This is a genomic window from Bacteroides fluxus YIT 12057 (assembly GCF_000195635.1).
GTDB classification, from domain to species: Bacteria; Bacteroidota; Bacteroidia; order Bacteroidales; family Bacteroidaceae; genus Bacteroides; species Bacteroides fluxus.
The window spans coordinates 1-57,671 of the sequence record NZ_GL882694.1; the positions used below are offsets into that span (position 1 = coordinate 1).

The following is a 57,671-nucleotide window of genomic DNA, read 5'->3' on the forward strand; positions in this document are numbered from 1 at the left end:
GTTATATTTATAATAGTGTTGCGGAATTAAGGATATATACAATGGTTGCCGTAAACAGAATAAATAAAAGAACATAGAGTGCCCATGCCCAGTAGGTTTCCCAAAATGTAGGCAGGACTATGACCGGAAGGCTGCGTACATTTTCTGTCCATACGCCATCACTGTTGGTAGAGCGTATTTGCAGTTCATATTCTCCCGGAGGCAGGTTGATGTAGTTGGCGGTGCGGTTATTATCTACTTCGTTCCATTGGCTTTCAAGTCCTTTCAGCCGGTAAGCGTACTCTATGGCGGTAGGATCGACATAGTCCAGGGCCGCGAACTGGAAAGTGACATTGCGTTCGGCAGGCTGGAGCTTCAGTTCTTTCAGCCTGTCAATGTCCTGTGGTTGCTGGACGCCTTGTATTCTCAGACCGGTAAAGGCGATACGAGGGGTGTAGGAACTTTTGCTCAGCTTGGCCGGATCCATTTCCATAATACCGGCTTCTGTGCCCAATATCAGATGATCATGCCAGATGACAGGGGCGGCTTCACTGAAATATATTTCTTTTTGCATATACCGTTTGTCGTAATTGTCAAAGGTACCTGTATCCGGATTGAATTTGGAAAGTGCGTTTTCCGATATAATCCATAAATTGTTTTGCAGGTCTTCAATCATGGCTAATAACAAGTCGGAGAATAGGCCGTCCTGCTTGGTGTAAGTCTTGAATTGTATCTGGTCTGTCAACAGGTTTTCTGAAAGAATCTGATTGATTCCTCCTGTGAAAGTCAGTACATACGTCCGCTTTTTGCTGTCTGTATAAATATAGGTGACGTCATTGCTGCAAAGGCTGGAAGCGACATCCGGTACCCGGACGTTTGGGTAGAACTTGATGTCTTCCGGTTGGTTGAAGTCACCGGATAGTGTCAACAGCCCTTCTGTAGTGCCGATCAGTATTGCCTGCCCTACTTCCTTTATAGTCCGTATTTTTGTATATTTGTTTTTGGGATAACCTTTCAACCGGTTTTTGCTATGGAGGAAGCGGATTTCTCCTTCGGAAGTCTCGTCCAGCAGATTGAGTCCTCCTCCATAAGTTCCTATCCAGATACGTTTCCGGCTATCTTGGTGGATAGAATAGATACTGTTACTGCTCAAACTGTACGGATTACCTTCTTCGTGTGAAAATCTCCGGATGCTGTAATGGCCGGCACCTTTCTGTTCCAGTTTGAAGACTCCGTCCCATTTGCTACCCATCCAGATGGAGCCCCGGTCGTCTTCCATGAAGCAATAGATGCTTTTAGAGAACGGGATGGCCTGCGGGCTGATGTTTCCTGACGGGGTGAGATACCCTTTCAAGCTGCCGTCGTTGTTGAATATGCGGATAAATCCTTTCTTGTTTGCCATCCAGAGGTTGTTCCGGCTGTCTTTGAGAAAAGCACGTGTGTCGTAACCGTAATCCAAGGGACGTACCTGGCAGGCATTGGGAAAGAAAGATATTTTGCCCATTTCATAACTGTTGGTGTACCAGAAGTTTTTTTGATTGTCCAGCAGGTATCTTAATACTACCGGTGTGAATTTGGTTTTCGGGTCATTATAATCCGTATAGTAAGGCTTCAGTTGACGGCTTTCGGGATCGTAATAATTCAAACATCCTGAACGAGGAATGACCCATAAGGTTCCTTGGGCATCTTCAAAGACTCCTTCTTTGCTTTGTCGTTCCGCTTTAGGCATATCCTCTGATGGGGTGCGGTAGTATTGCTTTTCTTTTGTTTCAAGGTTGTAGCGTATTACTCCGGGTTCTTCGGAGAAGATCCATAAGTTATGATGACTGTCACGGAAGATATTTTGGGCGTTTAGGGAAGGTTGCACGGCAGTTCGTATATCTATGTACTCGAATTCCTTCTTTTGGATATAATATAGGATGATTCCGTTTTCGGTGCTTAGACCGATAGTGTCTTTTCCGAGGTTTTGTATATTGTTCAGCCCGGTATATTCATACGGTATCTTCTGGAATTGTAATTGTTCGCTGCTTTGATTGTAAAAGGCAAGGCGGTTGTTGGCAGACACCAGATACATTTTTCCGTTATTCTCGCAGGCACTCTTGAATACGATATTGCCCGGCATCTTCTTTTTTCCGATAATCCGGACACCCTCGTTGGTGAATATCCATTCGTCTCCGTCGGTATCTTGCAGCACATTCGATATACTTTTCCCGGGCAGGTTTCCTGTTTCTGAATGGTAGAATAGGATACTGTCGTGGCTCTGTTCTTTAAGGGCCTGTTCATCCACACGGTATGCGCCTTTTTCACATACTATCCAAGTGACGCCTTTGGGCAAGGCATATATTGGGTGCACTACATGGGTTGTTTGGTTCTTCTTTTCGAAAGGTTGCAGAATATCGATGAACTTTTCCCGGTGGCTGTCGAATAGATAAACACGGCTGTCGTAAGTCTGGCACCAGATGTCTCCATGCTGGTTGGGAGTGATGGAGTACAACCGGTTGCTGGTCAGTGTACATCCGTCACCGGGATATGCTTTGTAATTCTTGAACGTATAGCCGTCGTATTTTCCTAAACCGTTCCAGGTAGAGAACCAGATAAAATCTTTATTGTCTTGTACGATATTGACAACTGTTCTTTGCGGCAGACCGTTGTAGATAGAATAATGCTGTATCTGGCAAACTGGTTGTGCGTGGGCTATTGTGGCTATAAACAATAGAATAGATGTTAGGAAAGTTGTTGTGTTATTTAGTATTCTCATGGTATGATATGTCTTGTTTTCGCAAAGGTACAAAAAAAAGACGGTTTCTTAATATTCATTAAACACATATCTTTATTTCTTTATTGTCTTGCTTTTATCTATAATTATTTAATATATTTGTGATATTAAAATGATATCAATTAAAACTATGTGTATGGAAGCAAAAGAATTGGATTTTAAGGGTTTTAAGGTGAATGGCTTTTTAGCGCTGTTTTTCCATTTGGTAGTGCTTACGGCAGTAATCATCTTCGGGTTCATTACGTGCGTGCCCACGCTTGTACTCTCTGTTTTCCTGACAGTTGTGTGGCTTATCCTGTTTGCGGGCTATATGCAGCTGGAGCCCAATGAAGCGCGTGCCATGGTATTTTTTGGAAAGTATAAAGGGACGTTTAAGGAAACAGGCTTCTTTTGGGTAAATCCTTTTCTGGACAAGAAGAAACTTTCGCTTCGTGCACGTAACCTTGATATAAATCCGATAAAAGTGAATGATAAAATCGGTAATCCTATCTTGATTGGTTTGGTACTTGTGTGGAAATTGAAAGATACGTATAAGGCGATGTTTGAGATTGATGCACAGACGATGGCGGATTCGGCCGCAACTCCGAGAAATGCAAATCAGGTAAGTGTGGGCAATGCGGTGGCAAGCCGTATGAACGCTTTTGAGAATTTCGTGAAGATCCAGAGTGACGCTGCGTTGCGTCAGGTGGCCGGACAATATGCCTATGATGACAATGAGACTAATACGGATGAGATGACCCTTCGTTCTGGAGGAGAAGAAATCAATGAACAGTTGGAACAGAAATTGAATGAGCGTCTGGCTATGGCAGGAATGGAAGTGGTGGAAGCGCGTATCAACTATTTAGCCTATGCTCCTGAAATTGCTGCTGTAATGTTGCGCCGCCAGCAGGCGTCTGCCATTATTTCTGCCCGTGAAAAGATTGTGGAAGGAGCGGTTTCCATGGTGAAAATGGCTCTTCATAAACTTTCTGAGGAAGAAATTGTTGAACTGGACGAGGAAAAGAAAGCTGCCATGGTGAGCAACCTGTTGGTAGTGCTTTGTGCGGATGAGGCTGCGCAGCCGGTGGTCAATACCGGAACATTGAATCATTAAAAAGAACCTGGAAATGATGAGGAGGATTGGTATTATATATCGGTGGCTGTTCCTGCTTGGCTTTTTGTTGGGTAATGTGTATGAAGCCTTTGCCCAAGATGCCGATATGGCACGTGCCCGGCACATTTATGAATGGTTTGTAGCAGGGCGGGGGGACAGCATTCATGCTGCCTTGAATAAGGATCTGCAGGAGAAATTGGCTCCTGTTGTATTCAATGATACTTTCCGGCAGACGGAAAGAACATTCGGGAAATTGAAATCGGAAGGTGATTGGCAGAGGGACAGTGCTGCAGGAATAACGATTCATTATCGTGATTTGGAATTCGAGCGTTACAGCCTCCGTTTTATAGTTGCTTTTGACGCAGATGGAAGAATGAATACGATTCGTTTGGCTCCGGTTCCGGCAGTCTCTACCGCCAAGCCGGTAACGTATGACGATACGAAGATCTCAGAAAAGGATATTGCTGTAGGTGCCGATGGTTTTAAACTGCCGGGCACATTGACGATGCCTAAGTTTGCCGCTGCCTCTGGTATGCGTAGGGTGCCGTGTGTGATTTTGGTACACGGTTCCGGCCCTAATGACCGTGATGAAACGGTGGGGCCTAACAAACCGTTTCGTGATCTTGCTTGGGGACTGGCCGAGCGTGGCGTAGCCGTTATCCGCTATGATAAGCGGACAAAGATTTATGGTATGAACTGTGTCCCTGCCGGTCGTGTGCTTGATTATGATACTGAAGCGGTAGATGATGCTTTGGCTGCAATATTACAGGCAAGGACTTTACCGGAAATAGCCGCCGACAGCATTTATGTATTGGGACATAGCTTGGGTGGGACGTTGGCGCCCCGCATTGCGGAAAGGTCGGAAGGATTGGCCGGAATCATTGTTCTTGCCGGGTTGGCACGCCCGTTGGAAGATGCTCTTGAAGAACAATTTACCTATATATCTTCTTTGACAGATTCTTCGGCCAATGCAGGGACGCAACTTGCAGAGTTGAAACGGCAACTGGTCAATGTGAAAAAGCTAGGTACAGATGCGTTTGATGATAAAATACCATTGCCATTGGGACAGCCCCGTTCTTATTGGGAATTTGCCAATGAATATAAACCGGTGGAAGTTGCCGCTAAACTAAAACTTCCTATATTTGTTCTTCAGGGCGAGCGGGATTACCAAGTGACTATGGAAGACTTCGGCTTATGGCGTTTCGGCTTGTTGCGCTGTAAAAATGTATTTTTCAAATCTTATCCTAAATTAAATCACTTGCTGCAGGAGGGTAGTGGCAAGGCGACGCCATTTGAGTATAACCGGGCTTCGCCGGTACCAGCTTATGTTATGGATGACATTGCTTCTTTTGTAAAAGGGAAACGTGCCCTTCCTTAAAAACGAAACAGATTACTTGTTACAAATAACTAATCGCTAAAAAAGTGGCTAAAAAAGAAACTTCAACCAAAAGCTTTGTCTTGCGTGTAGATGCTGCGACGATGGAGGCCATTGAGAAATGGGCAGCCGATGAGTTTCGCAGTACCAACGGGCAACTTCAGTGGATTATTGCTGAGGCGTTGAGGAAGAGTGGGCGGATGAAGAAAACTAAGAATCTTTCCCCGACCGGAGAAAAGGTAGAGGAGGATTAGTAATAACAGATTCTAATTTGCAGATAGTATGATTAATCTTGGTCCTTATTCCGGCAAAAATTGCCCTAATGTCCGTTTTCACCCCACTGTGATTGACCGTATTCTGGAAGGTACGGCTCTGCTTGTCGTACTCGTTACGTGGGTTGGCATTTATTGGCTGTATACCCAAAGAGAAGGAGCCCTGCTGTCCGCCGTCTGGGTGATGGGTGGCTGTTCCATTTTCTGTTTCCTCTTGATGGGGGGATTGGCGTATCTTCCCGTCCGTTTCATCAATTTCCCTATTCGGGTCACCGAGCGCAATGCGGCTGTTCAATATTTGTTTGCCATACGCCTTACCCGGGTGATGAACATCATTTTGCTGTTGGGGCTTTTGGGCAGTGTTTGGGGCTTGTATTATGCATTCGGCAAACTCCTGCTCCTCGTCTCGTTTGTTTTGTTGGGGTTGGCATTTATAGGGTACTATATACTGGCGTTTAAATATAAGTAGCCTTACAGTCTGTTTAATAGTTCTTTTACCATTTATCCTCCTTTTTCATCTTTATTTATTGCCGTAATCCTGCCATTACCTACTAATGGTTACTCTTTTTCTTCTTTTCGCAATTTTTGGGTATTGTTCTCCTTTTTAACTACCCCTACCTTTGCCTCAACGAAATTTAAGATAAAAGATGAGAAAATTAACAGGCTTATTGGCTTTATGTTTCTTGCTTTCTGCCAATGCTTTGCAGGCCGTTGAGTCTGAAAAAGTTACTTCAGCAGAAGAAGGTACGGAAACTTCAGCAAACAAAGAGAAAAAGGAGAAAGTAGCGAATGATGGCGACGACTACAAGAAATTCCGTTTCGGTGGATACGGAGAAATGGTAGCAAGTTTTAAGGATTATGGTATTAACCGTTTCTATGGTGCGCCTGAAGGTAACCCGGACAAACATAGGAATACGATTTCTATACCTCGTTTCGTATTGGCCTTGGATTATAAGTTCAATTCCAAATGGATACTCGGTGCTGAAATCGAGTTTGAATCCGGTGGTACGGGTACTGCTTATGAACTTGAGAATAAGGAAAACGGTGAGTATGAAACGGAGCTGGAAAAGGGTGGCGAAGTGGCTATCGAGCAATTTCACATTACCCGTTTGATTGTTCCACAATTCAACATACGTGCGGGGCACATCATTGTCCCGGTAGGATTGACCAACGCCCATCATGAACCAATCAATTTCTTTGGAACTTATCGGCCGGAAGGAGAGACAACCATTCTTCCTTCTACGTGGCATGAAAACGGAATCGAGTTTTTTGGCTCTTTGGGAAAGGGATATGCCAGCTTTGACTATCAAGCCATGATAGTGGCCGGCTTGAATGCCAATGGCTTTGACCGTAATACCTGGATAGCAAGTGGCAAACAAGGTATCTTTGAAGAAGATAATTTCACTTCACCGGGTTATGTGGCTCGTCTGGACTATAAAGGGGTTCCGGGGTTGCGTGTGGGCGCTTCGTTCTATTACTGCGCTGATGCCGGTTCCAACTCAGACAAAGCGGATACTTATTCGTCTACCGGTAAGATTCCGGTAAAAATCTATACGGCAGACGCTCAATATCGTAATAAGTATATGATTGCCCGTGCCAATGTGGTATATGGAAATCTGGGCAATTCTGCAAAGCTTAGTGAGGCAAATACCAAGTTGTCGAATAAATCCCCTTACAGCCGTATAACCCCCATTGCGAAAAATGCGGTCAGCTATGCTGCCGAGGCAGGCTTGAATATCAGCGCTTTCTTCAAGGGAAATAAGAAGGTTCCGGTCATCTTTCCCTTTGCCCGTTATGAATATTACAATCCGCAAGAAAAGGGAGAGGACAGCCAGATAATGGAGAAGCGCTGCCAGGTAAGTATGTGGACTGCCGGATTGAATTGGTATGCCTTGCCTAATCTGGTGGTAAAGGCTGACTACACTACACGTCAAATCGGGACAAACAAGGTCTTTGGAACAGGCAAGTATAACAGTGAAAATGAATTTTCAATCGGAATTGCCTATGTCGGTTGGTTTGTCAAGAAGTAAATGAACATCAATCAATTAATTTTATACAGATGAAGAAAAATTTCTTTTATGCGACAGCTTTGGCATTAGGGCTGGCATTTACGGCTACTGCCTGTAGCGATGATGATGACAACAGTACAGTTAACCCTGCTGACATTGAGTACAATTCGGAGAATGCGGCAAGTTGGCACAACTACATGAGAAATGTGGCGGCTTTGTTGAAAACAGATGCTGCCAACCTTTATGATTCCTGGAATACGAGTTATAAGGGTGGGGCAAGTTTTGCAACTTCCTTTAAGGCTCATAATGGTGCCTATAATTTCTCAAGTGCCTGGAACTGTATTGAGCAGGTTATTGACGGTTGTGTTGAAATCTCCAATGAGGTAGGTGAGACGAAGATCGGTGATCCATATAATAAATATATGGCAAACAATGTCATAGAGGCTCTCTATGCTGTTGAGTCATGGTATAGCTGGCATTCCCGTGATGACTATACCAATAATATTTACTCAATCCGTAATGCCTATTACGGCTCTTTGGACGGCAAAGTGAGCGACAAGTCTATTTCAAAATTAGTGGCTGGAGTCAATGCGGAGCTGGACACGAAAGTGTCGGCGGCTATCACTGCGGCAGCAGCGGCTATTCAAGCTATTCCCCAGCCTTTCCGTAATAATATCAACAGTCAGGAAACAGTAGCGGCTATCAAGGCTTGTGAGGAACTGGAAAGTGTACTGGATAAGGAGTTGAAACCTTATATCAGGGACAACAGCACCATTAACAGCAATGAGGCACTTGACCCGATTGTCGGAAACTATGTTGAGGTTGTGGTTCTGCCTACCTATAAGGATTTGAAGAAGAAGAATAATATGTTGTATGACGCTGTGGTGGCTCTTGCCAACAATCCCTCTAACAGTGCTTTCGAGACGGCATGCAATGCTTGGATAACAGCCCGTGAACCTTGGGAGGAAAGTGAGGCGTTCCTGTTCGGTCCGGTGGATGAACTGGGGCTTGACCCGAATATGGATAGCTGGCCTTTGGACCAGAACGCCATTGTCCAGATTCTGAATTCCCAGAAATGGAGTGATTTGGAATGGAGCGAGGGTGATGATGATGCAAAAGTTGAATCGGCCCAGAATGTACGCGGATTCCATACTTTGGAATTCCTGCTTTTCAAGGATGGTAAACCTCGTACAGTTAAATAAGAATTATTTATAAACAATATTCAAGAAGTAAAGGAGAGGATTCGGGAAATCCAACCTTTGCTTCTTTGGCATGTTCGGATATGCCTTTATTAAGTAGATAAAGATGATGAATCGTTTAATGAGATATTCATGGCTTCTCCTTTGTTTGTCGGTAGGTCTGACTGCTTGTGATGATGACAGGATTGATGTATTGGATATAGAGATTCCTGAAGGATATGCTCTGTCTGCCGGGACATCGACAATCTTCATGAATTCATCCAAAGCCTATGATTCACCGGCAGACTGGGTGTCGGGTGTTTACAACAGCCGCTTTAATGACGGTGACGGGCTTTACGATGATGTGCGTACGAGCAGCAATGGCATGGGAGGAGGCCTTGGTCCGGTCTATGCGGGGTATTCCTGTGGCAGTTGTCATCGCAATGCCGGCCGTACCAAGCCGACGCTGTGGAGTGAAGGAGGGTCGGGTAGTTACGGGTTTTCCTCGATGCTGGTTTATATAAGCCGCAAGAATGGTGCGTTTTTTCAAGATTATGGCCGTGTACTCCATGACCAGGCCATTTATGGAGTGAAGCCGGAAGGAAAACTCTCCGTGGAGTATATTTATGAGACTTTTACCTTTCCTGATGGAGAGAAGTATGAACTTTGCAAGCCGGCTTATTCCATATCCGAATGGTATGCTGACAGTATAAGGCCGGAAGACATGTTCTGTACGGTGCGCATCCCGTTGAGACATGTCGGTATGGGGCAAATGATGGCTCTGGATCCTACGGAGATTGAAGCGCTCGCGGCAAAAAGTAATTATCCGGAATATGGCATAAGTGGCCGTTGCAATTACATTACCGAGCGTGGTGTGAGAAGCTTGGGGCTGTCGGGCAATAAGGCCCAACATGCGGATTTGACTGTTGAACTTGGTTTCTCAAGTGACATGGGCGTTACCAATAGCCGCTATCCGGAAGAAATATGCGAGGGGCAGGCTCAGGTGAATCAAGGCAGCATGATGGGGCTTTCCTATGCCCAACTGGATGTTTCTACGGAAGATATGGAAGATGTTGACTTGTATATGCAAAGTCTCGGTGTTCCTGCACGGCGTAATGTGAATGACCCGCAAGTGATAAAGGGAGAACAGAATTTCTATAAAGCCAAGTGTCACCTTTGCCATGTCACCACACTGCATACCAAGCCTCGGGGTTCCGTACTGCTGAACGGTACCCGTTTGCCATGGTTGGGAAGTCAGACAATTCACCCCTATTCGGATTTTCTGCTGCATGATATGGGTTCCGAAATTATGGGAGTCGGTCTGAATGATAACTATGTAAGCGGATTGGCGCGTGGCAATGAATGGCGCACTACTCCGCTTTGGGGTATCGGGCTTCAGGAAAAGGTAAACGGACATACCTACTTCTTGCACGATGGCCGTGCCCGCAATCTTGTTGAAGCCATAATGTGGCATGGGGGAGAGGGAGAAGCATCGAAAAATCTCTTTAAGAACATGAGCAAGGATGACCGTGATGCCCTGATTGCATTTTTAAATTCACTTTAGAACTAATAAGCTTTATACAATAAGTAATTATGAAGAAATTTTTATCTGTTGCCATGCTGGCTGTTTTGCCTTTGACTGCTATGGCGCAACATGAGGAAGATACGGAGAACGGTGTAGTGTCATTGGCCGGAAGAGAAGGTTTTACCATTGAAACAAAAAAGGGTGACTTTGTTTTCAAGCCTTATCTGCTGGTACAAACGAGTGCTAATTTCAATTGGTATGATGATGAAGGCTTGGATAAGGCTTATAACCAAGATAATATTGCCAATTCCGGTTTTTCCATTCCTTATGCCGTACTGGGCTTTACCGGCAAGGCTTTTGGTAAGGTCGCCTTCAATCTGTCCATCAATGCAGCTGCAAGTGGAGGAGCGCTGTTGCAGCAGGCATGGTTCGATGTACAGTTGAAAAAACAATTTGCGGTTCGTGTCGGAAAGTTCAAGACTCCATTCTCGCATGCCTATCTGACAACTCTTGGCGAAACACTGCTTCCCCAGTTGCCGGTTTCCCTGGCGTCTTCCGTAATTCTGCCTTATTCGTTGAATGCCGTGACGCCTAATATCGGTACGGGGTTTGACCTGGGTGTTGAAATCCATGGTCTGGTGGCGGATAAGTTCGGTTATGAGGTCGGTCTGTTCAATGGAACCGGAGCTTCCGTGAATACGGCTTCAAAGACAATGAGTGATGACTGGCATATCCCTTCATTGCTTTATGCCGGACGTCTGACTTATATGCCCAAAGGGGTAATGCCTTCTACGCAGGGGAATCCCAACCGCTTGAACGAGGACAAGATATTATTCGGTCTTTCGGGCTCTATCAATGTGGAGAGTGAGAACGAGAGTACCAATGATACCCGTGTGGGGTTGGAATTTGCCCTATTGAAGAACAAACTTTATCTGGCGGCTGAAGCTTATTATATGAATGTAGGTTTTACCAAACGGCAAAAGATAAATGAATCGTATAACTTTTTAGGCGGTTATGTGCAAGGTGGTTATTTTGTCGCTCCCCGCCTGCAGCTTGCCGCACGCTACGATATCTTCAATCGTAACGGTACGGACGACGACGGTTTTCTGAATATGCCTGCCGTAGGTATGAACTATTTTTTCAGAGGATGCAACCTGAAACTACAGGCGATGTATCAGTATGTAGCCCGTTGGGGGCATGACACGCAACTCGACCGTGATAATGATAATTTGGGTCTGGCTACTCACTCTGCCACGGTGATGCTTCAATATACATTCTAAATGGAGTTGGGAAAGGATTCGTTTATGAAGAAATACATTCTTTTCTTTTTTCTGCCCGTGCTGCTTGCAGGCCTGCATGCATGCGATGAGGGGAGAATTTATGAGAATGCCGTCGTGGCTACGGGGGAAGGACGCACAGTGAAGATGACAGGCCGTATTAGTGGTGTGGATAAGTGGTCGGGCGACTATAGTGTGGTAGTGGCAGGATTTGATGATGAAAGCGATTATGCCATTGTTTCAAAGGTGGTTCCGGTATCTGAAGCGGATGATGATGAAATCCAGTTGACAATGTCAGGCATAACGGATGAGGTGACAACTGTCGAGCTATGTGTAATCAATAAGTTGAGGAAGCGCATTGTCAGTTTGGTGGCAATGGAATGTACTGAAATCGCTGATACCATACTCATGGATGCGGGAACGGTTGATGCAGGTATGTACAATGCCATTCAACAAAAAATATTCAATGCCACTTGTACGGCTTGCCATGGTCTTAGCACCACTCCGGGGGGTGGCTTGAATCTGCTGGAAGGGCATAGCCATGCTGATTTGGTCAACCGGGTTTCAACGACGGTAAGCGGCAAGATGAGGGTTATGCCCGGCAATGCGTCGGAAAGTGTCTTGCATCTCATATTGGGTACGGACATCAGTTCGGATTGGCGTATAGACCATTCTCAGATGATAACCTCAGCTGATATGCAGTCTTTGATTAGCAACTGGATTGACGACGGCGCACAGCCGTAATAATGGGGCTTACTGGTAATACCGGTACTTTTTTGAACAACAACGACTAATTGACATTTGATATGAACAATAAACAACAACAAACGAATCAATCGGAGAATACTTTAACCGAAATCTTTAAATATGAGGTAGAAGCGGGTGTTTCGGAATATCATGTAATGATTCATGCCATCAGACCGGAAGCTACTTATGAAGAACAGCTAAGTGCGGTGGTCGACACTTACTGCCAACTGCGTGAAAATGAGCTGCAAGGTGCTGTTGCCGTCTTTAAACGTTACTTTCTGAGTGATGCCGCCAATCAGGCGGATATGCTGCTGGCGCTTTCGGCAGAATGTTCGGATTGCGCGCTCTCTGTGGTAGAGCAGCCACCGTTGAACGGTACAAAGATTGCACTGTGGGTCTATCTGCAGAAAGGTGTGGAGACACAGGTGCTTCATAACGGATTGTTCGAAGTGAGGCATGGTGGCTACCGTCACCTTTGGGGAGGCGGTGCTTTCAACCGTGCCGCCAATTCGGAGTACCAGACCCGCCTGCTGTTGAACGACTATGTGATGCAGCTGATGGAGCAAGGCTGTAAACTGGCTGACAGCTGCATACGTACCTGGTTCTTTGTGCAGAACGTGGATGTGAATTATGCCGGAGTGGTGAAGGCGCGCAATGAGGTGTTTGTTACCCAGGGCTTGACGGAGAAAACACATTATATTTCCAGTACCGGCATCGGTGGCCGTCATGCCGATCCCAAAGTGACGGTTCAGATGGATACCTATGCCGTAGATGGTTTGAAGCCTATACAAATTCACTACCTTTACGCACCTACCCATCTGAATCCTACATACGAATACGGTGTCAGTTTCGAGCGAGGTACGTATGTGGATTATGGCGACCGTCGCCAGGTGTTTATTTCGGGTACTGCGAGCATCAATAATAAAGGTGAGGTGGTATATCCCGGAGACATTCGCAAGCAGACGGAACGTATGTGGGAGAATGTAGGGGTTTTGTTGAAAGAAGCTGGCTGTACGTTTGATGATTTGGGGCAGATGATTGTCTATCTGCGGGATGTTGCAGACTATACAGTGGTCAAAGGAATGTATGACGAGCGTTTTCCGGATACTCCGAAAGTATTTGTGCATGCTCCCGTATGCCGTCCGGGTTGGCTGATAGAGATGGAATGTATGGGAGTCAGGTCTTTAGAAAACAAGGAATTTGCTCCATATTGATTGTTACTTTTAATGGATCGCTCTTAATTGAAAAAGTTTCTCATAGCTGTTTATGGTTGTTTGCTGCTCCTGCTTGCTGCAACTACGTTTGTAGAGCAGACGTACAGCACGGATTTTGTAGAAAAGCATGTTTATCATACGATTGGGTTTTGTTGTTTGTGGGGAGTCCTTGCTGCGATGACTGTTGTCGTGCTTGCCAGGCAGCGGTTGTGGCGGCGTCTCCCGACGTTGTTGTTGCATGGCTCCTTCCTCGTGATTTTGGCGGGAGCCATGATTACGTTTCTTTGTGGCCGGAAAGGATATGTACATCTTACTGTCGGCAGTGAGGTGAACTGCTTTTTGGAACAAGACGGCAGGCGCGTCGTAGAGTTGCCGTTCACCTTGCGTCTGGACAGTTTCAAGATTGAGTATTATCCGGGTACGGATGCTCCTGCAGATTATATCAGTTATATTCACGGCGAGACGCCCGTCTCCATGAACCGTATTCTTTCACGGCAGGGATTCCGCTTTTATCAGTCTTCCTTTGATGAGGACATGCAAGGGAGCTGGTTGGCGGTGAATCATGATCCGTGGGGGATAGGGATTACCTATAGTGGATATCTTATGTTGGGGATTTCTATGCTCTGGATGCTTGTCAGTAGGGAGGGGGAATTCCGCAGGCTGTTGAGGCATCCGTTGTTGAAGAAAGGAGGCATGTTCGTTCTATTGTTGCTGTGTTTGGGAAGTGCGGTACATGCGCAGAAAAGAAGCCTTCCGGCACTGGCACGCAAGCAGGCGGATAGTCTCGCCCGTAAGCAGGTGATTTATAATGACCGCGTGGTTCCTTTCAATACCCTTGCGCGGGATTTTGTACTGAAACTTACAGGAAAGCCGTCTTATGGAGGCATGACACCGGAGCAGGTGATTGGCGGATGGCTTTTGCGTCCGGAGGTTTGGCAGAATGAGCCGATGATTTATATCAAAAACGAGGCACTCCGTCGTCTGCTTCATCTGGAGACACCCTATGCACGTCTGGCTGATTTGTTCGACGGTGAGAAGTATCGCTTGCAGAAGTTCTGGAAGGGGAAGCAAGACCATCATCAGAAAATGACTTCTCTGGAAAAGGCCATTGTAGAGGCGGATGAAAAGGTGGGGCTGATTCTGATGCTCCAGAATGGTACATTGATTCGTCCTTTGCCGGAAGATGGGAGTGTAAAGCCTGTTTCCGATACAAAAATACAGGCCGAATTGCTGTATAACCGTATTCCTTTCAGCAAATGGCTGTTCATGTTCAACCTTACGGTGGGGATGCTGGCTTTCTTCCGTCTGCTGTATCGCGGCCTGCGCCGTTTGCCGGCATTGTCAGACTCTTCCGGTAGGATTGTGGCGCTCTCTTTCTCTTCGCATTTGGCAGATACTTTTTTCCCGTTTTCTCTTTATGCGGCGTTTCTCTTTCAACTCTTCGGGTATGGTCTGAGATGGTATATCGGCGGACGTATCCCGTTGGGTAACGGATACGAAACGATGCAGTTCATGGCATTGTGTGCGCTGTTTCTGGCTTGTCTGTTTCGGCGGCGCTTCCCGTTTATGGTGCCTTTCGGCTTTTTGCTGTCCGGTTTTGCCTTGCTGGTGTCCTATTTGGGACAGATGAATCCCCCAATCACTCCCTTGATGCCCGTGCTCGTTTCTCCGTGGCTCAGTACGCATGTGTCATTGATAATGATGTCTTATGCTTTGTTTGCTTTCATGATGCTGAACGGTATACTGGCATTGTGTCTCCGCCGTTCGGCCCGGATGTTGATGTTGCTCAGCCGGTTGCTGCTTTATCCCGCCACTTTCTTTTTGGGAGCCGGCATTTTTCTGGGGGCGGTTTGGGCCAATGTATCATGGGGACGTTATTGGGCTTGGGACCCGAAGGAAGTATGGGCACTGATTACCTTTATGGTTTATGGAGCGGTGTTCCATGCGCGCAGCCTGCGCATTTTCCGCAGACCGTTGTTTTTCCATATCTATATGATTGTTGCTTTTCTGACAGTCTTGATGACCTATTTCGGGGTGAACTACCTCCTTGGAGGAATGCACAGCTATGCCAATGCCTGATTTTCGGGTGGCTCTACCTATTTATAATGACTGACTTGTTTCATTATACCTAATTTGAGCGATTGTGTACTGTCTGCCGATGCCTTATCTTTGCAACATCAGATTTGAATGAATTAGTTAGTCATAATTACGTAACCACTTTTATGAAGATAAAAGGATCCCCGCTTCCCGATGTGATATCGTGAGGCGGGGATTTGTGTATGGCGTGGCGGATGCTGTATGTAAGGCAGGTTGAGACTGCTTGTCGGGCAGATTGAGTCATGGCAAGAGGAGGGTTGACATAGGGGATGAACCTTGTCTTCAGTCTGAAGATGCACATCTCTACGCTGAAGATATACATCTTTATGCAGAAGATGTACATCGCTAGGCACAAGATAAACCTTAGTAATAGCTAGAGGACTTTTCCCGTATGGGGGAGGATACTTTTGCAAGGGATTCATCCGGTTTTTCCCTATAAGCCGTAGCGGGTAGGGAAACGGTTGCCGGAAGAATCTTATAGAGAGTCCTTGATGTCGCCCAATTCCACCAGCTTGTTCACAATGGCGTAGATGGTGAGCCCTGCCGGAGAATGTATCTGCAGTTTGCGTGCAATGTTACGGCGATGGGTAATGACGGTATGGATAGACAGGTAGAGCTTGTCGGCGATGGCTTTGTTGGTCATTCCTTTCACAACGCAAGTAATGATTTCCTTTTCACGCTGGCTCAAGGCTTCTTGTTCGTTGTCTTTCTCTTCCTCTTCTTCGGTGTGTAACAGATGGTTGATCTTGCCGGCTATGATATCCATATCGTCACAAATGGCGAAGTTCTCGTCATATTCTTTCAGCGTATTGTTGTCAATGACGGAACATACCAATGCTATGTATTTGATTCCGGTTTTCCCGTTTTCTGCTTTAAAGGCATTCAAGTCAAACCATCCGCCGAATGTCGGGTTGATAATGATGATATCCGCTGAATGCATGTGGATATAGTTCTGTAGGGATTCCGGCGAAGAAACCTCAATGGGGTGTGCGTTCAAGTTGGGGATGCGTTTTAATACAGCCGTAAGTCCGCTGCGGATAATGACCGAAGTTTCTGCGACGACAATTTTGGGTGAAACATTATTGTTCATCTTTCAGTTTCCTTTCTATTTGTGCTACGGCGGGGACAAACATATAATCTTCTACTTGGCAGTGTGTAGCGAGATCCTGTTCGCAGTTGAAAATGTCGAACAGGACAGCGTTGAGGAGATTATTGTTCTCCTTTTCCGGATAGTATTTGATGATGATGTTCTTCAGTTCTTTCAGTTTGGTGTCTATCTGGTTATGCTTGCTGGCAAAGGTAGCGATATTGTATTCATCGGAGAGCCTGCCTTGCAGCAATTGCTCTACATAAGTGAATACGGCCTGGTTTTCGTATTCCATGTGCCGGCGTACTTCCTTGGCATACTCATCAAAAAATTTCAGGATGAGGTAGGCTACGTCATTGCTGCCGGAACAGTCGATGGCTTCAATCAGTTTGCGGCGGATGGCGGGCAGGTTGAAATCGAGGAAGTAAGCGTGCGCGCGTTTCAGATAATCCATGAGGGCGGAAATTGAAAAATCACTTTCTTTTCCGCTGTATGAATATTGTTCTTCGCTGATGAAATTGGCCACGGCGAGGAATGTGGGACAGTCAACGCCTTGTGCCTCACAGACATCCTTCACGCTTTTATCTCCGAATCCCAATGACAGGCCGAAACGGCTCATCACCATTAATAAGGAGTAGTTATCACAGATGAGATCACTCATCTTATCTGTGGATCGGTACTTATGTTGCTCATTCATTGTATGTTAATGTTTTGATGGTCTTGAACTTGTGCGCAAAGTAACGGTTTTTACCTGGAACCTGCAATCCCTATTTATAGGTATTTTCTTTGTGGAAATGGGCTGGAAAGGCTTTGTGAAAAGTAATAACGCAGTAAAACTATAGGATTTAGTTTTATTTAACGAGAAAAAATAGTTTTGAAACTAATTTATTTAGTTATTTGCAGCAAATAAAGAAGAATTATGAAAGGATTGACTGTAAAAGAGGAAGAACTTATGAACTTTTTCTGGGAAAAAGGACCATTGTTTGTAAAGGAAATACTGGCATTCTATGAAGAGCCGAAACCGCATTTCAATACGCTTTCCACGATTGTCAGAGGCTTGGAGGATAAGGGGTTTCTAAGCCATAATACGTATGGCAATACTTATCAGTATTATGCGGTGGTGAGTGAAGAGGATTTCCGCAAACGGACACTGAAGAATGTAATCAGTAAATACTTTAATAATTCCTATCTCAGTGCGGTTTCATCATTGGTGAAAGAGGAAGACATATCACTGGATGAACTGAAACAGCTGATACAGGAAGTGGAAAAGGGGAAGAACAGAGAATCATGAAAATCTAATCAAGTAGCTGTAAGATAATCGATCAATAATTATATGGGCCTGTTTTTCGTTTATATACTCAAGTCATCTGTTTGCCTGGCGGTATTCTATTTGTTTTATCGCCTGTTGCTGAGCCGTGAAACATTCCACCGTTTCAACAGATTTGCCTTATTGGGCATTTTGGCATTGTCCTGCCTGCTTCCGTTGGTCGAAGTCAGCGTACATGAGCAGACGGAGGTACATCAGACAATGATGACATTGGAGGAATGGTTGCTGCTGGCCGATGCGATGAACTCGGCAGAGGCGGAAATACAGGCGCAGGATATTACCGTAACTTGGATACAGGTGGCTTTGCTGCTTTACCTGTTGGGCATCTTTTTTTTCATATCTCGGAATATCTATTCACTGGTACGGTTGCTGATGCTGTTGAAATCCGGTAGCAGAGAGAAGGTCAGCAAATTCCTTCCGGATAGAAAGTGCGTCACTTTGATTGTGCACGACAGTGACATCGCTCCATTCAGCTGGATGAAGTATGTTGTTATCTCCCGGAAAGATTTGGAGGAAAACGGGCGGGAGATATTGATTCATGAACTGGCGCATATCCGTAACCGGCATTCTGTAGATCTGTTGGTAGCTGATATCTGTATCTTTTTTCAATGGTTCAATCCCGCTTCATGGCTGTTGAAACAGGAATTGCAGAATATTCATGAGTACGAGGCGGACGAGACGGTAATCAAGGAAGGTGTGGATGCAAGGCAATATCAATTATTATTAATAAAAAAAGCTGTTGGCACAAGGCTCTACTCTATGGCCAACAGCTTTAATCACAGTAAACTTAAAAAACGTATCACTATGATGTTAAAAGAAAAATCAAGTCCGTGGGCACGTATGAAGTATCTGTATATACTTCCGGTTACCGCTATTGCAGTCACCGCCTTTGCCCGTCCCGAAATCTCGGATACCACAAAAGAGATTTCTGCCGTCAAAGTTAATGATTTGGCCGCAATTGTAGAAACAAAAGTGACGGAAAGTGTGAATGTACTGCCCGAAGCATCAAAGGAAGTGCCTTTGGCGGCAGACACTACAAAGCCTGTTGAGGTGAAGTATATCCCTAAGGAAGTAAAAGACCGGTTGAGTGGAACCCCGGTTCTTGAAGGAAAGGAGGATATGCCTGAATTTCCGGGTGGCATGTCTGCTTTGATGCAGTATTTCCGGAAGAATATGCGTTATCCGGAGGCTGCCAAGAAGAGAGGTACCCAGGGTCGGGTCGTAGTACGGTTTGTGGTCGGTAAAGATGGAAGTGTCAGGAATCCGAAAGTGCTCCGTCCGGTGGATGAGGAATTGGATGCAGAAGCTATCCGTCTGGTAAAGGCTATGCCGAAATGGAAACCGGGAATGGAGGGAGGACAGGCGGTAGATGCAAAATTCACGGTTCCGGTGAAGTTCAGCTTGGGTGATGGTCAGTCCGGAGATTCTGCCGATGGCATGGCAGAGGAAGGAGTGGCTGTCGGCAATGGGAAAGAGCCGTTGTATGTCGTGGATGGAAAAGAGGTGAGTCCATCTGTCATGAGTGCATTGAATCCCGAGAGGATAAAGGGTGTGACAGTCTTGAAAGACAAGTCCGCTACAGAATTATATGGAGAAAAGGGAAAGAATGGCGTCATTTTGATAACGCTGGAGCAGGAAACGTCGGGAATAGTGCTCGGTCAGAGCATTTCTGTAGATAAGGAAGAGGGTACGAACGGAGAGATTCACATTGCCGCTAAAAAATCAAAAGATGCCGAAAAGACCGCTGTACAAGGTACCGTGAAAGTGGAAGGTAAGGTAATCGATGAAAAGGGAAATCCGGTTATTGGTGCCATTGTTCTGGTGGAGGGAACTGACATGGGAGCCGTTACCGATTTGGATGGTAATTTTATTCTTTCTGTCCCTTCTAAAGAGGATATACTGGTTGTCTCGTACGTTGGTATGGCTACAGTAAAGGTGAAAGTTCAGTCGAAAGTGACCGTAACGTTGAAAAATGAATAGTCTCTAACAACTATGATAAAGAAGATTCTCTCTTTGTTTCTTATTCTGATGCTCGCTTGGGTGGGGCTTTGCCCTGCCCAGACGGCCACAAAGAAGTATTATCTGGTGGATGGTCTTTTTTTTGAAGGGATGCCGCCCTGTATAGGTTCTGGTAATGTGGTTGCCTATATTGAACATCGGGATGATGAAGATCACCGGGTTACCGAGCTTCGTCTGAAGAAGGGTGTTACTTTGCCGGAAGATGTGAGGAGGTATGCTACGCCTGTCGAGGAAGTGCCTGGTGGGGAGGCTTTGTTGATGAGTTTTCGTGGCGGGATGGGGAAGAAGTGGCCGATAGGAGGTGTTGTGCAGACATTGAAACCGGGGGAATGGGTAGGGAAACCTTTTCCTGCGTTCAAGGTGAAAGATACCGGGGGCAGGGAATGGACCAATGCCGATGTGGCGGGTCATCCTATGGTCTTGAATTTCTGGTACACAGGTTGCGGACCCTGTATTCGTGAGATGCCCGAGTTGAATAAATGGATGGAACTGTTTCCTGAGGTGATGTATCTCGCTACTACTTTTGATTCGGCGGAGCAGATTAAGAGAATTGTAGAAAACCGTCCTTTCCGCTTTACACAGATTGCCGATGAACTGTTCTTTTTCAAAACTTTCAATGTAAGTGGTATGCCTGTTACGATACTGGTTGATAAAAAAGGGATTATCCGGCATATAGAAGAGGGAACAGGAGATGCCAAACTTCGTTTTATGCAGGATACATTGAAGAAACTGGCGGGGGAGTGATACACTTTGGGGGAAAGTGCAGTTTTTGTATTTCACAAACAATTGTCATTTATGAAAAAACAAGCATTATTCTTGATGCTGTGTACATTCATCGCTGTCTTTGGGTTGTCAAATTCCTTGTCAGCTTGTACATCTGCTGTAATTTCCGGTAAAGTTACTCCTGACGGCCGGACTGTTTATCAGGATTTGTTGCAGTAACCTTACGGGCTTACCTGCATCCGGCGTTTGTCTCTTTCCGGATATGTTCCAGTATTTCCGCTTCCTGTTCCGGATGGAACCAATGAATCTCCTCATCCCGTTTGAACCAAGTCATTTGCTTGCGCGAGTAGATGCGGGAGTTCTGTTTTATCTTGTCGATGGCGAAAGGCAGGCTCCACTCACCGTCCATATATTTGAATAACTCCTTATAGCCTACCGTATTCAGGGAGTTGAGCGCCCGGTAAGGATAGACTTGGCGGGCTTCTTCTATCAATCCTTCCTCTATCATTAAGTCAACACGGCGGTTGATGCGGTCATAGAGCTCTTCCCGGTTGCGGGTCAGTCCGATTTTGAGGATGCGGAAAGGACGTTCCTTCTTCCGGCAGGTACGGAAAGAGGTATAGGTCTTGCCCGTCATGTAGCAGATTTCCAATGCGTGGATCACACGTTTGGGATTCTTTAAATCCACAATCTTATAATATTCCGGATCTAACAGTTTGAGTTCGGCGCACAATCTTTCCAACCCTTCGGTCTCATACTTGTGCAGCATCAGCTGGCGGGTTTCGGTGTCCACGGTAGGGATGTCGTCGATGCCTTTGCAGATGGCGTCCACGTACATCATGGAACCGCCGGTCAGCAGTAGGGTGTCATGTTCGGCAAACAAGATGTCGAGAAGTTTCAATGCTTCCGCTTCATACTGGGCGGCGCTGTAGTAGTCTGTCAGTTTAAGGGTACCGATGAAGTGATGTTGTACACGCTGTAATTGTTCGGAGGTGGGAGCGGCTGTACCTATCTTCAGGTCAGCATAAAGTTGTCGTGAGTCGGCCGAGACAATGCAAGTATGGAATTGCTCTGCCAATCGGAGGCTTAGTTCTGTTTTGCCTACTCCCGTAGGACCGATAAGTACGATTAAGGTGTGCATACGGATAGAAAACTTAGGCGCGGACGTGCAATCCGCGCCTTTCTGAATGGAATGATATCTGTTTAATATTTTTCTTCCTCATAAGAAGCGCCGGCGCCTTCGTCCAATCCACCGAATCCTTCTTTGTCGAAGTCCTCCATGTCAAAGTCCTGGTCACCGTAGAAGTTCTCGTCCAAGTCGAGAGAACCGCTTCCTGCTGCCATTTCTTCAAAGTCAATGGTTTGCTTGGGAGCCTCGCCTGTTTTCTTGGTACATTTGGAACCTTTCATATCCTTTCCGGTAATAATCTCTGAGAGTTCGATGAAGAAGCAGCGTTCCGTCATGTAATCAAATACATAAAGCAATTTCTGTTTCTCGTCCTCAATCAGTTCGCTGAGCACGGTCTCTTTCATCACCCAACTGTCCATCTCCGGGTTATCGTCCATCTCTTCCAAGGTGATTTCCTTCTCTTTTTCCCAATCGTCGTCACAGATGAAGAAAGAGGTCATCTGGTCGTCCGTATAACCGGCCGATTTTAGGATTGCTTCATGGAAGTCGTAAAAAGTAGCTTCCGGGTCTATTTGTATTTCTCTGACAAAATCGTCCACTTCGTCCGAGATGATTGTAAATCTGTAGATCATGATGATTTCTGATTTATAATTTATGATTTCTGATTTATGATTCGAGAATTATGGTTTCAAATGCGTATTGCAAACATAAATCATAAATCTCAAATCATAAATCTTTTCATTTTCCTGCGGGGATAATGCCGCGGGCTGATTCACGTATAAAGCTTACAATATAACTTATTTCGGGTGTCATTTCCATCTCATCCTCAATCTTCTTCAAAGCGTCTGTATTGTTGAGGCCGCTCTGATAGATAATGCGGTAGGCGTTGTGGATGTTTTCAATCGTTTCATTGGAGAAACCGCGGCGACGCAGTCCCACGATATTGATACCTGCGTAGCAGATAGGCTCACGTCCGGCAATGATGTACGGTGGAATATCCTTGCTGAAACGGCAGCCTCCCTGTATCATGCCATATCCGCCTATCCGGCAGAACTGGTGCATCAATACATTGGCGCTGATGATGGAATGGTCATCAATCACAATCTCACCTGCCATCTTGGTAGAGTTGCCTATAATGCAACCGCTGCCGATCAAAGCGTCGTGAGCTACGTGTACGCCTTCCATCAATAGGTTGTTGTTGCCAAGGATTGTTTTGCCTTTGGCGGCCGTACCGCGATTGATGGTCACGTTCTCACGGATAATGTTGTTGTCGCCTATTTCGGCAGTTGTTTCTTCTCCTTTAAACTTCAGATCCTGGGGAATGGCGCCAATCACAGCTCCCGGAAAAATCGTATTTCCATTGCCGATGCGCGCACCGTACAGAATGTTGGCATTCGCCATAATCTTGTTGTTATCACCGATTACCACATTCTTGTCAATGAATACAAAAGGAGCAATCTCTACGTTTTCCCCGATTTTCGCTTCGGGATGAATATACGCTAAGGGACTTATCATGTTGGTTATTTATGAATTATGAATTGTGAATTATGAATTGTGAACTACAAATGATTAAACGGCATTCATAATTTAAAATTCATAATTCACAATTGATTTACTTGTTCTTTACTATTTGTGCCATGAATTCTGCCTCGCAAACAACCTTTTCGCCGACGAAGACATAACCTTTCATCGTAGATATTCCACGGCGTATGGGAGCCATCAGTTCTACGCGGAAAATCAGCGTGTCGCCCGGTACCACTTTCTGGCGGAACTTCACGCCGTCAATCTTCATGAAGTAAGTGGAATAGCGTTCCGGTTCGTCCACGGAGTTCAGTACAAGCAATCCGCCCGTCTGCGCCATGGCCTCTACCTGCAATACGCCCGGCATTACGGGTTCCTGCGGGAAGTGTCCTTGGAAGAAAGGCTCGTTGCCTGTTACATTCTTTACACCTACAATATAGTTGGCGCCGATTTCGATGACCTTGTCCACCAACTGGAAAGGATAACGGTGGGGCAGAAGTTCGCGGATGCGGTTTACGTCCATAATCGGTTCGCGGTTGCAGTCGTATGTAGGCGCCTGTATTTCATGCAGGCGGATCTCCTTACGCATCTGGCGTGCGAATTTATTGTTGATGGTGTGTCCCGGACGGGTGGCGATGATGCGGCCTTTGATGGGCTTGCCTATCAAGGCCAGGTCACCGATAACGTCAAGCAATTTGTGGCGTGCGCATTCATTGGGCCATACCAACGGCTTGTGGTTGATGTATCCCAACTGTTTGGCATCCATGTGGGGAACTCCCATTACATCCGCCAGTTTGTCATAGTTTTCCTGTGACATTTCGCGTTCGTAGATTACGATGGCGTTGTCCAGGTCACCTCCCTTGATGAGACCGGCCTGTAGCAACGGTTCAATTTCGCGTACAAACACGAACGTACGGCTGGCTGCTATTTCGTCTTTGAATTTCTTCATGTCCTCCAGTGTTGCGAACTGGTTGGGGATGATGGAAGAATCGTAAGAGACCAGCACGTTCAGGCTGAAGTTCTCATCCGGCAAAACGATGATGGAAGAACCGGTTGTTTCATCACGGAACTCTATTTTAGACTTGATGATATAGAAATCCTTTACGGCGTTCTGCTCTACAGTGCCTACCCGTTCTATTTCGTTGACATAATATTGGGCGCTTCCGTCCAAGATTGGAAATTCCGGACCGTTGACCTGTATCAGGCAGTTGTCTATGCCCAATGCATAGAGGGCTGCCATACCATGCTCTATGGTACTGACCTTTACGCCGTTCTTGGAGATTACGGTGCCGCGGGTGGTTTCGGCTACATTATCCGCTACTGCATCGATGAGGGGTTGCCCTTCCAAGTCAATGCGTTGGATTTTGTATCCGTGATTGTCCGGAGCAGGATTGAAAGTAACGGTCAGGTCAAGTCCCGTATGAAGACCTTTTCCACTGAGTGAAAAGCTATCTTTTAGAGTCTTTTGTTTCAACATTGGTTACTTATTTAATTGTTGTTTAAGTTCGTTTAATTCTTTGCGGAGGGCATTCAACTCAAAGTACATATCCGGCAGCTTGCGATAAACCGATGCTGACTTGAAATAGGGCTTCATCTCCATGGGGGGCGTACCTATCAGCCGGCTGCCCTCTTTCAGACTGCCGGGTACACCGGACTGTGCGCCGAGGTTCACCTTGTCACCTATATGAATATGTCCTGCAATGCCTACCTGGCCGCCGAACATACACCATTCGCCTACCTTGGTGGAACCTGCAATGCCTACCTGTGCCGCCATTACCGTGTGCGAACCGATTTCGTCATTGTGGGCAACCTGCACCAGATTATCCAGCTTTACACCGCTGTGGACGATGGTCGCTCCCATGGTGGCGCGATCTACACAAGTGTTTGCCCCTATTTCCACATTGTCTTCCAATATAACGATACCGATTTGGGGAATCTTCTCGTAACCTTGAGGGGTGGGAGCAAAGCCGAAACCGTCTGCGCCAATCACGCTTCCTGCATGCAAAATGCAATGGTTGCCCACACGGCAATCGTGGTAAATGGTGGCGTTGGCATAAATGATACAGTCACTGCCCACTTTGGCGCCGCTACCGATAGTGACATGTGGATGAATGACGGTATTGTCTCCCACCTCTGCATGTTCACCCACGTATGCAAAAGGTGCAATGTAAACATCCTTGCCTATTTTAGCTGTCTCGGCAACAAAAGCCAGCGGATCAATTCCTACACGTTTGGGCTTGCTTTGCTCGTAAAGATTTAGCAATTTGGCAAGACTTTCATACGCATTGTCCACTTTTATCAAAGTAGCTTTTATCTCTTGCTCGGGTACAAAGTCCTTGTTTACCAAGACAATGCTTGATTGGGTTTCGTATATGTAGGGGGTATATTTGGGGTTGGATAGGAAAGAGATGGCTCCCGGTATTCCTTCTTCGATTTTCGCAAAGGTATGGACGGTAGCATTCTCGTCTCCAACAATTTCTCCTTGGATAAATGTTGCAATTTGTTTAGCAGAGAACTCCATGTCTTATTATTGTTAGATGGTTTCAAAATACAAATAACGGACTTTTTTTTTATATTTCCTTATCCTAAGGTGAATATTTTATACTTACCTATGCAAACGTTGGTAGCACAAGTAGTATTTTTTTACCTTCTTAGACAAGAGGGAGATGTTGAGCATATCCGATGCTTCGGCTATGTTTTGGGTTGTGCCGTCATTGTAAAGGATATCAATGCTGTCATCTGCCGCGTCATACATATTCTTCTCGATGCTGGGGGTGGAGATGAAATAACTCGCCTCGGAGAGAGGAATGTCCAGTTGCCCACTGATTTGCAAAATCAGTTCTTTTTTCCTTTCCTCGCCAAAAGGTTCCGTAGAAATCTCCACTTTAAAGATATTGCGGTTTATCATGCCCGTGCTCAATGTAGATAGAACCTTGTCCGGATGGCTGCTCCAAACTTTCAGGGCAGTCCATATATCGTTGTCGTCCAGTTGGATGAAGTTTTCCAGGCATTCGGGGTTATTATAAAATGTTTCCGGACTGATATTGTTATAAAGAAAGAACTTCAATGCGGGTGAGGCAAAGAGATCCCTTCCTTGGCTTGCCAACTCCTTGGCGCGCAGCAAGGCGCTGATAAGCATCTTTTCGTAGGCAACGGAGGTCTTATGCAAATACACCTGCCAATACATCAAGCGGCGGGCGGTAAGAAAATTCTCAATGGAGTAGATGCCTTTGGACTCTACCACCAGGTGATCGTCTTTTACATCGAGCATCTTGATGATGCGTGCCGAGCCGATATTTCCTTCGCTCACTCCTGTATAGAAACTGTCACGACGCAAGTAATCAAGACGGTCCATATCCAGTTGCCCGCTTACCAATTGGTGCAGGAAGCGTTTGGGGTATTCGTCCTTGAATATTTGGATGGCAAGCGTCAGTTGTCCGTTCATTTCTTTGTTGATGCGCTCCATCAGCATCAGTGAAATATCTTCGTGCGAGACACCTTTTACGATGGTATCTTCGAGTACATGGGAGAAGGGGCCGTGTCCGATGTCGTGCATGAGGATAGCTGCCTGTACGGCTTCCGCTTCGCTGTCGAAGATGAAATTGCCTTTAGCAGTGAGTTGTTGGATGGCTTCGCTCATCAGGTAGAATGCACCTAGTGAGTGTTGGAAGCGGGTGTGCTGTGCGCCGGGATAGACTACGGACGACAATCCCAGTTGTTTGATACGGGTGAGGCGTTGCAGGAGGGGATGCCGTACAATGTCATACAGCAGCCCTTTGGGGATATTTATGAACCCGAAGACAGGGTCGTTGATGATTTTACGTTCGTAGGACATATATAATAAGGTGTATATCGTTTCAGACTAAAAAGTTCATTATCAGTCTCGTCATAAGTTCTTTTTCCTCTATTAAAATAAAGCAAATTGGCTGCCTTTTCTTCTACGGAAGGATATACGTCTTCTCCGCCGAATGTCTGATAGATGGCACCGATACTGCTGTGAAACGAATCGTCCTTCTCGTTTCCGAAGAGGTCATTGTGGGTATTGAACTTCATGTCATTGATTACTTTCCGGCATTCTTCGTAGCTTAATATGTAGGTTGCTTTGTTGCCTTCAGGCTTTCCGATGCACTGGTGGTCGTAGTCGTCCAGCAAATCGAGTGCCATAGTGTATTGTTCTACGACGGCGAGCACCTGTTTGGCGTCCAGCTGGTCGGTGGAGCGTTTCAGTATTCTGATGGTTTCGCCTAGTTGCTTCAAGCGGTTGTCGTTGATGGCTATACCGCGAATCAAGTATTCCTTTAATATATTTGTAGCCCATCTGCGAAAAAATGTAGCTCTTTTCGAGTTTACCCGATATCCTACACTGATAATAACATCTAAGGTATAGACAGCTACATTTTGCTTTACTCCAACAACACGCATTTTTTGCGTGTTGTTATCTTTATCGACTTCGCCTTCTTTGAAAATATTATTTATGTGCTTTCTGATGGTTTTTTCATCTTTGTCGAACAATAGACTCATTTGATTGGCAGTAAGCCACACCGTATCTTGTTCCAACTTCACATCAATAGAAGTCTTCCCGTCTTGGGTCTGATAAATTACAATCTTGCTTTGATTCATGATTTGTATCTTTTGTGTCCGGCAGAAATTCTACTGCCGTAACAATACACAAATATCCGAATCATATCTTGAACATCAAAATTTAATCCGGATATTTTAGAGTGCGGATGCTTTCTCCACAGTAAAGTTTCGCTAACCTTGCACAGTACGGAACTGTACTTAGTCGTCTTTTATCATGATACCGCTTTATAGTCTCAACTGTGCAAGAAAAGAATGTGACTTATCCTACTATAACTTGTAAGAATTGTTGTATATGTAGTATCCGATCCGAAAAGCTGAAATGTTTGTCTCTCATTTTTTATAGTATTCTTCCAAAACCCACTTGAGTTGTTGCCATTGTGCTACAATGTTATACACTATTTTGCCTGTCTTATCTATAATAACACCATGAGGAATGCCGGTTATACAATACAACTTATAAAGTTCTTTCACGCGTTCCTGATTGCCTACATACAGTTCAGGCCAAATTACCCCTTTTTTATCTAAAGCTTTTGACCAACTTTCTTTAGAAGTATCAAAGGAAATTCCTAAAATATCGAAACCGTTTGCTTTATATCTCTCATATAATTCTTTAATATGAGTTTCTTGTGCCAAACAAGGGCCACACCAGCTAGCCCAGAAATCCAGGTATAGAAGTTGAGATTTACCTATATAATCCGAAATTTTCACTTCTTTATCATTTCTGTTTTTTAATGTAAAATCTATAAATAATTTGCCAACTAATTGTTCCTGCATATCTTGATATTTTCGAGAGTTATAAGCATCTTGTACATCATATCGCAACTTGTCATTTTCTGGCAATAAATCATATAATGTATAGAAATAGGGGTCGTTCATATAGTGAGCGTCATCAAGAAAAAGAGATCTTCCTATCCCATTGTGAATATACTTCTTTTTATACAGAAATTTGTATGTGAAAAAGTCCTTCCATCCTTTTTCATAAAATGCGGCAGTTTTTCCTTTTGTGGTGCAGACATCCCAAAGTTTGCGACAAGAATCAAGATACTGTTGGTAGTCAGTTGTATAAGGAGAAATCACTCTCGATTTCTTCTTTAACTCTACTTTTATAGGACCTCGCTCAAGAAAGAATTTTATTGCAAAAACACTGTCAGCGGCATATCTCATAGATATTTCAGATGCTTCATACAGATATTCCGTACCTTCAAAAGAGAATTGTCCATCTACCACATAGGTAGAGTCTATGGAACGAATGGAATCACCTATAAAAGTAGAAAGTGTTACTAAATTATCATTATATTCAGGATTTACCTTCCCTTTAACATGAAATGTAGATACTTGAGAGTAAATGGACGGTGAAAACAGAAGCAATCCTAATACAAATAAACATTTTTTTATTTCAATATCTATGTTTGTGATGGAATATGGAAAAGCTGTTTTAGTGCTTCTCTTTTTAATATACTTTTCAAGGGAACCCAATTTCAGTTTTCCTAAATTTCTCATACTAATTCAATTTATAGTTTACCGTAGATTGCTTTCAATGAGTAGCTAATTTATCGACCATTGCCCTACGACTTAACAATGACTATAGAATCAAGGTCTATTTCTTATAGTATTCTTCCAAAACCCACTTAAGATGTTGCCATTGTGCCGTAATTACGGATACTATTTTCCCTGATTTATCTATTAAGATGCCAAGAGGAATACCTACTATGCAATATAGTTTTCTAAGTTCTTTTACACGTTCCTGATCTCCCACATAAAGCTCGGGCCAAGTGATGCCTTTATTCTTTATAGCGTTCAGCCATCTCTCCTTATCCGTATCCAAAGAAATACCGAGCACTTCAAATCCATCCGATTTATATTTTTCGTACAGTTCCTTTATGCGGGGCTCTTGAGCGATGCAGGGTCCGCACCAGCTTGCCCAAAAGTCAAGAAACAGTAATTGGGACTTGCCTACATAGTCGGATATTCTTTTTTCTTCATCAGCGACATTTTTCAAAGTAAAGTCGATAAAGGGTTTATTGACTAATGAATTCTGTGCATCCCGGTCTTTTCGAAATTGATAAGCCTCTTTGATGTCATTTCGTTCCTTCTCACTGTCCGGCAGCAATTCATACAGTTTATAGAAATAAGGGTCATCACGATAATGTGCGTCAGCGAGAAAAAGAGTTCTTCCTATGCCATTATGAATGTATCTCTTCTTAAACTGATATTTAAAGGCAAAGAATCTTTCCCAACCGGCTTTATAAAAATCTTCCGTCTGTCCCTCAATACTAAATGTTTTAGGAATGTTCTTGCAAGAATCACGATATTGCCGATAAGTTGTCATGAAAGGAGAATGAATGCTCGGTTTCCGGTTCAGTTCCACTTCAATCGGACCTTTTTCAAGAAAAAACTTGATTGCAAAAGTGCTATCCGGGGCATATTGCATCGAAATTAAGGATTGCTCATACAGATATTCCGGACCTTCAAAGGAGAATTGTCCATCTACCACATAGGTAGAGTCTATGGAACGAATGGAATCACCTATAAAAGTAGAAAGTGTTACTAAATTATCATTATATTCAGGATTTACCTTCCCTTTAACATGAAATGTAGATACTTGAGAGTAAATGGACGGTGAAAACAGAAGCAAGCCTAATACAAATAAATATTTTTTTATTTCAACATCTATGTTTGTAATGGAATATGGAAAAACTGTTTTAGTGCTTCTCTTTTTAATATACTTTTCAAGGGGACTCAATTCCGGTTTTCTTAAATTTCTCATACTAATTCAATTTATAGTTTACCGTAGATTGCTTTCAATAAGTAGCTAATTTATTGACCATTGTCCTACGACTTAGCAATGGCTATAGAGTTAACATCTATTTCTTATAGTATTCTTCCAATATCCACTTAAGTATTTGCCAGTGACCGCAATTAGCCTTTATCACTTTGCCGGATTGATCAATCAAAACTCCATAAGGGATTCCTACAATATTATATGACTCACGAATCTCCGCTTCGCACTCTTTGCTTGCAGCACACAGTTCGGGCCACACGCTTCCTGTCTTTTCTATTGCAGCCAACCATCTCTTCGTATCTGTATCCAGAGAGATGCCAAGTATCTTAAATCCATCGTCTTTATATTTTTCATACAATTCTTTTATATGAGGTTTTTGGCTCATGCAAGGACCACACCAACTCGCCCAAAAATCTAAATATAGAAGTTCGGATTTACCCGCATAATCAGAAATTCTCTGTTTTTCCCCGGTACTATTTGTTAAAGTCAAGTCAGGAAACGGTTTGTTTTCCTGCTGAACCTGCTTATCTTTCCTTACTCGTTCTTTGTAGCTTTCTTGTACATCATATCGCTGTTTCTCTCTTTCCGGCAGCAATTCATACAGCTTATAGAAATAAGGGTCTGAGGCATACAGTATCTCATTGACGAGAAGAGACCTGCCTATTCCATTTTGAATATACTTCTTTTTGAATTGATATTTGTAGGAGAGCAGACGGTCATTACCTTCGTCATAGAAGGCCTGTGATTGCCCTTCGATAGCATAGGCACGCTCAATCTTTCTGCAAGAATCAGCATACAGTCTGTAGTCTGTTATATAGGGAGAACGAACCACCGGTTTCTGCTTTAACTCCACTTCAATCGGTCCCCGTTCAAGATACAATTCCGCAGCAAAAACGCTGTCGGGATAGTTCCCCATCGATATCACCGATTTTTCATACAGATACTCAGAACCTGTAAAAGAGAAATGCCCATCTGCCACATAAGTGGAATCTACCGAACGGATATAGTCACCCGTAAAAGTAAAGAGCGTTACTAATGCACCATTATATCGGGTATCAGCTTTGCCATTTATTTGGTAAAAATTATCTTGGGCACCTGCCGTCAGGGAAAAAAACGGAAGCAAAAGTAACAGACTATATTTTTTCATTGGTATCCTCACTTTCATAAATTAAGAGTCCTTTTCTGTATTTTTCTCCGTAATACTTGATGGCATCAAAAGGCCAGACGGTACCATCCACCTGACGGTATTGTGACCTTGGGGAATCCGTCACTGTATCAAAAATTACAGTATAGTGTACCGGTTGCCCATCCAAAAAAAATGCCATCTGGCGGACATGGTATCGGTAGGGGGCAAGGCTATCGGTTACAACAGTTGTCGTATCTTGTTTTTCCGGGGGAAGAACATCGGCTTGAGCAAACAGAGTTGTTGCCACAAACACAAACAGATAAATAATGATTTTGTGTTTCATATGCTGATTATAGAATGATGGTTAACTATTATTATGGGATATGTAATCTCTGTAATAAATACAACTCGGCAAGAGGTATCCCTTATATTATAAGGGTGTATTTGTATAACGTTAACACATCGTGCAGGCATGTTCTATAAATCAAGATTCTGACGACAAGTCCGTTATATTACTTTCGGTATAAAATTGTTTTGCATTACAAGTTTATTATCAGTTTACAGTCACTGCATAAAGCGTTACTGTATTGGTAACGAGAAAAAAGTAAAGTTATAACTTGCTGATTATGTGCGTGCTGATTTGCCTGTTATAACCATGCAAGACTATACTGATATTGATAGAATTTTGGGTCGTAGGCAATTTCTGCCGAGCGGAATACATTGCGGATAGCTTCTTGTTCTTTTGGAGAGATGAGGCGGTCGCCTTTACGGCTTTTATAGATTGATAAAGTATTAATGCAAATCGGACGGGGACTGACAAGCATGCTTTTATGCTGTCGGTCTCCGTCCGGTTACTGTTCGGATAAAGCTATTGTTACAGGATTGCTTTCAACTGTTCCTCCATCTGTGCCTGCACTTCTTGTGCGGCTTTCCGTGAAGCGGCAGCGAAATTCTCGGTCTTATCTACGTAGATGATGCCGCGGCTGGAATTGACAATCAGCCCGCAAGTCTTGTTCATGCCGTATTTGCAAACCTCTTCCAGCGAACCGCCTTGTGCGCCTACACCGGGAACCAGCAGGAAGTGTTCGGGGACAATCTTGCGGATGTCTTCGAAGGCACGTCCTTGGGTAGCACCTACCACATACATCATTTGTTCGTCGCCGGCCCATTCTTGCGATTTGCGTAGCACTTTCTCAAAAAGACGTTCACCATTGGCATCTTCTGTTAGCTGGAAGTCATGCGAACCTTTGTTGCTGGTCAGCGCAAGCAGGATCACCCACTTGCCTTCGTAAGTGAGGAACGGAGTTACACTGTCTTCGCCCATGTAAGGAGCTACGGTTACAGAGTCAATGTTCAGCTCTTCGAAGAACGTACGGGCATACATAGCGGAGGTATTGCCGATGTCACCACGCTTGGCATCGGCAATGATGAACTGGTCGGGATAGTTTTCCTTGATGTAGTTAACTGTCTTTTCAAATGCAATCCATCCCTTTACACCCATGCTTTCATAGAAAGCCAGATTGGGTTTGTAAGCGATGCAGAGGTCTGCTGTTGCGTCAATGATGGCTTTGTTGAAGGCGAAGATAGGATCTTCTTCTTTCAGCAGATGTTCGGGGATTTTCTTGATGTCGGTATCAAGACCTACGCAAAGGAATGATTTTTTGCGCTTGATATTTTCAAATAATTCTTGCTTTGTCATCTCTATATATGCTTTTTGATTTACAATTCACTTTCCTTTAATCTTTCTGCATTCTCGGCTACAATCAGATGGTCGATGCAATCTTGGATGTCTCCGTCCATAAAAGCGGCGAGGTTGTAGATGGTATAATTGATGCGGTGGTCGGTGATGCGTCCCTGCGGATAATTGTAAGTACGGATCTTGGCTGAACGGTCACCGGTGGAAACCATCGTTTTACGTTTGGAAGCGATATCGTCGATGTATTTCTGGTGCTCCTTGTCGTAGATAAAGGTACGCAGACGGGAGAGGGCACGTTCCTTATTCTTGGGCTGGTCGCGGGTTTCGGTACATTCTATCAGGATTTCTTCTACTACGCCTGTATTGGGATTCTTCCAATTATAGCGTAAGCGTACACCGGATTCCACCTTATTTACGTTCTGACCACCGGCACCGCCGCTTCGGAAGGTATCCCATTTGATTTCACCTTCGTTGATGACAACATCGAATTCCTCGGCTTCGGGAAGTACGGCTACACTGGCAGCGGAGGTATGTACACGCCCTTGTGTCTCGGTGGCGGGTACGCGTTGCACGCGGTGCACACCCGATTCGTATTTCATGGTACCGTAAACACCATCGCCTGTTATGCTGCAAACGATTTCTTTGAATCCGCCTGCACTACCTTCGTTGGCGCTGGATATTTCCATTCTCCATCCTTTCGTTTCGCAATATTTGGTGTACATGCGGAACAGGTCACCCGCAAAGATGGCAGCTTCATCCCCCCCCGTACCACCACGGATTTCGAGGATGGCATTGCGGCTGTCCTGCGGGTCGGCGGGGACTAGCAGCAACTTTATCTGCTCTTCCAGTTCCGGCTGGCGACTTTGGCAGGTATCAAGCTCTTCGCGTGCCATTTCGCGCATCTCCGGATCGGTTTCATTGGCCATGATTTCCTTCGCTTCCTCGATACCGGAAAGTATTTGCATGTATTCTTTGCGGGCATTCATCAAGTCGCCCAGTTCCTTGTATTCCTTGGTGAGCTTGACGTAACGCTTCTGGTCGGCAATCACTGCTGGGTCTGTTATCAGCGTCGAAACTTCTTCGAAGCGGGCTACGAGGCCTTCCAGTTTCTCAAGTATGGTATTGTTATCTGCCATATATTTAGTATCTGAATTCTCCGAATTCACTCTTGATAATCAGTTCTTTCTGATTGCTTTCCTCAATACGTCCTACAATCTGTGCGTCGATATTGAAACTCTTCGAGATGGCAATCACCTCTTCCGCATGTTCGGGAGAAAGGTACACTTCCAGACGGTGTCCCATGTTGAACACCTTGTACATCTCGCTCCAGTCCGTATCGCTCTGTTCCTTGATGGTCTTGAATAACGGTGGAACGGGGAAGAGATTGTCTTTGATGACGCGGCAATTATCACCAATGAAATGCAGTACTTTCGTTTGTGCACCACCCGAGCAATGAACCATACCGTGAATTTCGGGACGGAGCGCATCGAGCAGCTTCTTTACTACCGGTGCATACGTACGAGTGGGAGAGAGTACCAGCTTGCCTGCATTCAGCGGACTGCCTTCAACGGCATCTGTCAGTTTCAGCTTACCGCTGTAAACCAACTCTTCAGGCACTGCCTTGTCATAACTTTCGGGATAGTTTTCCGCCAGATATTTGGCGAACACGTCGTGGCGCGCACTGGTCAGGCCATTGCTGCCCATACCGCCGTTGTATTCTTTCTCGTAGGTAGCTTGTCCGTAGGAAGCCAAACCTACGATGACGTCTCCCGGATGGATATTGGCATTGTTGATGACGTCCGAACGCTTCATGCGGCAAGTTACGGTGGAATCCACGATAATGGTGCGTACAAGGTCACCCACATCGGCGGTTTCGCCTCCGGTGGCATAAACGCCTACGCCCATTTCACGGAGTTCGGCAAGCAGTTCGTCCGTACCGTTGATGATGGCGGAGATTACTTCACCGGGAATGAGCAGCTTGTTGCGTCCGATGGTGGAAGATACAAGGATATTATCTACTGCACCGACACAGAGTAAGTCGTCGATGTTCATGATCAGTGCATCTTGTGCAATACCTTTCCATACACCGAGGTCACCGGTTTCCTTCCAGTACATGTATGCCAAGCTGGACTTGGTGCCTGCACCGTCGGCATGCATAATATTACAATACTCCGGGTCACCGCCCAAAATGTCAGGGATGATTTTGCAGAAAGCCTGCGGGAAAATTCCTTTGTCGATGTTCTTGATGGCGTTGTGCACATCTTCTTTCGATGCACTGACACCGCGCATCATGTATCGTTGATTACTCATGAGATAATAAGTTGGTTCAATTGAATGTGCAAAAGTAGTGATTATTTCGTTTACAGCCTTAGCTTTGCGTCAGAAAATAGTATGGGAGATTTGCATTTGCCCGGTTTGTTTGGCTTGGGCCGGCATGTGAAAGGGGGAAAGGAAGTTGTGGTAGATAAGTGGGAGAATGAATAAATACTGTCTGTTGTAAATCAGGCACGGAAATTAATAAGAAAATCCGTGCCTATAAAAGAAACTTGTTTTATTCTCAGTATGTTTATTGCTTTTGGGGTTGAATATCAATAGTCTTTTTGTAGAAAGACTTATCTGTAATCTTGTTTTCTACTTTGTCGATAAGGCCTTGTGTATGTGGCTCATAAATAGGCAAGAAGCAATACCCTTTGTTTCCGGTCTTGGTATTGATGGCTTCTACCAAAAACATGCCGTAATATTGCCATAAGGCTTTGCCGTACCAAAACAGCGCTTTGGCGTCTTTGCGTACTTTGTTTCCGTCGGCGCTCATGGTATGTGCTATCTGCTTGGTTACTTTATAACTTTCCGTTTTATAGAAGTTCAGTGTATAACCTTCTACGGGCTCACCATTTTCCGTGATGGTGAATTCTATGAAGTCGGTGAAGGTCTCCCACAAGCAAGTATCGTATAGACGGTATTCCTTTCTTGCGCCGTTTACGTTGAGGCATCTTAATTCATACTCGCTCCATTCACAGTCTTTGATGGCGGGGTAAGGATTGTTCATGATGCCGGCAATCGGGCTGAAAGATTGTCCGCTGACCGGGTTGTCTGAAGCTTTGATGGCAAAAGGATATAGGTCGATAATGCCTCGGAAGTGGCCGAATTCATGTACAATGGCTGCGACGGTGCTGGTTGTCTCATCCAAATGGTTGAAGAACTTGCCCGGTTCAATGCCGGGATTTACCACGAGGATATTGGACATGCCGTAACCATCATCGCTACAACCGCCGCCGCCTTCTCCTTCTTGTATCACGAAGTCATAGGCAACTATACATTGATATTTGTTTTTGTCTATGCGATTGGCATAATTCTTCGGCACTTCCCAATGGTCGCCTTCAAAGATGATTATATCTTCAAGGTCGGGGATAAATATATAGTTACGCTTCAATACGTTTTTCTTGTCCAGTTTCATGAAACGTTCATTGATGGCTTCCCATTGTGTCTTTAGTCTGGACTTGAAGAAGTCCATATCCCTCATATCAAACCCTTCTTTGTCGATTGCTATTTTGATGTGGAAAGCAATGTTGGTTCCGTCGTCATATTCTAGTCCCACGTTATCCGGGTTGAATTCGCTGGGTGGCGGGGTAGGCTCTTCTTCGTCCGGTAGTATAGGTTGGTTATTGCTTCCCTCGGAGCAACAGATGTTTGCAAACACGCAAATGAAGAAAAACAGGATATATAATGTTCTCATTGTGATAATGGTTTGGAAGATTTAGCAAAAATTCAAACAAGGAGGGACTGTCCGGCAGAACTACCTCCTTGTTTGAGTGACAATTATTGAAAAGAGTGCTTATTCACCGTACAATTCAATTTCCGAAAGAGCTACATTGTGGATATAGTTGCCCGAATAGAACTCCAATGTTCTCATGTCTATGTTATTTGTATTGGTTATGAGCGCAATACGTATCATCGACACATTGCCCGTTTCAAGGTTCCCGGTATCGTATGTCTTTTTGGAACCACTGTCCGGATAGCAATTCTCATTCTCATGTATCAGTCTCAAGTCATCCACGGAATTTCCGGCATAGAATTGAATATGTTTCGGGTTGTTGTGTGTTGTCTTGATAGATAATACCAGTCTTGCTATTTTTGAAATGTTCCTGACGTCTTTTATGTCAATATAGATGCCATATTTGGGGTCGCAAGCGGGTTTGTCCAACTCGGGAGCATACCACATGGACTGCCAACCGTTATCGTCTGCCGATCCATTGATGATGGCCGGAAGCGACTGGTCGTTCTCATTGCTGTTGGCATACAGGTCATTGATGCTCAGTGTAATCTTATTGCTGATTCTTACATGGACATAACCGATCTTATCGGAAGAAACATTAAACGGCATTCCGGTCACATCCTTTAAAATTACCGGCAGCAAATATTCCCCGGAAGACAAACCTGTACGGTCGATGTCTATTTTCACTTCTTTATTGCTTTCCGCATTGAAGCTGGTAGCAGGCAGCGTATAGTTTTCGGCCGGAAGCAACGTGTAATTTTCACCGCTTTCGGCTGCAATTTGTGCGACTTTGGCTTCCAGAATTTCTTTGTCTGTCTCGTAGGTTACTCCAAAGTTCCATTTGCTGTTGGCGACATCCAGGTTGAGGGTAAGCGGACATTGAGCCGTTGTGACAGCGTCGTCGTATATCGAGAAACTGATAATGGGCAATATGCCGCTTGTACCTAAAGATATAGTCGGAGTAAATACTTTGGGCAACAGTATCAGGGTACTTTTATCCTTTTTTATCGAATATTCCGGGCTTTCCAGACGTATGGGTAGCACATATTGCTTGTTTTGTTCCAGCGTGCCGATACTGGCTTTCAATGTAATGTTCACATTCTGGCTTTCGGTTGATTCGTCAAACGTATAATCTTTATCAAACTCATAATAATTGGAAGGCAGCATAATGAAATTTGTGGCATTCTCTGTATTATATGCGTCAAGTTCTTCCTGCGTAAATACAGCCAGAGAGGCATTCCGTGCAATGGCGGGATTGGTCCCTCCTTTGCCGATGGCGGTAGAGAAAGTCACGTCTTCGTTTACGTTGTAAAAATCCACTTCTACTTGATTGTTGTTTTTTAGATAGAGAACCGAAGTGAATTCATCATTTTCAAACTGTGGCTCTCCCGGATTATCACAAGATGTGCCGGAAAAAGCTATCAGAGTGCAGAGCAATGAAGCTAAATATATATGTCTTTTCATTTTCTTATATTGTAATGTTGTATAAATACGATGTTAGTATCCCGGTGCTTGTACCAAATTGGTGTTTTTGCCGATTTCATTTTCCAGGATAGGAGCAATGTACATACGGCTCGTCCATCTATAAGGCTGGGCGACTTTGGTGCGGCGGTTGAACTGGTCAAAAGTGGGGTTGGTAATCGTTTCCGCATCCAATCCTTCCCGTGCGCCTGCATCGAGAACTTCCGGGGCAATCATCCAACGGCGTACATCGTAAAAGCGATGGCCTTCGCCGTACAATTCGATGTAGCGTTCCCGCTGTATCCATTCCATCAGCGTGTGTTCCGGGGTAATGTCGGCTTCGGTAATGGCAGGCAGGCCGGCACGTTCGTGTACTTTGTTCAGGTTTTCAAGAGCTTTGGAGGTATTCTCCTGGGCGGCGTAACATTCGGCCAGACTTAAGTAAAGTTCAGCCATGCGAATCAGCGGGCGTTGGTAACGTTCATTGTTTACGTTGCCGCTCTTATCCCACATACGGTCGGGACGGACGAATTTTTGTGCGAGGAAGCCGGTGATGCAGTGGTCACGATAGTGGTCGGTAGGATTATAACCGTGTTTGTCTGATGCTTTAAGCTCAAGACGTACCGGTTTGCCATTGGCTACCATTGTTCCCCAATCGCCTTGGTCAAAAGCCATCCAGGCATAAAAGCGAGGTTCGCGATTTACACACAGTTTGGTGATATCCGGACGATCGGCATCCACATTCGCCTTTTCCAGCAACTCGTCGCTGCTATCCAAGAATTTGCCCTTTGCCGTATAGAAGCTTTCCATGGCATTGAGGTAAGGAGAGTAGCTGTTGTATCCCTGCACCCAGTCACCGTTGTTTTTCTGGAGTACGCGATAGGGCATCATACAGTTGTACGGCACCCAGTCTGCATCGTCAGAAACGCCCCATACATATTCGGTGTTTCCTTCATTGTAACGGGTGGTCACCAAATGGCGCATCATCAACACTCTCTTCTTGAAATCGTCGCTTGCACCTCCGGGGACGTAAACATTATCCAACGGGATTTTCTTTGTGTCGTAGAAGTTCAGATCGGCTTCAGTAGTTCCATACAGCTTGTGTCCGGCCATTTTAGCTTCCTTGATGGCTTCTTCATAAGCTTCGCGGGCACGTTCCCATTTTTGCGGGTCATAAGTTTTGCTTACCAGTTCGTAACCGTAGTCTATGCCATTGTAAGAGCTGGTTACTTTGTTCTTCCAGTCTTTATAAGGGAAACCACCGTTCCATAGCGGTGAGGCGGCATACAGCAATACTCTGGCTTTCAGTGCGCAGGCTATTGCATGAGTGGCGCGTCCACGTGTGTTGATGTCACGCTCGGTGGGCAGTTTGTAGCCATCAATCACTTTATTGTCCAGAATATCTACAATCCAGTTTGTGGCAGCGTCATAGTGCATACGGCCATTGTACTCGGAAGGCGGAGTGTCTTGGGGGATGCGGCTGTCTGTGATAGGGCACGGTCCGTAAAGGCGCAGATTCTGGAAATGATAATAAGCTAGCAGGAAGTAAGCTTCCGCTTCCCATTCACTTCGTTGCTGTTCGGTTATCCCTTTGGCGGCAGGCAAATTTTCCAGAAAGAGGTGTATTTGTCCGATGTACTTGTAATTGTAATTCCAGTTTTGCAGGCTGGTGGCAGATGTTATCCGGTCGTAGGCGAAGTCGAATGTAATACCTCCCCAAACTTCAGGAAGTGCAAACTCGTCTGCCGACCCTTCCAGAAGATAATAACCAATCGGAGATTTTATATTGGCATAACAGGAATACAGGAAGCCTTCGGTTGCATCCGGGGTAATGGTTGCGTCATTCATGTCGGCTTGCTCGGGAGGAACAATGTCCAGAAATTCGCAGGAAGTCAACGTCAGCCCTGCCGATAGCAGCAATGTGCCGCTCAGGTATTTGATAGATTTATTTAATTTCATGATTTGGGTCTTTTAGAAGTTCAACTGTAATCCGATGTTAAAGGTGCGTTGTAACGGGTATTCATACCATTGCAGTTCCGGATCCCATTCTTTGAAGGGGCTGAATACTGCCAGATTGTCTCCTGTTACGTATATGCGTCCGTATTTAAAGCTATATCCAAGCTGTAGCTGTTTCAATCTCAGGAAATTGCCGTTGCGTAACCAATAGGTACTATTTACGCGGTTGTTGTTGGTTTCGCTGTTGGTCAAACCCAATCTCGGATATTTGGCATTGGGGTTCGGGTTTTCTTCTGTCCAGCGATTGTCGGCTACATACTGGAATACATTGTAGTCACTTACACCGAAGGGATGGAAATCATTGACCATGATTTTGCACATGGCAGAGCCGTTGAAGAACACGCCGAAGTCCCACTGTTTGTAGGTGGCGTTTACACCAAAACCGTATTGGATGCGTGGTTGAGAACCCAATTCGGAAATATAGGCTTGGTCGTATGGGTTAATGACACCGTCACCGTTGAGGTCGCGGTATTTGATGTCACCTACCATCGGGGTACTTCCCAATTCCTGTACAGCATGGTTGTCTATCTCTTCTTGGCTGGTAAACAGCCCTTCGGCTACGTAACCATAGTGTGTACCGCTCTTTTGGGCGTTGACCGGGCGTCCGGTTTGTATTTGCCAAGGATATTCGTGCCAGATTTCGTCCTTGTATTCGTACTCGTTTTGCGCGTAGGTGAAGTTGCCGCGGAAGTCTAATCTTAAATCTTTGCCGATTTGTTGGGTGTATGTAGTGCTGAACTCATATCCCCAGTTCTTCATCTTGCCTACAGGAGCATAAGGAACTGCATTGGAGAATCCTAAAGAGTTGGGCCAGGAGGCACGCATCATCAGGATGTTATAGCGTTTTTCGTAGAAATAGTCGAATATCATGTTCCAATTACGGAAAAGGGTGATGTCCAGACCTAAGTCCAGTTTCCGGGAACGTTCCCAGCAAGCGTTTTGTACGGCGTATCTTTCCAATAACGGCCCCCATTTGGTGATGTTGTAATTGTCACCGGTAGTCCAATACATGTCACCATGTCCCAATGTCACTTGGTCTCTATATACGAAGTTCTCCGGATAGTTCAGGGCATCGCTACCTACTATACCGTATGAACCACGGAGTTTCAGGTTGTCTATTTTGTCACGAAGGGGTTCAAAGAAGGCTTCATTGCTTATTACCCAACCCAATGACATGGCAGGAAAGAATTCAAAGCGGTCTTCCTTGGCAAGACGTTCAGTACCGTTATAACCGAAGTTGAACTCGGCGAGATAACGTTGGCCGTAATCGTATGTGAAACGTCCGGAGAATCCCTGGTTGCGTTCGGGCAATACATATTCCTTAAAATCGCGTTGCATGTACATCAGCATACCGCCTACATTATGCAGGCCGAATTGGCGCTGGTAGTTCAACTGGAACTGCATCATGATGGTGCGGTCGCTCCATTTGGATACGTCGGAGGTTTTGATATAGTCTGTTCCGGAAGTACCGAGGCGCTCCATTTCATAGCTGTCCGTCGCTTCGTCATAACTGGTAATCTGGTAAAAATACGGGTCGATGGAGCGGTTGAACGATTGTTCGGAATACGCTTTGAAATTGATCAGTGCATTGACGGACAATCCTTTGGTAATGAACTTCAAGTCCTGGTCTATTCTTACCGATGTGTTCAATGTGTTAAGGTCGCTCTGCTTGAAAGAGGTACTCATGTATGCGTATGGGTTGGTACGCAATGAGTTTCCTTCCAGTCGGGCGTTACCGAACCGGATGTGTTCATCTCCTGCCTGTGCGGGCAGAGTAGCGGGAAAATAGATGGGATTTGTAGTAAGCGTCATCTTGAACAAATCTCTGGAGGCGTAGTTAGGACCTTTCTTGTTGCGTATCTGTGCGTTCATATTCAAGCGCACTTTGGTGGTCGGCGTCACTTTCACTTCTACATTGTTCTGGAAGTTGTAGGCCATGTTGTTGATGTTGTTGTTGAACGAGTAGAATTGGGGGCTGTCCAACAATCCGCTGTCATGGTTTACGTTCAAACTCATGTAATAGGTCACTTTTGAACCACCGCCTTGAATATTGATATTGGCCCGTTGGCTCATGGCCATGTCCTTGAAGATGAGGTCACGCCAATCTACATCCGGATATAGGTAAGGATTCGTCTGGTTGCGTGTTGCGTCGATTTGTTCCGGTTGGTAACGCTTCTGGCCGCCTCGGGTAGTGCTGGATTCATTATAGAGTTCCATCCATGTGGCTCCATCTACGAATTCGGGAAAATTCATGGGGGAGAAGAAAGCGTTCTCCAGCGTTACGTTGATTTTGGTTTTTGTGTTTTCCGCGCCTTTTTTGGTCGTGATCAGCATTACGCCGTTGGCGCCCCGGGCTCCATAGATGGCAGTTGCCGATGCATCCTTCAATATGGAGAATGACTCAATGGTTTCTGCGGGAACATTGTTCAAGTCGTTTGCCGAAATCTCCACTTCATCCAGCAAAATCAATGGAGTGGCACGGCCTCCGAAGGTGGAGATACCACGGATGTAGAAGTCAGAAGCGCTGCCGGGCTCACCGCTGGTAGTGCTTACCATGACACCGGCCAACTGTCCTGCCAGTGCGTTGGTCAGTGATGAACTCGGTGTTTTCAAGCTCGCTCCTTTTACGGAGGTGATGGCGCCGGTTACGCTGACCTTTTTCTGTGTACCCGACCCTACGATTACCACTTCATCCAGTAATTCGTTGTCTGATGTCATTTTGATGTTGATGACACCTAAATCTTCTACCGGTACTTTACGGGTTTTGTAGCCTATGTAAGAAAGTACCAGCACATCTTTGTTTCCGTTCACTGTAATAGAGTAGTTACCGTCGATGTCTGAAATAACTCCGCTGTTGGTACTTTCTACTCTGATGTTTACTCCGATGAGTGGGGAGCCGTCCACTGCATCGGTAATGGTACCTGTTACTGTACGACTTTTTTTCTGTTGTTGTACCATTGTCATTTCTCTGTCTTCGTTGTCGGCCGGATTGGCAAATGCAGGATTGGTGATTCCTGATAGTGCCATGGCGGCAAAACAAAGCGAGAATAGCTTTTTAGAATGTTTTTTCATTCCGATTAAGTTTTAATTAGATTTTAACTGTTAACTATCTCTTGTTATTTCTGCTGGCAAATATCAAGGAAAGCATGTTATCTCGCTTTGCTCAACATGCCTAATTATGTTCAATTCGTCCCTTAGGAACAAATTGAACATATATATCAGAAAAGATGGTGTCGGACTATTCTCGGCAGATATTTTTTTTGTATTCTGTAGGAGACATTTCGAATTTTAGCTTGAATGTCTTAGTGAAATGCGAGTTGTTGATGAAACCCACTTCAAGCATGATTTCTTGAATGTTCAGGTTAGAATTGGTGAGTAAATAAGCGGCTTTTTCCAACCGGACGTTTCGCACATAGTCTGCTAATGACTGGCCATCAATCCGCTTCAAGTCTCTGTATAGTTTTGTCCTGCTTACTCCCATTGCAGCGGCCAATTGGTCGGGAGATAAGTTGGGGTCACTGAGATTGTCGTTGATTACCTTTTTGAATTGTTCTGTCATTGCCTGGAGTTCTTCGGCGCTTAATGCGGATTTCTGTGGCTCTTTTTTGGCAGTCTTTTTCTCTGCTGCGGTTTCTTCGGCTGTTGTGTTCCGGATGTAATCGGGAGATGCCTGCATGGCGTTGTCCGGTCTGTTTCCTTTCAGCCATTGTTCTCTTTGTGTGAGTAACCGATGCAGGTTCACTTCCAACAACTTCATGGAGAAAGGTTTGGGAATATATAAATCAGCTCCTGATTCGTATCCTTCTATCTGGCTTTCCACATTGTCTTTGGCTGTCAGCAAGACCAAGGGGATATAGGCTACGGAGAGGTTGTTCTTAATTCGTCTGCACATTTCTATTCCATCCATTTCAGGCATCATGACATCACTCACAATGATGTCGGGAAAGATTGACATGCACATGTCCAGTCCCATACGACCGTTGTCGGCTGTGTGGATATTGTATGAAGAGGACAGTTGTTCTCTCAAGGCGGTCTGAAGCTCCTTGTTGTCTTCTACAATGAGTAGAGTGGGCAACTTGGGGTTGTCACTCCGGGGACTTTCGGGTTCTTTGATATTATTTGTCTCATTCGTGTCTAATTCGCAGTATTGGTTATTCATGAATCCTTTGAAGTCGAAATCGCTATTTTCGCCCTTTCCGGTGATGGGGTTACTGCCCGATATGGGCAGTGCCACGATAAATTCTGTTCCCACCATGCGTTCACTGCTTACGATGATCATTCCGTTGTGCTGCAATACAATACTTTTCACTATAGCTAACCCGATTCCCGAACCTAAATGTGACTGTGAGGAACCTTGCACTTGGAAAAAACGTTCGTAGATGAGGCGGATGGATTCTGTGGAAATGCCGACTCCTGTATCTCTGACGGTAAGTATGCAGACGGGTTGTTCGGGAGAAATGTTTCCTTCGGTGTGTAAGTTGCCGTAACAGGGGGTGACATCTTTCATTGTACCTTTTTTGAAATGGACATCCACCTTGCCGTCTTCATTGGTATATTTGATGGCATTGGAAAGCAGGTTGATGATCATTTTTCCCATTTTATCTTTGTCGGCGTCCAACTCGATATCTTCTGCATCTGCAGTGAAGGTTGCTGAAATATGTTTATTGTTTGCCCAGGAACTGATTTCATCAAAAATCCGGCGCACTAACTGGGACATGTTTAGATGTTCAATGTTTAATGTCCCTATTCCCAGATCCGCTTTCCTGATATCCACAAGTTCGGTGATCAGTGCCAGCATCTTTTTGGCGTTGGTAAGGATTGTCTTGCATTCTTTCACAGGTTTGTTGTCGTTGAACAACTTTTCGGCTGCCAGTAATATTAAAGTCAACGGGGTTTTCAATTCGTGTGAAGCGTTCATGAAGAATTGCATTTTGGCTTGATATTTTTCTTCATCTTGTGCCATCAGAATTTTCTGTATCTCGTTTTCTTTCTTAAGATTCTGTTCTTTGCTATATTGCCTGAAGGCAATGTACAGTACCAGCAATACGATCAGTACATAGCTTACTTTTGCCTGGAAAGACAACCACCAAGGTGGCAGCACATTGATTTCCAGCTTTTTCACCGGTTCTTGCCAGGTATATCCTTTGTCGGTGGAGAACTGTACTTCCAGTTCATAGGAATCGTAAGGCAAGTTTGAGAAGTAAACTTCATTGTTGGTATATCGTAATGTATGCCATTCCTGTTGGAAACCTTTCAGACGGTAGCGATACATTATCTGTTCGGACAGTTCGTAACCCAATGCGGCAAAAGAGATGGTGAAATTGTTCTGCAGATAATTGAGGGTAAGCTCGGACGTTTTGTCTAGGACCTTGTCTAATAGAATACGTCCGTTGTAGGCCGCTTTCGGGACGATTTTCTGGTTGTTGACTGTTAACCCGCAAAGCATCAACTCATTATTGCCGGTACTACAGATCAAGTGGGAGGGGTGGAAATAGCTTAGGCCATACAATCCACCCATATAGAGGTAACCGTCGTTTCCTTTGTAAGAAGCGTTTATCTTGAAAGCATTGTTTTGCAATCCATCGCCAAGTCCGTAGGTATGGATGGTGTTTTTCTGAGGATTCAGTTGGGTGATTCCCTTGCCGCCTGTCCAGACATTGCCTTTATGGTCAAGGAGCACTATTTCACAGTCGTTGTTGGGAAGCCCGTCTTGTACGGTATAGCAAGTAGCGGTATAGTCATTATTACGTTCGGAATGCAATACTATTTTATTCAGACCGCCTCCTATAGTTCCTACCCAGCAAATGGAGTCGTTGCTGCAATCGATATCCGCCAGATAATTGGTGGACATCGAATTTTTCATTGAAGAATCCGCCTGATAGGAAGATAGATTTTTTATTCTTCCATCATCGGTCAGTTGTAGGCGGTTCAGACCGTTGGTGGTACATAGGAAGGTTGAGTGTCCTTTGACGAGAATGTGTGATATATGATTGGAAAGAAGGCACGGGTCTGTTTGGGTATTGAGATGCATCGTTATCTTCGGATCACTCAGGGGGTTGCTTATACGGAATATGCCGTTTCCCCAGGTGCCTATCCATAAATGTCCGGATGAGTCTTCTTTTAAGTGTGCGATGCTGATATTGATTAGATTCGCGTCACCGGAGTTCTTGGAATCCAGCTTGCGGGATTTTTGCGTGTACGTGTCGTAGAGGAAGATTCCGTGACTTGTACCGATGTAGAGATGCCTTTGGTCGCGGCTCATTTCCAGTGTTTGGTAGTATATGGTTTCGGCGTTTTTTGTCTTTTGTAACGGCATCAATGTAAGTTCACCCGTTTGTGGCGAATGACGGAACAGGCTGGAGTATTCTACAAGAATCCAATTGGTGCCGTTGTCCTGTCCGGTGATTGATACGACTTCGTTCTGTGAAAATCCCATTTCTTGAAAATCCGGTGCGGAAAGATTGCTGAAGATAGATTTGGAGAGGCTGCGGTAAAATATTCCCCAACTGTTGGATGCCACCCATAGATTATTGTATTTGTCTATGAGCAAATCCTCTATTTTCAGTGATGAGTGTTCTTCGTCCGGTGTATTCCGTAAATATTCCCGTATCACGGCTTGGGATGAGAAAGGTTGTTTCATCTCGAATATGCCTGCGGAGTAGATACACCATAGATCTCCCTCTTTGCTGACAATTAGTTTGCCATTGGTTGTTGTTGGTATTCTCGGATTGACTTGGTGGAAACCGGTATAGACGGACGTAGAGCAGTCCGGTTGCCCTCCGGCAATGTTGAAACGATAGCATCCTTCTCCCGAACGCACGTATAAGTAATTCCCCATAAGGTGGATACTGCGTATTATGTCATTCTTTTTCAATAGTTTGTCTGTTGCATAGCTGTTGAGCAGCACAATTTGTCCGTTGCGGATACCGAGTTTGACGAGGTGGAATCCGGTGGAAGCCCATACTGTCTCTCCTTGGAATTGCAAGTCTGTGATACCCTTGCAAAAGATACGGTCGGCATCATTGTTCCATTCTACGGATTTGAGCGTGTCTTTATGGACTTGTGCGACGATTGCTTCTTTGGAGGTTCTTATCCATAAATGGCAACCGGCCGGATTGATGAATATTTCGTGGACGGTGCTCCGGAGGCGTTGTGAGAGTTCATCTCCTTCTATGTGATAAGGTATATAGCGATGGGTATTTAAATCAAAGCAGGTTAGTCCGCTTTCTGTTCCCAGCCATATCTTGTCTGTATTGCAGGCCATTGCTCTGATTCGGTTGTGCGACTCGTATATTTTGTGGTTTTTCGGATAATAGTCAAATGTCTGCAGGTTGTAACCGTCGTAATTTTGCAGACCGGCGAGTGTGCCTATCCAAATAAGGCCTGTACTGTCTTGTAAAATGCAACAGGCATCAGTGTGTGCCAAACCGTTGTTAATGTTTAGACGCTTGAATATTTCATTGGCATGTAGTGAAGAGGGTAAGATTGGTAAAATCAAACTAATCACTGCTGATATCAATAGCTTATGCAGATTCTTCATGGTAATAGATCATAAATGTGTTGCAAATATAGGAAAAGTGAGCCAAATAGAACATTTTTTGGGCGATAATTGGGATGGAAAGCAAAGTCGGGTTTCTTTGAAAAGTGTACATTTGCGGAATCGCATATCCATATTTAATTTATAAACTTAAAATAAATACCATGAAAATTACAAGACGCAATTTTTTTAAGAAAACTCTGGCAGGAACTTTGTTGCTGGGTGCCGGAATGTTGCCCCAACCATTGGCGGCTTTTACTACAGCACAACCTAAACGTGGCAGGCAGAAGGCTAAAAGGGTTGTCCTGATCAGTCTTGACGGCATCAGTGTAGCCGGATTCCGGCAAGCCAATACTCCCCGGCTCGATGAATTACTGGCTCAGGGAGTGCTATCCTTGCAAACGCGTGTAGTGATGCCTTCGGTTACACTTCCCAACTGGACAAGCCATCTTACAGGCAGCGGTCCCGAACAGCATGGAGTGGTAAACAACAATTGGACATTGGCAGATTTCAAACTGCCTGCTGTCACTACCGATAGTGACGGCTATTATCCCTCGGTGTTTACCTTGCTGAAAGAAAAGAATCCCAATATCAAGACCGCTTTCTATTATAATTGGCTGAATCTTATCTATCCTTATAACCGGAAGTATCTGGATGAAGTAAGCTTTCTGGAGGAAGATGCATATATACCCAATTATGAGAAGGCCTTTAATTTCCTAGTGGAAAACAGGAACAGTCCGACCATGGCGGTATAGAGTACGGGCATGGTGGTGTGAGTGTGGATGAAATGATTGTGCCTTGGGGAATTGTTGGTCCCGGAATTGCCCGGGGGGTGAGAATGGAGGAAGCCAATAATACCGTAAATACATCGGCGGTAATTTTACGGTTGTTTGGAGTGGAACAGCCTTCTGCCTGGACGGGTGAAGTGCCGGAAACCATTTTAGACGTCTGAAAAGTTGTTTCATGCTGTCTTTTGTCTTTACGTTCGGTTTTCAGTTGCTTATAAATGTTAAATGCACGGTGAGCACACTTTGAGGAACAAAAAGCACAGGATTAGGAACGGATAGCAAAGCCCGGAAGCCCGTAGTGGCGTAGTTTTGTGCAGAAATCGTACAAAAATAAAAAGATAAGCATGAGACAGAAAAATTATTTATGGCTGCTCGTTGTCCTGTTGTTTGCGGGAAATGCAGTACATGCCAAATCGGGCGGAAAGGAAATACACATCCCCGCTAAGCAAGTGAAGGAAAATGATTTTAGAAAAGGCGGGCGGTTCAGCCATGACTACAAGATGGAATCAGAAAATTTGGTGCTGTTCTGGGAAAGTTCCTTCGGCAAAGACCCGGCTGGTTATGTTGATAAGTCCCGCCGATTTTATCCGGAAGAATTGTTGCGTGAGGGTGAACGGTTCTTTACCTATTATGTGGATAAGTTGAAATTTGCCGATCCGGAGACGTCGCAATCCGCCCGGAAAAAGATGATTATATGGATGTTCAACGATGCCGAAACAACCGCTTACGGATGGGGCGATGAAGGAGTGGGGATGATGTGGATGCGTCCGTGCCGCGCCCAATCCTATCCTTACTGTCCGTTGGCCCATGAGATGGGACATTCTTTTCAATACATGGTAGAGGCAGACGGTTCGCGCGGATTCGGTGGACATCCATTGGTGGAATATACTTCGCAATGGATGCTGTGGCAGGTTTATTCGGACTGGACTACCATTGAAAAATATCACTTGGATGCCTACATGGAGCAGACTCATTACTCGCTGCTGAATGGAATCAACCAGTATCATGCACCGCAGTTCATGGAGTATTGGTCTAACAAGCACGGATTGAATATTATTGCGCGTATCTGGAAAGAAGCAGAGGGCAACGAAGACCCGGTTGCAGCCTACAAACGGTTGACGGGTATCAGTCAGGAAGAGTTTAATGACGAGATATATGAGGCGGCTGCCCGTTTCGCTACTTGGGATATGCCGCGTGTGAAGAATGTATGTAGCAGTTACGCCAACCAACACCGTTGCAAACTGGATAAGGTAGCTGACAACTGGTACCAGATAGCCGAAACCCGTTGTCCGCAGAATTATGGTTATAATATTATCCGTTTGAATGTGCCCGAAGGAGGCGAGGAAATCACATTGGAATTTAAAGGTGTGGCCGGCAGTGAAGGTTTCCGCAGCGGCAATCTGAATGATGCCGGATGGAGATACGGTTTTGTAGCTGTGAATAAAGAGGGTCAATGTTACTACGGAAAGACTTATAAGGCCGGTAACGGAGACAACCGGCCTGTGAAATTCATTGTACCCGAAGAAACTCAATTCCTTTGGTTCGTAGTGACTGCTGCTCCTGCGCAACATCGTGATTATCTGAAGAAATGGAATGAACTGGCAAAGGAAAAGGGAAAAGAAGCCCAATGGCCTTACCGGATACGTTTGGAGAATGTGGATCTTCATCAATCCGTATTGAAAGCGAAGAATTAACTCTTGATATAAGAACTGAATCATGAAAGCAAAACACTATTTACTATTGGCGATAAGTATATTGTCTTCAGGAAGCCTTTGGGCGAAGGATTACTTGATTTCCACTCCCAACACTTCATTGCTTCTTACGGCCACTCCCGGTGAAAAATCAAAGTTTCAATATTATGGCAGCCGTATTACAGAAAAAGAAATCCAAGGTATTTATGATAGCGGGCTGGCGTTCGGTACGGAGAGCTATCCGGTATTCGGGTTGAACACTGCCGGTGAACGGGCCATGGCAGTCACTCATGCCGATGGTAACATGTCACTCGATCTGGTTGTGGAAGAGGTAAACCAGTATCAGACCGATGAGGCCGAAACTACAGAGATACGCATGAAAGATCTGGTTTATCCGTTTGTACTGAAGCAATATTTCAAGGCCTATAAGGGAACCGACATCATTTCTACTTGGGTGGAAGTGGAGAATAACCATAGAAAGCCTATTACGCTGTATCGTTTTGCATCGGCCTTTTTGCCTGTACATCGGGGAGATAACTGGATGACGCATTTTCACGGATTCTGGGGAGCCGAGTGCACGATGGAGGAAGAGAAACTGACCAACGGCCAGAAAGTGATCAGTAACAAGGACGGATTGGTAAATACGGAATCCGACCATCCGTCGTTCATGCTTTCCATGGACGGTAAGCCACAGGAGGCTCATGGACATGTGTTGGCAGGTACGTTGGCATGGACCAGCAATTATCTTATCAAAATGGATGTCCATAATACGCGGTTCAACTTTTCGGCAGGAATCAACGAAGAAAACTCTCATTATACATTGGAGTACAAGGAGGTGTTTACTACTCCTGAGTTTGCCATGACCTACAGCACTACAGGAAAAGGCGGTGTTAGCCGTGCTTTCCATCGTTGGGCACGCCGGTATAAGTTGCATCAGGGCAATGTTCCCCACGATATATTGTTGAACAGTTGGGAAGGTGTCTATTTCAAGGTAAATCAGGAAGGTATGGACCGGATGATGGAAGCCTTTTCTGATATGGGAGGAGAGTTGTTTGTGATGGACGACGGATGGTTCGGCAACAAATATCCCCGCAACGGAGGCAACAGCAGCTTGGGCGACTGGGAAGTGTGCAAGGAGAAGCTGCCCCAAGGAATAGAAGGTCTGTTACAGTCGGCCAAGAAGCACAACATCAAATTCGGTATCTGGATAGAGCCGGAAATGTCGAATACAAAGAGCGAACTGTTTGAAAATCATCCCGATTGGATTATGCGTGTCAAAAACCGTCCTTTATCTACAGGGCGGGGAGGCACACAGGTAGTACTCGATCTTACTAACCCCGAAGTGCAGGATTTTGTATTCGGTGTAGTGGATAACCTGATGACCAAGCACCCGGAAATTGCCTATATGAAGTGGGATGACAACAGCTGCTTGATGGATTACGGCTCGCAATATCTTCCCAAAGAGAAGCAGTCCCACCTTTATATAGACTATCAGAAGGGATTGATAAACGTCTTGAAACGCATTCGTGCCAAATATCCCGATCTGGTACTGCAAGCCTGTGCCGGTGGCGGTGGTCGGGTGAACTACGGTCTTCTGCCTTATTTCAACGAATTCTGGACCAGCGATGATACGGATGCACTGCAACGCATCTATATGCAATGGGGCGTGTCCTCTTTCTATCCTGCCGTGGCAATGGCTGCTCACGTCAGTGCCGACCGGAACCATCAGACTGGACGTACCATCCCCTTGAAGTTCCGTTTTGATGTGGCAATGTCGGGGCGTTTGGGCATGGAGATTCAGCCCAAGGATATGAGCGATGCAGACAAGGCGTATGCCAAGCGTGCGATTGCGGCTTATAAGGACATCCGGAATGTGGTTCAGTTTGGCGATCTCTATCGTCTTGCCTCTCCCTATGACAATACAGGGGTGGCTTCGTTGATGTATGTTACCCCCGAGAAAGAACGGGCGGTGTTTTATGTCTATAAAACATCCCATTTCATCAATATGATTCTTCCCAAGGTATGTATGGACGGGCTTGACCCTCAGAAAATGTACCGGTTGAAGGACCTTACTCCTTTGAAAGAAGATAAGCCTTGCGGACTGCACGGTAAGGTAATCAGCGGAAAAATATTGATGGAGGAAGGAATTGTTTTGCAAAAACTTTTAAAGAATGAATATTCCAGCTTAGCTTTGGAGCTGGAAGAAGTGAAATAGAAAATAATAATTATACCATGAAAAAAAGAACAATGATTGTTGCTGCCTCTTTGGCTTTGACTCTTCTTCAGTCTTGCGCTAAAGACACGTATAAACAGGACCAATTTGTAAACCTGCTGAATATTGAAACGGGCACCACGCATAGCCCCGAAGGATATTTCTTTGCCGACTTTGGATGTTGGCACGGATATGGATTCAATAACTCTTCCGATATGTCTGAGGCCGGTGGCTTTCGCGGTCCCGCATTTGCGGGTGAACGTAGTTTGGGCTTGCAATGGCTTTCACCCTGTTTTGAAAAGCTGACGTTGATGGAAGAAGGGAACGCAGTGCCTTATACAAAGATAGTCTCTTATGAATATCTGCCCGGTATGTTGAGGCAGTATTTGCAGGCAGGTTCGTTGAGTGTGGAGATGAAACAGATTGCGGTAACCAGCCGTAGCACGATGATTCAGTACACGATTACCAATCAAGGGGCGGAGAACCGTAGCATTGCATCTGTATTGCAGGGTAGGGCAACCTATAAAGATGCCGGTTTCTCATTGGAATCCGGCAATGCGGTTACTGTGAATGTTGCAGGGGGCAAGCATTATTTCGTGCTCTCTTTGCCCGATACCTGGACAGTGAAGAATGGCTCGGAAAAGAATATGTATGTGGCATCCGGAAAAAGCACGGATTTGCGCCCCGGAAAATCATATACTTTCCATACTTTTACTTCGTATTGTCCTGCTACCGGCAAGCAGGACGCATTGGCCGAACACGCTTCCTTGAAGGTGAAAGACGCAGAAAAATATTTGAGCCGGAATGCTGAGCGTTGGGAGGGATACTTAAGCAGTATCCTTGATCGTGATACTGAATATTTGGAAAGCGACCGTAACCGTAAGTGGGCGGTAAAGGCACTCATGACTTTACACACCAACTGGCGTAGTGCCGCAGGCGACTTGAAGCACGGCGGTGTGCAGCCCAGCACCGGTCATTTCAACGCATTTTGGGCGTGGGATAGTTGGGAACATGCGGTAGGCTTATCCATCTTTAATCCTGAATTGGCAAAGGAACAGATGCTTACCATGTTCGACTTTCAAACTCCTGAAGGTATGATTATCGACCTTGTCGGGCTGGATGCAAAAGAGAACAATGAGGTTTGCTCCAAACCGCCCATTGCAGGCTGGGCAACTTATATGGTGTACCAACGCTCCAAGGATAAAGCATTTGCCAAGGAGATGCTTCCGAAGCTGCTTAAATACCACGAATGGCGATACAAATACCGTGACCATGACCAAAACGGTTTGTGTGAATATGGCGGCATCGCTCCCCAGGTTTATCAGGGACAATGGGAGAGTGGTATGGATGTGGCAGTAAAGTTCGACGGTGTGAAGATGCTGAAGAATGCCGAAGGTGCCTATTCTTTCGACCAGGAATCCATTGAACTGAACAGTTACCTCTGTGCAGAGAAGTTCTATCTGGCTTATCTGTTGGACGAGGTCGGGGATAAAGCACAGGCAGCCCGTTTTCGTGAAGAAGGGAAGAAACTGAAGAATATGATTCAGGAGAAGTTCTTCGATAAAGAAACCGGTTTCTTCTATGATCGTAAGATGGGTACGGGCGAGCTGGTGAAGGTAATCGACATCTCGGGTTGGATTCCTCTTTTTACCGGAGTGGCTACTCCCGAACAGGCTGCCGCAGTGAAGAAGAATATGCTTGATCCCGAACTTTTCGGTACTTACTTCCCTTTTTCCTCGCTCAACCACAAGCATCCGCTTTATCAGCCCGACAAGGGATATTTCCGTGGACAGACTTGGATGAATTACACTTATTTCGGTATTCGTGGCTGGAAAAACTACGGTTTCATGGAAGATGCCGCGAAATATACAAATCTCTTGCCCGATCGCCTGAAAGGACTGACCGAACCCGGTTATCCCATCCGTGAGAACTGGAATTCGGCTACGGGCGAAGCGATGACAGCCAAACACTTCGGATGGTCAAGCGCATTCTCTATTCTGCTGTTGGCTGAGGATACTGATACTTTCCCTTATGTACCGGGAATGTAGAAATGTCAAATTGTGTAGTTACAAATAAATAATAAGTATATGACAAATATTAAATCACTCTGTTTATGTTTACTGGTTGCTTTGGTGTGCCTGCCCTTAGGGGCGGCAGACCATTTGCTGAAATCTCCTGACGGGAAATTAGTTGTAGAAATAGATACGGAGGGGCAATTGAAATATGCCCTGAAACGTGAAGGGCAACTTCTGTTGGATAAAAGTTTGATCGGTCTGGTACTGGAGGATCGGGTTTTAGGAGAGAATGTGAAAGTGCGTCGGGTAAACCGGCGTTCCATGGTAGAGGAGACAATTGTGTCGCCGCACTATCGTTTTTCTTCTTTCAATTTGGTTTATAATGAGTTGGACATTCAATTGAAGGGGAGCTTCGGAGTAATATTCAGAGCTTATAATGAAGGGATTGCCTATCGTTTATATACCACGGCAAAGGAAGGCTTGACGATAAGGGATGAGGTAGTACAGATGAATTTCCCCAAAGATTATACAACCTATATGGCGTACTCTACGGTAAAACCGGGAAAGGATCAATATGCAATGGCATTTCAGAACCTGTACACCAAAAGTAGCGTGACGGGAGTAAAGACGGACAACATTGCTTTCCTCCCTATAACGGTAGATTGTGGCAATGAAGTGAAATTGACGTTAATGGAGTCTGATTTGGAAGATTATCCGGGTATGTTTGTCAAAGGTGACGGGAAAAGTACCTCCTTGCAGGGTACGTTCGCCCGGTATCCTACGGAATTAAAGAGTTTCGCTCCCCGAGCCATGAAACGTGTCGTGGAGCGAGCCGATTACATAGCAAAGACGGAAGGCAAGCGTACTTATCCGTGGCGTATCTGGGCTGTGTCCGAAAGGGATACGGAAATGCCGGTTAATAATTTGGTGTATGCCCTGGCCTCGCCTAACCGTATCGGAGATTGCTCATGGATAAAGACCGGAAAAGTAGCTTGGGATTGGTGGAATGATTGGGGAATCTCTGGCGTAGATTTCAAGGCAGGCATCAATATGAAAACCTATAAATACTATATTGATTTTGCCGCCGACAATCATATTGAGTTTGTGGTATTGGATGAGGGTTGGTATGATCCGGGGAAAGGTGACATGCTGACGGTCATTCCGGAACTTGATTTGCCGGAACTGGTGCGGTATGGCAAAAGCAAGGGCGTTGACCTGATATTGTGGGCTGTCTTCAATGTACTCGATGATCAGCTGGAAGCCGCTTGCAAGAAATATTCCGAGATGGGAATCAGTGGTTTCAAAATAGATTTCTTGGATCGTGACGACCAGACTGCTGTAGAGATGACCTACCGTATTGCCGAGATGGCTGCCAAGTATAAACTGACTCTGGATTTGCACGGTTTTTATAAGCCAACGGGATTGAACCGTACTTATCCTAATATTATTAATTTTGAATCGGTATTCGGCATGGAAGAAATGAAATGGAGTACCGTGGCGAAAGATATGATGGAATATGATGTGACAATGCCCTATATCCGTATGATGACAGGTCCGGTGGACTATACACCCGGAGCTATGCGCAATGCTTCCAAAAAAGATTTCAAGGATATTTACTACAATCCGATGAGCCAGGGAACGCGTTGCCATCAGTTGGCTGCTTATGTCATACATGATTCTCCGCTGACGATGCTCGCCGATAATCCTACCATCTACAAGCGCGAACAAGAATGCACCGATTTTATAGTCAGCATTCCCAATAAGAATATCGAGGAAACCCGTGTATTGCAAGGCAAGTTGGGAGAGTCGGTAGTTATAGCCCGCAAAATTGGCTCTTCTTGGTATGTGGGAGGAATGACCGATTGGACAGCACGGGAAATAACTCTTGATTTTGGTTTCTTGGGTGATGGTACTTATGAAGTGGTGCTGTTTAGGGATGGTGTCAATGCGGATAAGCAGGCGGAAGACTATAAGAAAGAGATTTTCACTGTCACCCCGGATTCAGAGAAGAAGATACGTATGGCTTCGGGAGGCGGTTTTGCAATGACGGTCGTTAAAAAATAAGTGAACATAGGTATATGAGAAAGTTAATATTGTCCTTGGTTGCCGTTATTTGCTTGCATACAGTCTATGCACAGCAGTATTGGCGGATAGATAAAGGTAATAACAGCATTACGTGGCGGGTGAAAAAAGGCGAAGCGCACCATGACCATATAGAGATGAGTGGAAAACAGGTGTCGGTGGTACTGAGATATGGCGTCAAGGAAGACGGAACTTTTGAGTTGAACAAAAGTATGGTGTGGCCGATGTTGCGCACGATACCTAATAACACACATGGCAGTCTGATGCGCCGCCTTGACTGGAATCCATTGGAGGATGTCATGGTAGAGGGACGGGCTATGCGGGAACAGGTGAAATCCGTTACTTTGAATGGGACATTGGAAGTGGTAAGCGATATTCATGCGGGGAAGAATCGTTCTTTATCTTTGAAGCGTACTTATTTGCCGTCGGTTGACTTGCCTTCCTTGGTGGAAATCTATGAGTTCACAAATACAGGTAGCGTGGCAGTAGATATTGAAATACCAAAGATAGACATCGTTTCCCCCACGAATCCAGAGAAGGGAGTAGAAGGCAGTTACTCCGTTC

Annotated in this window: 45 protein-coding genes (1 of these 45 running past the window's edge); 22 read left to right on the forward strand and 23 right to left on the reverse strand. The window is 45.1% G+C overall.

Annotated features, from left to right (window positions below; genetic code table 11):
- Nucleotides 1-7: 7 nt before the first annotated feature.
- Nucleotides 8-2,737, reverse strand: coding sequence for a ligand-binding sensor domain-containing protein (locus HMPREF9446_RS16815; protein ID WP_009126929.1), 2,730 nt, complete (start codon nucleotides 2,735-2,737; stop codon nucleotides 8-10).
- A gap of 154 nt (nucleotides 2,738-2,891) precedes the next feature.
- Between HMPREF9446_RS16815 and HMPREF9446_RS16820 the strand changes: the two genes are divergently transcribed.
- The 11 genes from HMPREF9446_RS16820 to HMPREF9446_RS16870 all read left to right on the forward strand — a co-directional run bounded on the left by HMPREF9446_RS16820 (nucleotide 2,892) and on the right by HMPREF9446_RS16870 (nucleotide 15,524).
- The gene (locus HMPREF9446_RS16820) at nucleotides 2,892-3,848 is read left to right on the forward strand and encodes an SPFH domain-containing protein (RefSeq protein WP_039969890.1); all 957 of its coding nucleotides are present in this window, start codon (nucleotides 2,892-2,894) and stop codon (nucleotides 3,846-3,848) included.
- Nucleotides 3,849-3,861: 13 nt separating this feature from the next.
- Nucleotides 3,862-5,226 (forward strand): alpha/beta hydrolase, encoded by a 1,365-nt coding sequence (locus HMPREF9446_RS16825; protein ID WP_009126932.1) that lies wholly within the window; start codon nucleotides 3,862-3,864, stop codon nucleotides 5,224-5,226.
- Nucleotides 5,227-5,270: 44 nt separating this feature from the next.
- Nucleotides 5,271-5,477, forward strand: a complete 207-nt coding sequence (locus tag HMPREF9446_RS16830) for a type II toxin-antitoxin system antitoxin (RefSeq protein ID WP_009126933.1) — start codon at nucleotides 5,271-5,273, stop codon at nucleotides 5,475-5,477.
- A 28-nt stretch (nucleotides 5,478-5,505) separates the two neighbouring features.
- Nucleotides 5,506-5,964, forward strand: a complete 459-nt coding sequence (locus HMPREF9446_RS16835) for a hypothetical protein (RefSeq protein WP_009126934.1) — start codon at nucleotides 5,506-5,508, stop codon at nucleotides 5,962-5,964.
- A 178-nt stretch (nucleotides 5,965-6,142) separates the two neighbouring features.
- On the forward strand, nucleotides 6,143-7,525 hold the full coding sequence (locus HMPREF9446_RS16840) for a hypothetical protein (protein ID WP_009126935.1): 1,383 nt from the start codon (nucleotides 6,143-6,145) through the stop codon (nucleotides 7,523-7,525).
- A 29-nt stretch (nucleotides 7,526-7,554) separates the two neighbouring features.
- Entirely contained in the window at nucleotides 7,555-8,706 is a 1,152-nt protein-coding gene (locus tag HMPREF9446_RS16845) for an imelysin family protein (protein ID WP_009126936.1), read from the forward strand.
- A gap of 106 nt (nucleotides 8,707-8,812) precedes the next feature.
- Nucleotides 8,813-10,246, forward strand: coding sequence for a di-heme oxidoredictase family protein (locus HMPREF9446_RS16850; protein WP_039969892.1), 1,434 nt, complete (start codon nucleotides 8,813-8,815; stop codon nucleotides 10,244-10,246).
- A 29-nt stretch (nucleotides 10,247-10,275) separates the two neighbouring features.
- Nucleotides 10,276-11,487, forward strand: coding sequence for a porin (locus HMPREF9446_RS16855; RefSeq protein WP_009126938.1), 1,212 nt, complete (start codon nucleotides 10,276-10,278; stop codon nucleotides 11,485-11,487).
- A gap of 24 nt (nucleotides 11,488-11,511) precedes the next feature.
- Nucleotides 11,512-12,228 carry a hypothetical protein gene (locus HMPREF9446_RS16860; RefSeq protein WP_039969903.1) on the forward strand — a complete coding sequence of 239 codons (717 nt, stop codon included), beginning with the start codon at nucleotides 11,512-11,514 and terminating at the stop codon, nucleotides 12,226-12,228.
- Between the two features lie 62 nt (nucleotides 12,229-12,290).
- Nucleotides 12,291-13,445 carry a Rid family hydrolase gene (locus HMPREF9446_RS16865; RefSeq protein WP_009126940.1) on the forward strand — a complete coding sequence of 385 codons (1,155 nt, stop codon included), beginning with the start codon at nucleotides 12,291-12,293 and terminating at the stop codon, nucleotides 13,443-13,445.
- Between the two features lie 27 nt (nucleotides 13,446-13,472).
- A complete protein-coding gene (locus tag HMPREF9446_RS16870; RefSeq protein ID WP_009126941.1) occupies nucleotides 13,473-15,524 on the forward strand; it encodes a cytochrome c biogenesis protein CcsA in 2,052 nt (683 codons plus the stop codon).
- Between the two features lie 493 nt (nucleotides 15,525-16,017).
- On the opposite strand, the gene HMPREF9446_RS16875 is transcribed toward HMPREF9446_RS16870, so the two are convergent.
- Complete coding sequence (locus tag HMPREF9446_RS16875; RefSeq protein ID WP_009126942.1) at nucleotides 16,018-16,632, reverse strand: response regulator transcription factor; 615 nt, start codon at nucleotides 16,630-16,632, stop codon at nucleotides 16,018-16,020.
- On the reverse strand, nucleotides 16,622-17,326 hold the full coding sequence (locus tag HMPREF9446_RS16880) for a hemerythrin domain-containing protein (protein ID WP_009126943.1): 705 nt from the start codon (nucleotides 17,324-17,326) through the stop codon (nucleotides 16,622-16,624). The genes HMPREF9446_RS16875 and HMPREF9446_RS16880 overlap by 11 nt, the downstream gene beginning before the upstream one ends.
- Before the next feature lie 222 nt (nucleotides 17,327-17,548).
- Between HMPREF9446_RS16880 and HMPREF9446_RS16885 the strand changes: the two genes are divergently transcribed.
- From HMPREF9446_RS16885 to HMPREF9446_RS18835, 4 genes are read left to right on the forward strand one after another with little or no spacing between them, the layout of a single operon-like run.
- Nucleotides 17,549-17,920 carry a BlaI/MecI/CopY family transcriptional regulator gene (locus HMPREF9446_RS16885; protein ID WP_009126944.1) on the forward strand — a complete coding sequence of 124 codons (372 nt, stop codon included), beginning with the start codon at nucleotides 17,549-17,551 and terminating at the stop codon, nucleotides 17,918-17,920.
- Between the two features lie 42 nt (nucleotides 17,921-17,962).
- Nucleotides 17,963-19,936, forward strand: a complete 1,974-nt coding sequence (locus HMPREF9446_RS16890) for a M56 family metallopeptidase (RefSeq protein WP_009126945.1) — start codon at nucleotides 17,963-17,965, stop codon at nucleotides 19,934-19,936.
- 12 nt (nucleotides 19,937-19,948) lie between these two features.
- Complete coding sequence (locus HMPREF9446_RS16895) at nucleotides 19,949-20,719, forward strand: TlpA family protein disulfide reductase (RefSeq protein ID WP_009126946.1); 771 nt, start codon at nucleotides 19,949-19,951, stop codon at nucleotides 20,717-20,719.
- 51 nt (nucleotides 20,720-20,770) lie between these two features.
- A complete protein-coding gene (locus HMPREF9446_RS18835; RefSeq protein WP_157243340.1) occupies nucleotides 20,771-20,917 on the forward strand; it encodes a hypothetical protein in 147 nt (48 codons plus the stop codon).
- 10 nt (nucleotides 20,918-20,927) lie between these two features.
- Here the strand turns inward: HMPREF9446_RS18835 and miaA are convergent, their stop codons facing one another.
- The 20 genes from miaA to HMPREF9446_RS16990 form a co-directional block, all read right to left on the reverse strand.
- Complete coding sequence (gene miaA, locus HMPREF9446_RS16900; RefSeq protein WP_009126948.1) at nucleotides 20,928-21,839, reverse strand: tRNA (adenosine(37)-N6)-dimethylallyltransferase MiaA; 912 nt, start codon at nucleotides 21,837-21,839, stop codon at nucleotides 20,928-20,930.
- A gap of 62 nt (nucleotides 21,840-21,901) precedes the next feature.
- Complete coding sequence (locus HMPREF9446_RS16905; RefSeq protein WP_009126949.1) at nucleotides 21,902-22,459, reverse strand: IS1096 element passenger TnpR family protein; 558 nt, start codon at nucleotides 22,457-22,459, stop codon at nucleotides 21,902-21,904.
- A gap of 106 nt (nucleotides 22,460-22,565) precedes the next feature.
- Nucleotides 22,566-23,342: an acyl-ACP--UDP-N-acetylglucosamine O-acyltransferase gene (lpxA, locus tag HMPREF9446_RS16910; protein ID WP_009126950.1), complete on the reverse strand. Its 777-nt coding sequence runs from the start codon at nucleotides 23,340-23,342 to the stop codon at nucleotides 22,566-22,568.
- A gap of 97 nt (nucleotides 23,343-23,439) precedes the next feature.
- Nucleotides 23,440-24,825 (reverse strand): bifunctional UDP-3-O-[3-hydroxymyristoyl] N-acetylglucosamine deacetylase/3-hydroxyacyl-ACP dehydratase, encoded by a 1,386-nt coding sequence (locus tag HMPREF9446_RS16915; protein WP_009126951.1) that lies wholly within the window; start codon nucleotides 24,823-24,825, stop codon nucleotides 23,440-23,442.
- Nucleotides 24,826-24,828: 3 nt separating this feature from the next.
- Nucleotides 24,829-25,869 (reverse strand): UDP-3-O-(3-hydroxymyristoyl)glucosamine N-acyltransferase, encoded by a 1,041-nt coding sequence (gene lpxD, locus HMPREF9446_RS16920; protein ID WP_009126952.1) that lies wholly within the window; start codon nucleotides 25,867-25,869, stop codon nucleotides 24,829-24,831.
- Nucleotides 25,870-25,953: 84 nt separating this feature from the next.
- A complete protein-coding gene (locus HMPREF9446_RS16925) occupies nucleotides 25,954-27,183 on the reverse strand; it encodes an HD domain-containing protein (protein WP_009126953.1) in 1,230 nt (409 codons plus the stop codon).
- Nucleotides 27,135-27,968, reverse strand: coding sequence for a RhuM family protein (rhuM, locus tag HMPREF9446_RS16930; protein WP_009126954.1), 834 nt, complete (start codon nucleotides 27,966-27,968; stop codon nucleotides 27,135-27,137). The genes HMPREF9446_RS16925 and rhuM overlap by 49 nt, the downstream gene beginning before the upstream one ends.
- 291 nt (nucleotides 27,969-28,259) lie before the next feature.
- Complete coding sequence (locus HMPREF9446_RS16935) at nucleotides 28,260-29,429, reverse strand: TlpA disulfide reductase family protein (RefSeq protein WP_009126955.1); 1,170 nt, start codon at nucleotides 29,427-29,429, stop codon at nucleotides 28,260-28,262.
- A 97-nt stretch (nucleotides 29,430-29,526) separates the two neighbouring features.
- On the reverse strand, nucleotides 29,527-30,696 hold the full coding sequence (locus HMPREF9446_RS16940; RefSeq protein WP_009126956.1) for a TlpA disulfide reductase family protein: 1,170 nt from the start codon (nucleotides 30,694-30,696) through the stop codon (nucleotides 29,527-29,529).
- A gap of 97 nt (nucleotides 30,697-30,793) precedes the next feature.
- Nucleotides 30,794-31,858, reverse strand: a complete 1,065-nt coding sequence (locus tag HMPREF9446_RS16945) for a TlpA disulfide reductase family protein (RefSeq protein WP_009126957.1) — start codon at nucleotides 31,856-31,858, stop codon at nucleotides 30,794-30,796.
- Nucleotides 31,845-32,180 carry a hypothetical protein gene (locus HMPREF9446_RS16950; RefSeq protein ID WP_009126958.1) on the reverse strand — a complete coding sequence of 112 codons (336 nt, stop codon included), beginning with the start codon at nucleotides 32,178-32,180 and terminating at the stop codon, nucleotides 31,845-31,847. Before HMPREF9446_RS16950 ends, HMPREF9446_RS16945 begins: the two co-directional genes overlap by 14 nt.
- Nucleotides 32,181-32,484: 304 nt before the next feature.
- A complete protein-coding gene (locus tag HMPREF9446_RS19495) occupies nucleotides 32,485-32,661 on the reverse strand; it encodes a DUF6078 family protein (protein ID WP_009126959.1) in 177 nt (58 codons plus the stop codon).
- A gap of 50 nt (nucleotides 32,662-32,711) precedes the next feature.
- Entirely contained in the window at nucleotides 32,712-33,536 is an 825-nt protein-coding gene (pyrF, locus tag HMPREF9446_RS16955; protein WP_009126960.1) for an orotidine-5'-phosphate decarboxylase, read from the reverse strand.
- A 20-nt stretch (nucleotides 33,537-33,556) separates the two neighbouring features.
- Nucleotides 33,557-34,669 carry a peptide chain release factor 1 gene (gene prfA / locus HMPREF9446_RS16960; protein WP_009126961.1) on the reverse strand — a complete coding sequence of 371 codons (1,113 nt, stop codon included), beginning with the start codon at nucleotides 34,667-34,669 and terminating at the stop codon, nucleotides 33,557-33,559.
- Nucleotides 34,670-34,673: 4 nt separating this feature from the next.
- Nucleotides 34,674-35,843, reverse strand: coding sequence for an AIR synthase-related protein (locus HMPREF9446_RS16965; protein ID WP_039969893.1), 1,170 nt, complete (start codon nucleotides 35,841-35,843; stop codon nucleotides 34,674-34,676).
- A gap of 256 nt (nucleotides 35,844-36,099) precedes the next feature.
- Nucleotides 36,100-37,266 carry a hypothetical protein gene (locus HMPREF9446_RS16970; RefSeq protein ID WP_009126964.1) on the reverse strand — a complete coding sequence of 389 codons (1,167 nt, stop codon included), beginning with the start codon at nucleotides 37,264-37,266 and terminating at the stop codon, nucleotides 36,100-36,102.
- 99 nt (nucleotides 37,267-37,365) lie between these two features.
- Nucleotides 37,366-38,769, reverse strand: a complete 1,404-nt coding sequence (locus tag HMPREF9446_RS16975) for a DUF1735 domain-containing protein (protein ID WP_009126965.1) — start codon at nucleotides 38,767-38,769, stop codon at nucleotides 37,366-37,368.
- A 33-nt stretch (nucleotides 38,770-38,802) separates the two neighbouring features.
- A complete protein-coding gene (locus HMPREF9446_RS16980; RefSeq protein ID WP_009126966.1) occupies nucleotides 38,803-40,725 on the reverse strand; it encodes a RagB/SusD family nutrient uptake outer membrane protein in 1,923 nt (640 codons plus the stop codon).
- A 12-nt stretch (nucleotides 40,726-40,737) separates the two neighbouring features.
- A complete protein-coding gene (locus HMPREF9446_RS16985; RefSeq protein WP_009126967.1) occupies nucleotides 40,738-43,854 on the reverse strand; it encodes a SusC/RagA family TonB-linked outer membrane protein in 3,117 nt (1,038 codons plus the stop codon).
- A gap of 166 nt (nucleotides 43,855-44,020) precedes the next feature.
- Complete coding sequence (locus tag HMPREF9446_RS16990; protein WP_245532303.1) at nucleotides 44,021-48,208, reverse strand: hybrid sensor histidine kinase/response regulator transcription factor; 4,188 nt, start codon at nucleotides 48,206-48,208, stop codon at nucleotides 44,021-44,023.
- 275 nt (nucleotides 48,209-48,483) lie between these two features.
- On the opposite strand from HMPREF9446_RS16990, the gene HMPREF9446_RS16995 reads away from it, so the two are divergent.
- From HMPREF9446_RS16995 to HMPREF9446_RS17020, 7 genes are all read left to right on the forward strand, one after another.
- Nucleotides 48,484-49,074, forward strand: a complete 591-nt coding sequence (locus HMPREF9446_RS16995; RefSeq protein ID WP_009126969.1) for an alkaline phosphatase family protein — start codon at nucleotides 48,484-48,486, stop codon at nucleotides 49,072-49,074.
- Between the two features lie 23 nt (nucleotides 49,075-49,097).
- A complete protein-coding gene (locus HMPREF9446_RS19500; RefSeq protein WP_410510784.1) occupies nucleotides 49,098-49,271 on the forward strand; it encodes a hypothetical protein in 174 nt (57 codons plus the stop codon).
- A 180-nt stretch (nucleotides 49,272-49,451) separates the two neighbouring features.
- On the forward strand, nucleotides 49,452-50,801 hold the full coding sequence (locus HMPREF9446_RS17000) for a DUF6055 domain-containing protein (protein ID WP_039969894.1): 1,350 nt from the start codon (nucleotides 49,452-49,454) through the stop codon (nucleotides 50,799-50,801).
- A gap of 22 nt (nucleotides 50,802-50,823) precedes the next feature.
- Complete coding sequence (locus HMPREF9446_RS17005; protein ID WP_009126972.1) at nucleotides 50,824-53,013, forward strand: alpha-galactosidase; 2,190 nt, start codon at nucleotides 50,824-50,826, stop codon at nucleotides 53,011-53,013.
- A 17-nt stretch (nucleotides 53,014-53,030) separates the two neighbouring features.
- On the forward strand, nucleotides 53,031-55,058 hold the full coding sequence (locus tag HMPREF9446_RS17010) for an MGH1-like glycoside hydrolase domain-containing protein (RefSeq protein ID WP_009126973.1): 2,028 nt from the start codon (nucleotides 53,031-53,033) through the stop codon (nucleotides 55,056-55,058).
- A 39-nt stretch (nucleotides 55,059-55,097) separates the two neighbouring features.
- Nucleotides 55,098-57,089: a glycoside hydrolase family 97 protein gene (locus HMPREF9446_RS17015; protein ID WP_009126974.1), complete on the forward strand. Its 1,992-nt coding sequence runs from the start codon at nucleotides 55,098-55,100 to the stop codon at nucleotides 57,087-57,089.
- Nucleotides 57,090-57,103: 14 nt separating this feature from the next.
- Nucleotides 57,104-57,671, forward strand: the beginning of a protein-coding gene (locus HMPREF9446_RS17020) for a glucosidase family protein (RefSeq protein WP_009126975.1). It continues 1,424 nt past the right edge of the window; the window shows 568 of its 1,992 coding nt (coding positions 1-568); its start codon is at nucleotides 57,104-57,106; its stop codon lies off the right edge, out of view.

Coding starts and splice junctions, on each gene's coding strand:
- HMPREF9446_RS16815 (WP_009126929.1), bottom strand. CDS start 2,737: ATGAGAATACTAAATAACACAACAACTTTCCTAACATCTATTCTATTG.
- HMPREF9446_RS16850 (WP_039969892.1), top strand. CDS start 8,813: ATGAATCGTTTAATGAGATATTCATGGCTTCTCCTTTGTTTGTCGGTA.
- HMPREF9446_RS16820 (WP_039969890.1), top strand. CDS start 2,892: ATGGAAGCAAAAGAATTGGATTTTAAGGGTTTTAAGGTGAATGGCTTT.
- HMPREF9446_RS17015 (WP_009126974.1), top strand. CDS start 55,098: ATGACAAATATTAAATCACTCTGTTTATGTTTACTGGTTGCTTTGGTG.
- HMPREF9446_RS16840 (WP_009126935.1), top strand. CDS start 6,143: ATGAGAAAATTAACAGGCTTATTGGCTTTATGTTTCTTGCTTTCTGCC.
- HMPREF9446_RS16890 (WP_009126945.1), top strand. CDS start 17,963: ATGGGCCTGTTTTTCGTTTATATACTCAAGTCATCTGTTTGCCTGGCG.
- HMPREF9446_RS16875 (WP_009126942.1), bottom strand. CDS start 16,632: ATGAACAATAATGTTTCACCCAAAATTGTCGTCGCAGAAACTTCGGTC.
- HMPREF9446_RS16895 (WP_009126946.1), top strand. CDS start 19,949: ATGATAAAGAAGATTCTCTCTTTGTTTCTTATTCTGATGCTCGCTTGG.
- lpxD (WP_009126952.1), bottom strand. CDS start 25,869: ATGGAGTTCTCTGCTAAACAAATTGCAACATTTATCCAAGGAGAAATT.
- HMPREF9446_RS16985 (WP_009126967.1), bottom strand. CDS start 43,854: ATGAAAAAACATTCTAAAAAGCTATTCTCGCTTTGTTTTGCCGCCATG.
- HMPREF9446_RS16980 (WP_009126966.1), bottom strand. CDS start 40,725: ATGAAATTAAATAAATCTATCAAATACCTGAGCGGCACATTGCTGCTA.
- HMPREF9446_RS18835 (WP_157243340.1), top strand. CDS start 20,771: ATGAAAAAACAAGCATTATTCTTGATGCTGTGTACATTCATCGCTGTC.
- HMPREF9446_RS16905 (WP_009126949.1), bottom strand. CDS start 22,459: ATGATCTACAGATTTACAATCATCTCGGACGAAGTGGACGATTTTGTC.
- HMPREF9446_RS19495 (WP_009126959.1), bottom strand. CDS start 32,661: ATGCTTGTCAGTCCCCGTCCGATTTGCATTAATACTTTATCAATCTAT.
- HMPREF9446_RS16915 (WP_009126951.1), bottom strand. CDS start 24,825: ATGTTGAAACAAAAGACTCTAAAAGATAGCTTTTCACTCAGTGGAAAA.
- HMPREF9446_RS16825 (WP_009126932.1), top strand. CDS start 3,862: ATGATGAGGAGGATTGGTATTATATATCGGTGGCTGTTCCTGCTTGGC.
- pyrF (WP_009126960.1), bottom strand. CDS start 33,536: ATGACAAAGCAAGAATTATTTGAAAATATCAAGCGCAAAAAATCATTC.
- HMPREF9446_RS16935 (WP_009126955.1), bottom strand. CDS start 29,429: ATGAGAAATTTAGGAAAACTGAAATTGGGTTCCCTTGAAAAGTATATT.
- HMPREF9446_RS17005 (WP_009126972.1), top strand. CDS start 50,824: ATGAAAGCAAAACACTATTTACTATTGGCGATAAGTATATTGTCTTCA.
- HMPREF9446_RS16925 (WP_009126953.1), bottom strand. CDS start 27,183: ATGTCCTACGAACGTAAAATCATCAACGACCCTGTCTTCGGGTTCATA.
- HMPREF9446_RS16865 (WP_009126940.1), top strand. CDS start 12,291: ATGAACAATAAACAACAACAAACGAATCAATCGGAGAATACTTTAACC.
- HMPREF9446_RS16880 (WP_009126943.1), bottom strand. CDS start 17,326: ATGAATGAGCAACATAAGTACCGATCCACAGATAAGATGAGTGATCTC.
- HMPREF9446_RS16860 (WP_039969903.1), top strand. CDS start 11,512: ATGAAGAAATACATTCTTTTCTTTTTTCTGCCCGTGCTGCTTGCAGGC.
- rhuM (WP_009126954.1), bottom strand. CDS start 27,968: ATGAATCAAAGCAAGATTGTAATTTATCAGACCCAAGACGGGAAGACT.
- HMPREF9446_RS16975 (WP_009126965.1), bottom strand. CDS start 38,769: ATGAAAAGACATATATATTTAGCTTCATTGCTCTGCACTCTGATAGCT.
- HMPREF9446_RS17010 (WP_009126973.1), top strand. CDS start 53,031: ATGAAAAAAAGAACAATGATTGTTGCTGCCTCTTTGGCTTTGACTCTT.
- HMPREF9446_RS16950 (WP_009126958.1), bottom strand. CDS start 32,180: ATGAAACACAAAATCATTATTTATCTGTTTGTGTTTGTGGCAACAACT.
- HMPREF9446_RS16970 (WP_009126964.1), bottom strand. CDS start 37,266: ATGAGAACATTATATATCCTGTTTTTCTTCATTTGCGTGTTTGCAAAC.
- HMPREF9446_RS16945 (WP_009126957.1), bottom strand. CDS start 31,858: ATGAAAAAATATAGTCTGTTACTTTTGCTTCCGTTTTTTTCCCTGACG.
- HMPREF9446_RS16995 (WP_009126969.1), top strand. CDS start 48,484: ATGAAAATTACAAGACGCAATTTTTTTAAGAAAACTCTGGCAGGAACT.
- lpxA (WP_009126950.1), bottom strand. CDS start 23,342: ATGATAAGTCCCTTAGCGTATATTCATCCCGAAGCGAAAATCGGGGAA.
- HMPREF9446_RS16855 (WP_009126938.1), top strand. CDS start 10,276: ATGAAGAAATTTTTATCTGTTGCCATGCTGGCTGTTTTGCCTTTGACT.
- HMPREF9446_RS17000 (WP_039969894.1), top strand. CDS start 49,452: ATGAGACAGAAAAATTATTTATGGCTGCTCGTTGTCCTGTTGTTTGCG.
- HMPREF9446_RS16845 (WP_009126936.1), top strand. CDS start 7,555: ATGAAGAAAAATTTCTTTTATGCGACAGCTTTGGCATTAGGGCTGGCA.
- HMPREF9446_RS16940 (WP_009126956.1), bottom strand. CDS start 30,696: ATGAGAAATTTAAGAAAACCGGAATTGAGTCCCCTTGAAAAGTATATT.
- HMPREF9446_RS16835 (WP_009126934.1), top strand. CDS start 5,506: ATGATTAATCTTGGTCCTTATTCCGGCAAAAATTGCCCTAATGTCCGT.
- HMPREF9446_RS16965 (WP_039969893.1), bottom strand. CDS start 35,843: ATGAGTAATCAACGATACATGATGCGCGGTGTCAGTGCATCGAAAGAA.
- prfA (WP_009126961.1), bottom strand. CDS start 34,669: ATGGCAGATAACAATACCATACTTGAGAAACTGGAAGGCCTCGTAGCC.
- HMPREF9446_RS16885 (WP_009126944.1), top strand. CDS start 17,549: ATGAAAGGATTGACTGTAAAAGAGGAAGAACTTATGAACTTTTTCTGG.
- miaA (WP_009126948.1), bottom strand. CDS start 21,839: ATGCACACCTTAATCGTACTTATCGGTCCTACGGGAGTAGGCAAAACA.